The 57,671-nt window shown below is 73.8% G+C and carries 41 protein-coding genes (2 of these 41 running past the window's edge); 25 read left to right on the forward strand and 16 right to left on the reverse strand.

What is annotated here, in order from left to right:
* Positions 1 to 170, forward strand: the 3' end of a protein-coding gene (nrdE, locus tag FIC82_RS08275; protein WP_168731632.1) for a class 1b ribonucleoside-diphosphate reductase subunit alpha. The gene continues 1,990 nt to the left of window position 1, outside the view; the window shows 170 of its 2,160 coding nt (coding positions 1,991-2,160); the start codon falls outside the window, past its left edge; it ends in the stop codon at positions 168 to 170.
* Positions 171 to 401: 231 nt separating this feature from the next.
* Positions 402 to 1,382 carry a class 1b ribonucleoside-diphosphate reductase subunit beta gene (gene nrdF / locus FIC82_RS08280; protein WP_047232915.1) on the forward strand — a complete coding sequence of 327 codons (981 nt, stop codon included), beginning with the start codon at positions 402 to 404 and terminating at the stop codon, positions 1,380 to 1,382.
* A 67-nt stretch (positions 1,383 to 1,449) separates the two neighbouring features.
* On the opposite strand, the gene FIC82_RS08285 is transcribed toward nrdF, so the two are convergent.
* Positions 1,450 to 2,010 carry a phosphoribosyltransferase gene (locus FIC82_RS08285; RefSeq protein WP_154798232.1) on the reverse strand — a complete coding sequence of 187 codons (561 nt, stop codon included), beginning with the start codon at positions 2,008 to 2,010 and terminating at the stop codon, positions 1,450 to 1,452.
* A gap of 146 nt (positions 2,011 to 2,156) precedes the next feature.
* Positions 2,157 to 3,128: an FKBP-type peptidyl-prolyl cis-trans isomerase gene (locus FIC82_RS21185; protein ID WP_168731633.1), complete on the reverse strand. Its 972-nt coding sequence runs from the start codon at positions 3,126 to 3,128 to the stop codon at positions 2,157 to 2,159.
* A gap of 224 nt (positions 3,129 to 3,352) precedes the next feature.
* On the opposite strand from FIC82_RS21185, the gene FIC82_RS08295 reads away from it, so the two are divergent.
* From FIC82_RS08295 to FIC82_RS08305, 3 genes are all read left to right on the forward strand, one after another.
* Complete coding sequence (locus tag FIC82_RS08295; RefSeq protein ID WP_154798233.1) at positions 3,353 to 3,658, forward strand: hypothetical protein; 306 nt, start codon at positions 3,353 to 3,355, stop codon at positions 3,656 to 3,658.
* A gap of 46 nt (positions 3,659 to 3,704) precedes the next feature.
* Positions 3,705 to 4,562, forward strand: coding sequence for an alpha/beta hydrolase (locus FIC82_RS08300; RefSeq protein WP_253691627.1), 858 nt, complete (start codon positions 3,705 to 3,707; stop codon positions 4,560 to 4,562).
* 126 nt (positions 4,563 to 4,688) lie between these two features.
* The gene (locus FIC82_RS08305) at positions 4,689 to 5,477 is read left to right on the forward strand and encodes an alpha/beta fold hydrolase (protein WP_154798234.1); all 789 of its coding nucleotides are present in this window, start codon (positions 4,689 to 4,691) and stop codon (positions 5,475 to 5,477) included.
* Positions 5,478 to 5,540: 63 nt separating this feature from the next.
* On the opposite strand, the gene FIC82_RS08310 is transcribed toward FIC82_RS08305, so the two are convergent.
* Together FIC82_RS08310 and FIC82_RS08315 are read right to left on the reverse strand one after the other, a co-directional pair.
* Positions 5,541 to 5,987 carry a hypothetical protein gene (locus tag FIC82_RS08310; protein ID WP_168731634.1) on the reverse strand — a complete coding sequence of 149 codons (447 nt, stop codon included), beginning with the start codon at positions 5,985 to 5,987 and terminating at the stop codon, positions 5,541 to 5,543.
* Positions 5,988 to 5,990: 3 nt separating this feature from the next.
* On the reverse strand, positions 5,991 to 7,412 hold the full coding sequence (locus FIC82_RS08315; RefSeq protein ID WP_216610005.1) for a hypothetical protein: 1,422 nt from the start codon (positions 7,410 to 7,412) through the stop codon (positions 5,991 to 5,993).
* 374 nt (positions 7,413 to 7,786) lie between these two features.
* Between FIC82_RS08315 and FIC82_RS08320 the strand changes: the two genes are divergently transcribed.
* From FIC82_RS08320 to FIC82_RS08330, 3 genes are read left to right on the forward strand one after another with little or no spacing between them, the layout of a single operon-like run.
* Positions 7,787 to 8,974: a hypothetical protein gene (locus tag FIC82_RS08320; RefSeq protein WP_154798235.1), complete on the forward strand. Its 1,188-nt coding sequence runs from the start codon at positions 7,787 to 7,789 to the stop codon at positions 8,972 to 8,974.
* Entirely contained in the window at positions 8,971 to 10,005 is a 1,035-nt protein-coding gene (locus tag FIC82_RS08325) for a DUF8094 domain-containing protein (RefSeq protein WP_154798236.1), read from the forward strand. The genes FIC82_RS08320 and FIC82_RS08325 overlap by 4 nt, the downstream gene beginning before the upstream one ends.
* A 20-nt stretch (positions 10,006 to 10,025) precedes the next feature.
* A complete protein-coding gene (locus FIC82_RS08330; protein WP_154798237.1) occupies positions 10,026 to 10,976 on the forward strand; it encodes a tetratricopeptide repeat protein in 951 nt (316 codons plus the stop codon).
* A gap of 420 nt (positions 10,977 to 11,396) precedes the next feature.
* On the opposite strand, the gene glgB is transcribed toward FIC82_RS08330, so the two are convergent.
* Complete coding sequence (gene glgB, locus FIC82_RS08335; RefSeq protein WP_154798238.1) at positions 11,397 to 13,628, reverse strand: 1,4-alpha-glucan branching protein GlgB; 2,232 nt, start codon at positions 13,626 to 13,628, stop codon at positions 11,397 to 11,399.
* A gap of 98 nt (positions 13,629 to 13,726) precedes the next feature.
* On the reverse strand, positions 13,727 to 15,235 hold the full coding sequence (locus tag FIC82_RS08340) for a glycosyl hydrolase (RefSeq protein WP_154798239.1): 1,509 nt from the start codon (positions 15,233 to 15,235) through the stop codon (positions 13,727 to 13,729).
* Positions 15,236 to 15,690: 455 nt separating this feature from the next.
* Between FIC82_RS08340 and FIC82_RS08345 the strand changes: the two genes are divergently transcribed.
* Both FIC82_RS08345 and FIC82_RS08350 read left to right on the forward strand, forming a co-directional pair.
* Positions 15,691 to 18,903 carry a cellulase family glycosylhydrolase gene (locus FIC82_RS08345; RefSeq protein WP_154798240.1) on the forward strand — a complete coding sequence of 1,071 codons (3,213 nt, stop codon included), beginning with the start codon at positions 15,691 to 15,693 and terminating at the stop codon, positions 18,901 to 18,903.
* A gap of 190 nt (positions 18,904 to 19,093) precedes the next feature.
* Positions 19,094 to 19,717 (forward strand): LysE family transporter, encoded by a 624-nt coding sequence (locus tag FIC82_RS08350; RefSeq protein WP_154798241.1) that lies wholly within the window; start codon positions 19,094 to 19,096, stop codon positions 19,715 to 19,717.
* Between the two features lie 238 nt (positions 19,718 to 19,955).
* Here the strand turns inward: FIC82_RS08350 and FIC82_RS08355 are convergent, their stop codons facing one another.
* Positions 19,956 to 23,507, reverse strand: coding sequence for a glycosyl hydrolase (locus FIC82_RS08355; RefSeq protein ID WP_154798242.1), 3,552 nt, complete (start codon positions 23,505 to 23,507; stop codon positions 19,956 to 19,958).
* A gap of 584 nt (positions 23,508 to 24,091) precedes the next feature.
* On the reverse strand, positions 24,092 to 25,099 hold the full coding sequence (locus FIC82_RS08360; protein WP_168731635.1) for a LacI family DNA-binding transcriptional regulator: 1,008 nt from the start codon (positions 25,097 to 25,099) through the stop codon (positions 24,092 to 24,094).
* A gap of 155 nt (positions 25,100 to 25,254) precedes the next feature.
* Here FIC82_RS08360 and FIC82_RS08365 point away from each other — a divergent pair, with 155 nt between their 5' ends.
* The 5 genes from FIC82_RS08365 to FIC82_RS08385 all read left to right on the forward strand — a co-directional run bounded on the left by FIC82_RS08365 (position 25,255) and on the right by FIC82_RS08385 (position 32,547).
* Complete coding sequence (locus FIC82_RS08365; RefSeq protein ID WP_154798243.1) at positions 25,255 to 26,274, forward strand: LacI family DNA-binding transcriptional regulator; 1,020 nt, start codon at positions 25,255 to 25,257, stop codon at positions 26,272 to 26,274.
* Between the two features lie 232 nt (positions 26,275 to 26,506).
* Complete coding sequence (locus FIC82_RS08370; RefSeq protein WP_154798244.1) at positions 26,507 to 27,817, forward strand: ABC transporter substrate-binding protein; 1,311 nt, start codon at positions 26,507 to 26,509, stop codon at positions 27,815 to 27,817.
* Between the two features lie 127 nt (positions 27,818 to 27,944).
* Entirely contained in the window at positions 27,945 to 28,904 is a 960-nt protein-coding gene (locus tag FIC82_RS08375; RefSeq protein ID WP_154798245.1) for a carbohydrate ABC transporter permease, read from the forward strand.
* Positions 28,901 to 29,905 carry a carbohydrate ABC transporter permease gene (locus FIC82_RS08380; protein ID WP_154798246.1) on the forward strand — a complete coding sequence of 335 codons (1,005 nt, stop codon included), beginning with the start codon at positions 28,901 to 28,903 and terminating at the stop codon, positions 29,903 to 29,905. Before FIC82_RS08375 ends, FIC82_RS08380 begins: the two co-directional genes overlap by 4 nt.
* Positions 29,902 to 32,547: a glycoside hydrolase family 2 protein gene (locus FIC82_RS08385; RefSeq protein WP_253691629.1), complete on the forward strand. Its 2,646-nt coding sequence runs from the start codon at positions 29,902 to 29,904 to the stop codon at positions 32,545 to 32,547. Before FIC82_RS08380 ends, FIC82_RS08385 begins: the two co-directional genes overlap by 4 nt.
* A gap of 60 nt (positions 32,548 to 32,607) precedes the next feature.
* Here the strand turns inward: FIC82_RS08385 and FIC82_RS08390 are convergent, their stop codons facing one another.
* The gene (locus tag FIC82_RS08390; RefSeq protein ID WP_154798247.1) at positions 32,608 to 34,137 is read right to left on the reverse strand and encodes an aminoglycoside phosphotransferase; all 1,530 of its coding nucleotides are present in this window, start codon (positions 34,135 to 34,137) and stop codon (positions 32,608 to 32,610) included.
* Between the two features lie 165 nt (positions 34,138 to 34,302).
* Between FIC82_RS08390 and FIC82_RS08395 the strand changes: the two genes are divergently transcribed.
* Complete coding sequence (locus tag FIC82_RS08395; RefSeq protein WP_154798248.1) at positions 34,303 to 34,452, forward strand: hypothetical protein; 150 nt, start codon at positions 34,303 to 34,305, stop codon at positions 34,450 to 34,452.
* Between the two features lie 9 nt (positions 34,453 to 34,461).
* Here the strand turns inward: FIC82_RS08395 and treS are convergent, their stop codons facing one another.
* Positions 34,462 to 36,267: a maltose alpha-D-glucosyltransferase gene (treS, locus tag FIC82_RS08400; protein WP_154798249.1), complete on the reverse strand. Its 1,806-nt coding sequence runs from the start codon at positions 36,265 to 36,267 to the stop codon at positions 34,462 to 34,464.
* Positions 36,264 to 38,357, reverse strand: coding sequence for an alpha-1,4-glucan--maltose-1-phosphate maltosyltransferase (locus tag FIC82_RS08405; protein ID WP_168731636.1), 2,094 nt, complete (start codon positions 38,355 to 38,357; stop codon positions 36,264 to 36,266). The genes treS and FIC82_RS08405 overlap by 4 nt, the downstream gene beginning before the upstream one ends.
* A 171-nt stretch (positions 38,358 to 38,528) precedes the next feature.
* Here FIC82_RS08405 and glgP point away from each other — a divergent pair, with 171 nt between their 5' ends.
* Complete coding sequence (glgP, locus tag FIC82_RS08410) at positions 38,529 to 41,129, forward strand: alpha-glucan family phosphorylase (protein ID WP_168731637.1); 2,601 nt, start codon at positions 38,529 to 38,531, stop codon at positions 41,127 to 41,129.
* 180 nt (positions 41,130 to 41,309) lie between these two features.
* Complete coding sequence (locus tag FIC82_RS08415) at positions 41,310 to 42,314, forward strand: hypothetical protein (protein ID WP_154798252.1); 1,005 nt, start codon at positions 41,310 to 41,312, stop codon at positions 42,312 to 42,314.
* A gap of 33 nt (positions 42,315 to 42,347) precedes the next feature.
* On the opposite strand, the gene FIC82_RS08420 is transcribed toward FIC82_RS08415, so the two are convergent.
* From FIC82_RS08420 to glgX, 3 genes are all read right to left on the reverse strand, one after another.
* Positions 42,348 to 43,604, reverse strand: a complete 1,257-nt coding sequence (locus tag FIC82_RS08420) for a hypothetical protein (RefSeq protein ID WP_154798253.1) — start codon at positions 43,602 to 43,604, stop codon at positions 42,348 to 42,350.
* Positions 43,605 to 43,777: 173 nt separating this feature from the next.
* Positions 43,778 to 45,532, reverse strand: a complete 1,755-nt coding sequence (locus tag FIC82_RS08425) for an FAD-binding dehydrogenase (protein WP_154798254.1) — start codon at positions 45,530 to 45,532, stop codon at positions 43,778 to 43,780.
* Positions 45,533 to 45,638: 106 nt separating this feature from the next.
* Positions 45,639 to 48,017 carry a glycogen debranching protein GlgX gene (gene glgX / locus FIC82_RS08430; RefSeq protein ID WP_418884347.1) on the reverse strand — a complete coding sequence of 793 codons (2,379 nt, stop codon included), beginning with the start codon at positions 48,015 to 48,017 and terminating at the stop codon, positions 45,639 to 45,641.
* Positions 48,018 to 48,128: 111 nt separating this feature from the next.
* On the opposite strand from glgX, the gene FIC82_RS08435 reads away from it, so the two are divergent.
* From FIC82_RS08435 to FIC82_RS08450, 4 genes are all read left to right on the forward strand, one after another.
* Complete coding sequence (locus FIC82_RS08435; RefSeq protein ID WP_154798256.1) at positions 48,129 to 48,944, forward strand: electron transfer flavoprotein subunit beta/FixA family protein; 816 nt, start codon at positions 48,129 to 48,131, stop codon at positions 48,942 to 48,944.
* A 13-nt stretch (positions 48,945 to 48,957) separates the two neighbouring features.
* Complete coding sequence (locus tag FIC82_RS08440; RefSeq protein ID WP_154798257.1) at positions 48,958 to 49,965, forward strand: electron transfer flavoprotein subunit alpha/FixB family protein; 1,008 nt, start codon at positions 48,958 to 48,960, stop codon at positions 49,963 to 49,965.
* A gap of 7 nt (positions 49,966 to 49,972) precedes the next feature.
* Positions 49,973 to 50,512, forward strand: coding sequence for a hypothetical protein (locus FIC82_RS08445; RefSeq protein ID WP_154798258.1), 540 nt, complete (start codon positions 49,973 to 49,975; stop codon positions 50,510 to 50,512).
* A gap of 182 nt (positions 50,513 to 50,694) precedes the next feature.
* Positions 50,695 to 52,830: a PhoX family protein gene (locus FIC82_RS08450; protein WP_154798259.1), complete on the forward strand. Its 2,136-nt coding sequence runs from the start codon at positions 50,695 to 50,697 to the stop codon at positions 52,828 to 52,830.
* A 90-nt stretch (positions 52,831 to 52,920) separates the two neighbouring features.
* On the opposite strand, the gene FIC82_RS08455 is transcribed toward FIC82_RS08450, so the two are convergent.
* Positions 52,921 to 53,967 (reverse strand): aminoglycoside phosphotransferase family protein, encoded by a 1,047-nt coding sequence (locus FIC82_RS08455; RefSeq protein ID WP_154798260.1) that lies wholly within the window; start codon positions 53,965 to 53,967, stop codon positions 52,921 to 52,923.
* A 214-nt stretch (positions 53,968 to 54,181) separates the two neighbouring features.
* On the opposite strand from FIC82_RS08455, the gene FIC82_RS08460 reads away from it, so the two are divergent.
* Positions 54,182 to 55,450, forward strand: coding sequence for a cysteine desulfurase family protein (locus tag FIC82_RS08460; protein WP_418884348.1), 1,269 nt, complete (start codon positions 54,182 to 54,184; stop codon positions 55,448 to 55,450).
* Positions 55,447 to 56,661: a tRNA 2-thiouridine(34) synthase MnmA gene (mnmA, locus tag FIC82_RS08465; RefSeq protein WP_168731639.1), complete on the forward strand. Its 1,215-nt coding sequence runs from the start codon at positions 55,447 to 55,449 to the stop codon at positions 56,659 to 56,661. The genes FIC82_RS08460 and mnmA overlap by 4 nt, the downstream gene beginning before the upstream one ends.
* Here mnmA and FIC82_RS08470 read toward each other — a convergent pair.
* Positions 56,634 to 57,062: an ester cyclase gene (locus tag FIC82_RS08470; RefSeq protein ID WP_154798261.1), complete on the reverse strand. Its 429-nt coding sequence runs from the start codon at positions 57,060 to 57,062 to the stop codon at positions 56,634 to 56,636. The genes mnmA and FIC82_RS08470 overlap by 28 nt on opposite strands.
* Before the next feature lie 161 nt (positions 57,063 to 57,223).
* Here FIC82_RS08470 and FIC82_RS08475 point away from each other — a divergent pair, with 161 nt between their 5' ends.
* Positions 57,224 to 57,671 carry the 5' end (the start) of a uroporphyrinogen decarboxylase/cobalamine-independent methonine synthase family protein gene (locus tag FIC82_RS08475; RefSeq protein ID WP_168731640.1) on the forward strand. It continues 602 nt past the right edge of the window, so only the first 448 of its 1,050 coding nucleotides appear in the window; its start codon is at positions 57,224 to 57,226; its stop codon lies off the right edge, out of view.

Here is a 57,671-nt window from a genome sequence, read left to right on the forward strand (position 1 = left end):
AGGGCCTGAGCCTCACGCTGTTCTTCAAGGACACGGTCACGACGCGCGACGTCAACCGCGCGCAGATCTACGCGTGGCGCAAGGGCATCAAGACGCTCTACTACATCCGCCTCCGCCAGATGGCCCTGGAGGGCACGGAGGTCGAGGGCTGCGTCTCGTGCATGCTCTAGTCTTCGGGTCACCGCCGCGGTGACTCTCCAGGGATGCGGGCGCCGGTCTACCATCCGGCCGCTCGTGCCTCGCGGCCTCCCGCCAGGCCCGCCACGACCGGCGCCCGCATCCCTTCCGGTCCCCGCTCGTCCGTCCGTCACCAGCATGCCTGCCGTGGTGCGCGACGGCGTAGCGTTCGTTTCGTAGCCACCTCCCGGTCGGTCCGGGGTCAGCAGGAGAGAAGAAGGCAGATGTCGCCCACGGGGAAGCTCAAGCTCATCGATCGCGTGAGCGCGATCAACTGGAACCGTCTCGAGGACGAGAAGGACCTCGAGGTGTGGGACCGCCTCGTCGGGAACTTCTGGCTGCCCGAGAAGGTGCCGGTGTCGAACGACATCCAGTCGTGGCACACGCTCACGGCGGAGGAGCAGCAGCTCACGATGCGCGTGTTCACGGGCCTCACGCTGCTCGACACGATCCAGGGCACGGTCGGCGCGGTGTCGCTCATCCCGGACGCGATCACGCCGCACGAGGAGGCGGTGTACACCAACATCGCCTTCATGGAGTCGGTGCACGCCAAGAGCTACTCGTCGATCTTCTCGACGCTGTGCTCGACGCGCGAGATCGACGACGCGTTCCGCTGGTCGGAGGAGAACCCGAACCTCCAGCGCAAGGCCGAGATCGTCATGGAGTACTACAAGGGCGACTCGCCGCTCAAGCGCAAGGTCGCGAGCACGCTGCTCGAGTCGTTCCTCTTCTACTCCGGCTTCTACCTGCCGATGTACTGGTCGTCGCGCGCCAAGCTGACGAACACGGCCGACCTCATCCGCCTCATCATCCGCGACGAGGCCGTGCACGGGTACTACATCGGCTACAAGTTCCAGAAGGGCCTCGAGAAGCTCTCCCCGGAGGAGCGCGACGAGCTCAAGGCGTACACGTTCGAGCTGCTCTTCGAGCTGTACGACAACGAGGTGCAGTACACGGAGGACCTCTACGACGGCGTCGGGCTCACCGAGGACGTCAAGAAGTTCCTGCGGTACAACGCGAACAAGGCGCTCATGAACCTCGGTTACGAGGCGCTCTTCCCCAAGGACGAGACCGACGTCAATCCGGCGATCCTCTCGGCGCTTTCGCCCAACGCCGACGAGAACCACGACTTCTTCTCCGGTTCCGGCTCGTCGTACGTCATCGGCAAGGCCGTGAACACCGAGGACGACGACTGGGACTTCTGAGCCCCACGCACTCCTGACAGACCTCGAACGGCCGTCCCCCCGGGGGCGGCCGTTCGTCGTCGGAGCGTCAGTCCTTCGGGCGGGGCTGCGCGCCCGCGACGGGCGGGTCGGCCGACCACGGGAACGTGATCCAGAGGTCGGTGTCCCTCCACGAGTAGTCCGGCTGGATGATCGTGCGGGGCTTGGTGTAGAGCACCGCGGACCGCGCCTCGGCGCCGTGGGTGCTCAGCATCTCCATGACCAGGGCGAGGGTCCGGCCCGAGTCGGCGACGTCGTCGACCACGAGCACGTGCGCGCCCGGGAGGTCGGACGTGTCCATGAGCGGCGGGAGCACGCGCGGGTCGGTGAGGGTCTGGCCGATGTCGGTGTAGAACTCGACGTTGAGCGTCCCGACGCCCTTGGTCCCGAGCGCGTACGCGACCGCACCGCCGGGCAGGAGCCCGCCGCGCGCGACGGCGACGACGACCTCGGGCCGGAACCCGCTCGCGACGACCTGCTCGGCGAGCTCGCGCGCGGCGACGCCGAACGTCTCCCACGTGAGCACCTCGCGCTCGGGCGGGACGGCGGGGCCCGGCGCTGCGCCGTCGTCGGGCACGGAGGAGACCGGGGGCGTGGAGGCGTCCGTCATGGATCGAGCGTACGTCGCGCGACGCTCACCCCTCGCCCGTCCGGGTCCCGAGCTCCCGGGACCCACGGCCCGCGGTCGCGACGCGCACCCGACGCGACGAGGGCCGCACCCCGTGGGGGTGCGGCCCTCGTCGGGTCAGGCAGGACTCACTGCGCGTCGAGGATGTCCACGACGAAGACGAGCGGCGAGTCGGCCGGGATCGAGCCGCTGCCCTGCGCGCCGTAGCCCAGCTCCGAGGGGATGACGAGCAGCACCTGGCTGCCGACGGTCTGCCCGGCGAGGCCCTGCGTCCAGCCCGGGATCACCTGCTGGAGCGAGAAGCTCGTGGGGGCGCCGCGGTCCCAGGACGAGTCGAAGACCGTGCCGTCGAGCAGCATGCCCGTGTAGTGGGCGGTGACCGTCTGGTCCTCGGTGACGACGGGGCCGTCGCCCTTGATGAGCGTCTGCGCGACGAGCTCGGCCGGGGCCTCGTAGCCCTCGGGGATCTCGATGGTCGGCTTGCCGGTGTCGTCGAGCGTCACGGTCGGCAGGCCCTCGGCGGGCGTGACGGCCTCTCCCTCGGCACGCGAGGGGATGGTCTTCACCTCGGTGACCTCGGCGACGGTCAGGTAGGTGACCGGCTCACCGGTCGTCTGGTCCGTCGTCGGGTTGGCGAACAGGAAGCGGGTACCGACCTTCTTGCCCACGACGACGTCGAGCAGCTGCGGGAAGAGCGAGTCGTCGATGATCAGCTGCTCGGGCGACTCGGTCTCCCACGTCGAGCCGAGCTTGGAGCCGTCCGCGCCGGAGAACGCCGCGGTGTGCATCGTGATCTGCTGACCCTTGGCGATCTCCTCGCCCTCGCCGTCGTTCAGCGAGATGGCCGCAGCGCCCGAGACCTCGAACGGCTGCTCGAACTCGAGGCTGGGCTCGGCACCCGGGTCTCCGGTGACGGTGATGCTCTCGAGCGCCGCGACGTCCTCCGGCGACGACGTCGCGGCGTCGCTCGCGCCGTCGGTCGCGGACGGGCTCGACGACGTCTCGTCGCCGGAGCCGCCGCCCTCCGAGGCGCAGCCGGAGAGGACGAGGGCGGCGCCCAGGGTGAGCGCGGCGACGCCGCGCAGGGTGCGGTGCTTCACGAGGGGGGTCCTTCGGTCGGTGGGACGGCGCGGGGGCCGTCGGGTCTGGGCCGCACCCGCACGACGGCGGTCGTCGGCGTCCCGGGGCAGGGCCGCCTCGCGTCCGAGGGCCGGGTGCAGCACCGGCGCGGACACTCTAGCGGTCTCGTCTGGACTTCCGCTGAGAGCGGCCCGGTCGTCCCGCGCCGCAGGTCGAGCGCCGACGCGCGGGGGAGAATGGGCGCATGCCGTCCCGTCGACCGTCCCGCAAGCGACCCTGGGGGGCGGAGCCCGCGCCCCTCGACCTGGACCGTGCCCTCGGCGGCGCCCGCCGCGAGTCCGGGGCCGACGGCGAGTGGCAGGTCCGCACGGTGCGCGGCGGGTCCAAGACGTACCTGTGCCCGGGCTGCAACCAGGAGATCCCGCCCGGCACCGGCCACGTCGTGGCGTGGCAGGACGACTCGTTCTTCGGCGCCGAGACGGCGCTCGACCAGCGCCGGCACTGGCACACGTCCTGCTGGCAGGCGCGGGGCCGTCGTCGTCCGCGGTAGCGGCCCGCGGTCGTCGTCGGTGGGAGACGAACTAGGCTCGACCACGATGAGCACCGCACCCGAACCCGCGCCCGTCGGAGCCGACGCACCGGCCGAGCCCACCCCGATCAAGTCGCTGACGGTCCTGCCCGCGCGGCGCGAGGACGTCGAGCTGCACACCGCCGACGGGCTCACGCTCGTCGGCGAGCTCGCGCTCCCCGCCGACCGCGACCCGGTCGCGACCCTCGTCACGCTCCACCCGCTGCCCACGCACGGCGGCTACATGGACTCGCACGTCTACCGGAAGGCGGCGTGGCGCCTGCCCGCGCTGGCCGACCTCGCGGTGCTGCGGTTCAACACGCGCGGGACGTCGTCACCGCGCGGGACGAGCCAGGGGGCGTTCGACGGCGGCGAGGCCGAGCGGTTCGACGTCGCCGCCGCCATCGAGCTCGCCGAGTTCCGCGACCTGCCGCACCGGTGGCTCGTCGGGTGGTCGTTCGGGACCGAGCTCGCGCTCAAGCACGGTGCGGACCCGGCCGTGGAGGGCGCGATCCTGCTCTCGCCGCCGCTGCACCGCGCGACCGACGCCGACCTCGACCGGTGGGACGCCTTCGGCAAGCCGCTCGTCGTGCTCGTCCCCGAGCTCGACGACTACCTGCGTCCCGACGAGGCGCGCCGGCGCTTCGCGCGCGTGCGCAACGCCGAGGTGATCGGCGTCGACGGCGCCAAGCACCTGTGGGTGGGGGAGTCGTCCGTACGTCGGGTGCTCGACGAGATCGTCGGTCACGTCCGCCCGGGATTCCCGCTGCCCTTGCCGACCACGTGGTCCGGAGACGGCGCCGCAGCGGGGACCGCGGAGCGGGACACCGCCGACTCCGACCAGGCGAGCTACGACGCGAGCCGGTCGGACGGCGTCGACGACTGACGGCACCGGGCCCGGTCGACGGGCGTACCGCTCCCTCGGCGGGACGCCCGGGAGCATGGGAGCGTGAGAGCGAGACCCCGGCCGCGACGCGGACCGACGGCGACACGGGACGACCCGAGGAGGACCATGACGACGGCACCGCTCGAGACCTACACGCTGCGCGAGGGGTACGGCACCCCGCTCGTGCTGCTGCACGGCTTCCCGCTGGACCACCGCATGTGGGCCGACGCCGCGGCCGCGCTGCCCGGTGAGCCGACCGTCGTCGCGGTCGACCTCCCCGGGCTCGGCGCCAGCCCGCTGCTGGGCGAGCCGGCGTCGATCGAGGCGTCCGCCGACGCCGCCGCGGCCGCGCTCGCCACCGCGGGGATCACGCGCGCGGTCGTCGCCGGGCTGTCGATGGGTGGCTACGTCGCGCTCGCGCTCGCGGAGCGTCACCCCGACCTCGTCGCCGGCCTCGGGCTCGTGGACACGAAGTCGACGGCCGACACGGAGGACGCGCGCGCGAACCGCCTGCGCATCGCGGACGAGGCGACCCGGTCGCAGACCGTGGACGCCGTCCTCGGGATGCCCGGCGTCATGCTCGGTGAGACGAGCAAGGCGGCGCGCAAGCACCTGACCGCGCGGCTCGAGGAGTGGATCCGCGGGCAGCGGCCCGACGGCGTCGCCTGGTCCCAGCGGGCGATGGCCTCCCGACCCGACCGCACGCACGTCCTCGAGGGCTTCTCGGGACCCGTCGCCGTGGTCGTGGGGGAGGAGGACGCGATCACGCCCGTCCCCGAGGCCGAGCACATGGCGGCCGCCGCGCCCTCGGCGCAGCTCGTCCAGGTCCCAGGTGCCGGTCACATGAGCGCGGTCGAGGAACCTGCGGCGGTCGCGGACGCCCTGGCCGACCTGCTCGCCCGGTCGTCGGTCTGACCTGCCGACCGCTCGCCGGTCTGACCTGTCGCCCGTTCGCCGGCGCCCCCGTGGACCGCGGGCTCAGCGCCCGTCGAGCACGAGCGCGAGCGCGTCGGCGAGGTCGATCGACTCACCGTCCCGGCCGCCCTTGCCCAGCACGAGCGGAGGGTCCGAGGGCTGCACCGTGACGCCCCGCAGGCGCCCGAGGACGCTGCCGGGAACACCCAGCACGTAGAACTCGCCGTCCTCGCCGACGGCGACGCTGCGGTTGCGCCGCAGGTACCAGCCCTTCAGCGGGGTCCGGTAGGTGGCCGTGCCGTCGAACGAGCGCGCCCGCAGAGGCTCGGGGTCGAGGCCCCGCTCACGGGCGCGGACGACGAACTCGGCGAGGAGCTCGCGCGCGGCGGCGCTCTCCTGCGCCCGTCGGCGGTCGAGCTCGCGCTGCTGGTGCTCCGCGGCCTCGGTCCGCTGCCGACGCCAGTCGTCGGCAGCGGACCCGGAGCGGCCCGCGGGGTCCGCGGAGGGCACGGGTCAGGCCGGCGCGGGGGCGTCGGTCTCGGAGTCGGCCGCCTTCGCGGGGCGCCGCTTCGCCGGGGCCTCGACCGACCCGACGTGCTGCACGTCCTCGTCCGGGACGACCGGGAACTCCGCCGTCATGAGCGTGGCCGCACGAGCCTGCTGCGCCGGCGTGCCCGCGGGCACCGCGGCCTTCTTGGCCGGTGCCTTCGCGGACTCGGCCTCGCCGCCGAGGAGCCCGCGCAGCTCGTCGAGGTAGGTGTTGATCGAGTCGTGCTGACGCGTGAGGTCCTCGAGCTGTCGCTGGGCGACGTTGCGCTGCTGCTCGGCCTCCGCCTTCGCGTCGCTCACGGTCTGGTCCGCGAACGCGCGGGCCTCCGCGACGATCTGGTCCGCGTTGCGGCGGGCCGTCGACATGAGGTCCTTGACGTACGCGTCCGACTCCGCGCGGACCTTCTCGGCCTGCTCGAGCGCGAGCGCGACCCGCTTCTCGGCCTCCGAGGCGTGCTCCTCGGCGGTCGTGACGAGCTTCTCCGTCTCGGCCTTGGCAGCAGCGTGGCGCTCTGCGTTCTCGCGCTCCGCCGCCTCGCGACGACGCACGACCTCGAGCTCGGCGTCGGCGAGCGCGGTGCGGGCCTTGTCGCGCAGCTCCTCCATCTCCGACGTCACGGCGTTCGCGGCCTCGGTCGCCTTGCGCTGGGCCTCGTCGACCTGGCGCTGCGCCTCGCGGCGCGCGTTCTCCAGCAGCTCCGCCGACTCGCGCTCGGCGGACTCGCGCTGGGCGGCGGTCTCCGCCGCGACGCGCGCGCGCAGCTCGGCGGCCTCACGCTCGGTCGTGACGCGCAGCTCCGTCGTCTCGCGCTCCACCGTCGCGCGCAGCGTGCCGAGCTCACGCTCGAGCGACGCGCGACGCTCGCTCTCCTCGGTCGCGATCACGCTCTGGATGCGTGCGGCCTCGCGCTCGGCCGATCCGACGAACTCCTCGGCGCGTCGCTGCGCGCTGAGCAGCGTGCCCTCGACCTCCGACGCGCTCGTGGCCCGGATCTCCTCGGACTCGAGGCGAGCGCTGTTGAGGAGCTCGGCGACCTCGTTCTCGGCGCGGGACCGCACCTGGCCCGCCGAGAGCTTGGCGCGCGCCATGATGTCGGCGGCCTGGACGTTGGCCTGGGAGAGGATGTCGGCGGACTGCTCCTCCGCCGAGCGCATGAGCTGCTCGATGCGGGAACCGAGGCCCGCGTACGAGGGGCGGTCCGCCTCGCGGAGCTGGCGCTGCGCGTCGGCGAGCTCGCTCGTCAGCTGCATGGCGCGGGCGTCCGAGGCCTCCACGCGCGACCGCGCGTCCTCGACGGCCTTCTCCAGCTTCGCGAGCTGGGCCTCGACCTGGACGCGGTCGTACCCGCGCATCGTGATGGGGAAGAGCGTGCGCTCGTCGGACACGTCGATGACCTCCGGTGCTGTTCGTCGCGGCCTCCGCCGCCGGGCGGCGTCCCTCCCGAGGAGGGAGGGCGCGGCGGTCGTGCCACGGCCCCGCCGTGCTCCGACCAGGATACGGGGATCGGGCTGTCCTGAATACCCGGATTGGAGCAGGTGAGACGATGGTCGCAGTGCTGCACGACGGAGCGTCGCGCGGTCCCGGACGACACGGTCCGACGGCCCCGGACGCCGCCATCGCCTGCGTCGGGCGGACGCGGTGGGACCGTTGCGCGGGGGGCGCGTGAACGGTTCGTGAGGATCCGCGGACGATCCACCTCGCTCGTTCTACGAGGGCTTTCGCCCCTATTCTGGAACGTCGATCGACGAAGGGAAGCTCGGTGCTCCAACGAATCATCGCCGCCCTCCTGCTCGTGGGAGGGCTCGTCGCCGTCGGCCTCGGCGTCGCGTCCGCCACCGTGTGGCGGGAGAGCGACACGGTCGTGGCGACCACGGCGTACACGGGGGACGGCACGATGCTCGTCACCGCGCCCGGGGTCCTGGACCTCGTGGCCGAGGACGTGACGATCCGTGCCACGGCACCGGGCGAGCAGCAGGTCACGCTCGCGATCGGCCGCGAGGTCGACGTGACCGGGTGGGTCGGCGAGGACGCGCACGGCGTGGTCACCGGGCTCACCGACTGGGACGAGCTCTCGACGCGGGTGGAGGCACCGGCCGCGGAGGAGGCTCCTGCCGAGGGCGAGACCCCTGCTGAGGGCGAGTCGCCCGCGGAAGGGGAGTCGCCGGCCGAGGGCGAGACGCCCGCGGAGGGTGAGATGCCTGCCGAGGGTGAGACGGCCGAGGAGGAGCCCGTCGTCGGGGTCGACCCGGCCGGGTCGGACATGTGGTTCGAGGAGTCGAGCGGTGCGGGCTCGGCGAGCCTGCGCTGGTCGGACCAGCCCGGCCGCTGGCAGCTGCTCGTCGCCGGGGTGGGCGAGGGCGCGGTCGCGCCGACGCTCGAGCTCTCGTGGCCGCGCGAGGTCGAGACCCCCCTCCTGTGGCCCGCCGTGATCGGCGGTGCGGTCCTCATCCTGCTCGGCCTGGGCATCGGCGCTGCCAGCCTGCGGCCCAAGCGCCGTGGCCCCTCCGGGCGTGCCGGTGCGACCGCAGCCACGCCCGCCGTCGTACCGGCCTCCCCGCCCGCGACGCAGCCGGGTGACGGCGGAGCCGCCGAGAAGAACGGCGGCGAGGCGCCCACGGACACCGCGCAGGTGCGCATGCTCACGCGCCGTGAGCTGCGCGAGCGGGAGGAGGCCGACCGGCTCGCCGAGCAGCAGTCGCGCGCGCAGAAGCCACGGCGCGCCTGGCTCACCGGGCAGATCCCGATCGTCGCGCGGGGCGAGCGCAGGCCCAAGACCGCCGCGCAGCCGACCGTCGACGCCGCCGACGGGCACCCCACGACGCAGGACAGCGCGACGACGCGGGCCGACGCGTGGCGCCGGGCCTGGGGGTTCACCCCCACCGGCACCGGCACCGGAACGGCCGAACCGGAGCGCGACACGGACGAGACGAAGGACAGCACCCGATGACCAGCACCGCCCGCGACACGGCCCGCGCCCGCCGCGCCCGCCGTCACCTCGGGGTGGCCGGCGGTCTTGTCGGCGTGCTCCTGCTCGGGGCCTGCGCGGTGCCCCTGCCGACGCCGCAGCCCGACCCCACCCAGGACCCGGCGCCTCCCGTCCTCACCGAGTCCCAGGAGACCGTGGTGCTCGACGCCGTCGCCTCCGCGCTCGCCGCGGCGGGGGAGTCGAACGACCCGGCGCAGCTCGACGGCCGCGTGACCGGACCCGCGCTCGCGATCCGGACGAGCCAGCTCGCCGTCGCAGCCGCGCGCGGCAACGCCGACCTCGTGACGGAGCTCCCGACGGACGTGCAGCAGGTCGTCATCCCGACGACCCAGACCTGGCCCCGCACGTCGTACGCCGTGAGCGTGCAGCCCGAGAGCCTGCAGACGCCCCGGCTGTCGGTCCTCGAGCAGGCCGGCGCGCGCGACGCCTACGAGCTCTGGGCCTGGGTGCGGTTGCTGCCCGGCGTGACCATGCCGAGCTTCGCCGACCCCAGCATCGGGAGCGAGGCCGTCGCCCCCGACGACTCGGACCTGCTCGTCACCCCGACGGACGCCGTCGCGCAGTACGCCGACGTGCTCAACCTCGGTGGTGGTTCCGGCTTCGCGGGCGCCTTCGAGGACGACTCGTTCCGGACGCAGCTCGCGGACCGGGCCCAGGCCTGGACGACGGCTCTCGAACCCGCCGCCGGTCAGTACGCGCTCACCTTCACGCCGAACCCGGACGAGCAGGTGCGCGCCGTGCGCACCGCGGACGGCGGCGCGCTCGTCGTCGGCGCGATGACCTCCCTGGAGTCGATGACGGCGGAGGAGGGTGCGCAGGTCCCGCCGGACCTCGAGACGATCAAGGCGTTGTACGGGACGACCGCACCGACGAACGTGCTCAAGGTCGGGTACGTCGACGTGGTCGCCCTCTACGTGCCGCCCGCCGGGTCGGAGGAGAAGATCCGCGTTCTCGGCAACGAGCACGTGGCGACGTCGGTCGCGAACGCCTGACGCTCCGTAGGATTGCGACCATGAGCGAACCCACGCAGCAGCCCGCGTTCGACGTGCGCGGAGCGGTCGACCTGTCCGCGCTGACCAGGCCGCAGTCCCCGCCGCCGGGGGAGGAGGGCGGTGCGCCCGCCGCGGGCGGGTACGTCGTCGACGTCACGGACGAGACGTTCGGCCAGGTCGTGCAGGACTCGGCCCAGTACCCGGTCGTCGTGCTGCTCTGGATCCCGACCGACCAGGCGAACGCGCAGCTCGGCACCGACCTGGGCGCGCTCGCGGACGAGTACGCGGGCCGCTTCCTCCTCGCCCGGGTCGACGCCCAGGCGTACCCGCAGATCACGGCGGCGTTCCAGGTCCAGGGCGTGCCGACCGTCGTCGCGGTGCTGCAGGGTCAGCCGGTGCCGCTGTTCCAGGGGGCGGCGCCCGCGGAGCAGATCCGCGCGGTGCTCGAGCAGGTGCTCCAGGCCGCCGAGGCCAACGGCGTGACGGGTCGTGCGCCGTCCCAGGGCGGCGACGGCGAGCCGGTGCCCGCCGAGCCCGCCCCGGAGCCCGAGCCCGAGCTCCCGCCGCTGCACCAGGAGGCGTACGACGCGATCGAGCGCGACGACCTCGACGCCGCCGTCGCGGCTTACGAGAAGGCGATCAAGCAGGACCCGAGGGACGCGCTCGCCGTCGCCGGCCTCGCGCAGGTCCGCCTGCTCCAGCGCACGCGCGACGCCGACCTGGGCGCCGTGCGCGACGCCGCGGCGGCCTCGCCGGGCGACGTCGACGCACAGCTCGCGATCGCCGACCTCGACCTGCTCGGCGGCCACGTCGACGACGCTCTCGGGCGCCTCCTCGACCTCCTGCCCGGAGCCGACGCGGACGGCAAGGAGAAGCTCCGTGTCCGCCTCCTCGACTACTTCGAGGTCGTCGGCCCCACCGACCCCCGCGTCGGCAAGGCGCGTCAGCGCCTCGCGATCAGCCTCTACTGACACTCGCTGCTCTCGCGACCCGGGCGGCGCGGACGGGCTGTGGTCGGGTCCGCGTGCGGGGTGTCCCCGGTGCTCGGGCTGCCGCGCCGTCACCTCGGCCTTTCGGCCGCGGTCGGTCAGCGCGGCTCGACGCCCTTCGCATCCGAGGCCGCCCCGCCCGCTCAGCAGGTCCTGCCACCTCGGCAGTGCCCCAGGTCTGCCGAGGTAGAGCAGTGGTTGCGCGAGGTAGAGCCATGTTCGGCGGGGCAGAACGGTGATCCTGCCCGACGACGGTCCGGTCGCCAGCGCGCGGCACCACCACCCACCCCGCCCACCCCAGGTGACCAGACCGCCGTCGGGCAGGAAGCAACCACGGTTCTACTTCAGCCAACCAGGGTTCTATCTCGCGCAACCACGGTTCTACTTCGGCGGACCAGGGTTCTATTTTGGCGACGGGACGAGGTAGAGCGCGCCGAGCGGGGGGAGACGCAGGGCCGCGGAGTGCGCGCGGCCCTTCCACGGGACGGTCTCCGCCTCGACCTCGCCGAGGTTGCCGACGCCGGACCCGCCGTACACCTCGGCGTCGGTGTTGAGCACCTCGCGCCAGGCGCCGCCCGACGGCAGCGCGACGCGATAGCCCTCGTGCGGCGTGCCGGCGAAGTTCACGACGACGGCGACCTCGCTGCCGTCGCGCCCGCGACGCACGTAGGCGAGGACGTTGTGGTCGGCGTCGTCGGCGTCGAGCCACTCGAACCCGGCGGGGTCGTGGTCGAGCTCCCAGAGCGCGGGGGTCGCGCGGTAGAGCGCGTTGAGGTCGCGCACGGCGCGCTGCACGCCCTGCCGGCCGGGGTCGGCCGCGAGGCCGTCCCAGTCGAGCGACCGGCCCTCGTTCCACTCGGAGTGCTGGCCGATCTCGCTGCCCATGAAGAGGAGCTGCTTGCCGGGGTGGGACCACTGGTAGGCGAGGAACGCGCGGACGCCGGCGCGCTTCTGCCAGTCGTCGCCGGGCATCTTGCCGTAGAGCGAGCCCTTGCCGTGCACGACCTCGTCGTGACTGATGGGGAGCACGAACTGCTCGGAGTAGGCGTAGACCATCGAGAAGGTGATCTCGTGGTGGTGGTAGCGCCGGTTGATGGGCTCCTCGGCGACGTAGCGCAGGGAGTCGTTCATCCAGCCCATGTTCCACTTGAGCCCGAACCCGAGCCCCCCGGCCGACGTCGGACGGGTCACGCCCGGCCAGGCCGTCGACTCCTCGGCGATCATCATGACGCCGGGCGTGCGCCGGTAGGCGGTGGCGTTGGCCTCCTGGAGGAACGCGATGGCCTCGAGGTTCTCGCGCCCGCCGTGCACGTTCGGGTGCCACTGGCCGGGGCCGCGCGAGTAGTCGAGGTAGAGCATGGAGGCGACGGCGTCGACGCGCAGCGCGTCGACGTGGAACTCCTCGAGCCAGTACGTCGCGTTGGCGACGAGGAAGTTGCGGACCTCGTTGCGCCCGAAGTCGAAGACGAACGTGCCCCAGTCGGGCTGCTCGCCGCGCAGCGGGTCGGCGTGCTCGTAGCAGGGCGTGCCGTCGAACCGGGCGAGGGCCCACTCGTCGCGCGGGAAGTGCGCGGGGACCCAGTCGACGACGACGCCGACGCCGGCCGCGTGCAGGCGGTCGACGAGGTAGCGGAAGTCGTCGGGGTGGCCGAACCGTGAGGTGGGCGCGTAGTAGCCGGTGACCTGGTAGCCCCACGACCCGCCGAACGGGTGCTCGGCGACGGGCAGGAGCTCGACGTGCGTGAAGCCCTGCTCGACGACGTACGCGGTGAGCTGCTCGGCCAGGTCGCGGTAGGACAGCCCCTGGCGCCACGAGCCGAGGTGCACCTCGTAGACGCTGAGGGGCTGCGTGTGCGGGTCGTGGGCGGCGCGCGCGGCGAGCCAGGCGTCGTCGGTCCACGTGAACTGCGACTCGACGACGATGCTCGCCGTCGCGGGCGGCACCTCCGCCGCCTTGGCGAGCGGGTCGGCCTTCTGCCGCCACGAGCCGTCGGGGCCGAGGATCTCGTACTTGTACCGCGCGCCCGCGCCGACGCCGGGGACGAAGAGCTCCCACACGCCGCTGTCGCCGAGCGAGCGCATCGGGTGGGTCGCTCCCCAGCCGTTGAAGTCGCCGATGACGCGGACCGCGCGCGCGTTGGGTGCCCAGACGGCGAACGCGGTGCCCGTGGTGTCGCCGAGCGCGCTGGGGTAGGTGCGCACGTTCGCGCCGAGCGCGCGCCACAGCTCCTCGTGCCGGCCCTCCCGGACGAGATGGAGGTCCACCTCGCCGAGGGTGGGCAGGAAGCGGTAGGGGTCGTCGGCGGTCGTGGCCTCGTGGCCGTAGCGCGCCCTGACGCGGTAGTCGGGGGCGTGCCGGGTGCCGTCGGCGTCCTGGTGCACCGGGACGACGGCGGCCCACACCCCGTCCTGCTCGTGCGCGGCAGCGTGCTCGCCGTCGGTCGTGACGACGACGACCTCGTCGGCGAGCGGACGCAGGACCCGGACGACGGCGCGCGCGTCGGCGGCGTCGGGCGCCAGGTGGGGGCCGAGCACGGCGTGCGGGTCGAACGTGCGGCCCGCCGCCGCGGCGGCGAGCGCGTCCGGCGGCACGACGACGGGGGGCGGGGTGGTGGAGTCGGCTGGCCCGGTCATGGGGCAACCTTTCCACGTCGGCTCGCCGCGCACCTGACAGGCTCGCCCGGCGATCGCGAGGGGGCGCTCACGACCGCCGGGCGAGCCGGACCGGGGAGTCAGGACGGCAGTGCCCACCGCTGGTTCGCGGTGCCCGTGCAGTCCCAGACCTGGAGCCGTGTCCCGTTCGCCGACGACTGGCCCGTGACGTCGAGGCACTTGTTCGCCTGCGGGTTGCGCAGGGACTGCGTCGCGGCCGAGTACACCCACTGCTGCGCGCCCGACCCGTTGCAGTCCCAGATCTGGACGGGTGTGCCGTTCGCGGTGCCCTGCCCCGCGACGTCGAGGCACTTGTTCGCATTCGGGTTGCGGATCGTGCCGTCGGCGCGTACCTCCCACGTCTGCGCGACGCCCGGTGCGCACGTGTAGAGCTGGACGGCGGTCCCGTTCGCGGTCCCGGACGCGGCGACGTCGACGCACCTGGCGGCGAGCCCGACGATCGCGCCGGTCGCGGGCGTCGGGCCGGGGTTCGGCGTCCCGCCGCCGGAGCCGAGCTGCACCTCGCCCTGGTTGAGCACGCGCGGGTGGAAGTACGCCGCCTGGATCTCGGCGTTCGAGTTGTTCCCGCGCAGCTGCTCCGACCAGACCATGAAGTAGCTCCAGCGCGGCTGGGCCGTGAGGAGCGCGTCGTTCGGGACCTTCCCCATCTCGGCGATCGCGATGGGCTTGCTCCCGGCGATGGACTGGATCTGCTGGTAGTCGGACTGGCTGGGGTGGTTCTTGTACCAGACGTCGAGGCTCACGACGTCGACGTACGAGCTGCCGGGGTAGTAGCTCGACCAGTTCGCGTTCGGGTTGTCCTGCACGTTCCAGACCCAGATGAGGTTGTCGAGGCCCTGCGAGTCGAAGTAGTCCTTCATCTGCTGGTAGATCTTCGCGCCACCGTTGACCCCGGCACGGCCGCCCCACCAGTTCCACGTCTCGTTCATCTCGTGGAACGGCCGCCACAGCACGGGCACGCCCGCGTCCTTGAGCTGGCGCAGGTACGGCACGACCTCGGCCATGCGCGCGCGCCACGTCTGGTTGAGCGCCGTGCCGCCCGTGACGATCTGCTCGAACTGGCCCTGGGTGATCTGCGTCTTGACGCCGCCCTCGAACTCGCACGTCGACGGCCCCGTAGGGGAGCACGCGTGCCACGTGAGCGCGACGAGCGAGCCGTTGACCCACTCCGCCTTCGCCTGGTCGACGACGCGCTGCCGGTTCGCCTGGTCCTGACCGCGGAACATCATGTCGCCGCCCCACAGGCCCGGGTACTGGCCCGTGATGTCGCGGACCTGCTGCGTGTACTGGCCGGGCGCCGAGGCCGGCTCCTTGTTGTGCTGCCCCGAGACGATCGAGGTCCCGGTGATGGACCGCAGGTAGTCGATCACCGCCTGCTTGTCGCGCGCCGGGAAGGCGTGCGCGGCAGGGGCGGTCGGGACGAGCATTGCCACGAGCAGCGCTGCGAGGCCCGCGGCGAGCGCCGCGAGAGCGCGTCGCGGGGTGCTCGGGCGGGCGCCCGTCGTCGCGCCGTGTGCCGGCCCGGATTCGTGGTCGGGCCTGCCGTCGGCTGGGGTGAGGTGTCGCATGCGTCCTCCGCGTCGTTGCGTGAGTGGTGCTTGACGAGCGGCCACGGTAGTACCGCGCGGCGGATTCTGTCCAGCGTTGTCATGAACCGCTTAATGTCTTGCTATCACTAGCATCCGCCGTGGGAGCGATGCCAGTATGACAGCGTTGACACGCAACACCCGGGCGATCTACGGTCGCCGTGCGTCGGGCGCCGACGCGACACACCGACGCGAAGGAGCGGACGATGACCCCACGACGAAAGCGTGCGGCGAGGCCCCGCGCAGGCAGTGCCGATTCCCACCGAGGCCGACCACCTGCCGAGCACCGACCACCCGCCGGACACCGACCGCGCGCCCTCGCGACCGCGATCGTGCTGGCGCTCGCGGGTACGGTCGTCCCGGTCGGTGCCGCCGCAGGCAGCGCGGACGGCAGCCCGACCCGCACCGCCGCCGCCCCGACGAAGGAGGTCCCCGCCGTGAGCGCACCCCTCGGCGCGAGCCGCAACACCTCGTTCGTCGAGCGCGACGGCACACGCCTCGTCCTCGACGGAGAGACGTTCCGTTTCAGCGGGACGAACATCTACTGGCTCGGCCTCGACGAGAACGTCCCGCCCGGCGTCGTCGACTACCCGACGTTCTTCCGCATCCGCGACGCGATCGACACGGCGTCGAACCTCGGCGTGACGGTCGTGCGCTCGCACATGCTCGCCTCGACCGGCACCGAGCTCGCGATCCTGCCCTCGAAGGAGGCTGGGTACAGCGCCGACGCGTTCGCGAGCATCGACTACGCGGTCGCCTACGCCGGCTCGAAGGGCATCCGCCTGGTCCTGCCGCTGACCGACGAGTGGGCGTACTACCACGGCGGGCACCGCGACTTCGGAGCCCCGTACGGTCTGTGCGCGCCGACGACGCCGCTCACGCCGTGCGCGGAGTTCTACTCCGACCCGCGCGTCGTCGCGGACTTCACGGACTACGTGCACCACGTCATGGACCACGTGAACCCGTACACCGGGCTCGCGCTCAAGGACGACCCGACGGTCCTCGCGTGGGAGCTTGGCAACGAGCTCGAGGGCATGACGCCCCAGTGGATCGAGCACGTCGCCACCGAGATCTCCGAGCGCGCGCCGCGCCAGCTCGTCGCGGCGGGCAAGCGGTTCGGCATCGACGACGACACGCTCGCGTCCCCGCTCGTCGACATCGTCGACGTGCACTACTACCCGCCGACGGCGAGCGGTGTCCGCGCGGACGCGGCCCGCATCACCGACGCCGGCAAGGTGTACGTCGCCGGCGAGTACGCGTCGACCGCCGCGACGCCCGAGCTGCTCGAGCCGCTCGCGGCCGAGCCCGACGTCACGGGCATGATGTTCTGGTCCCTCTTCGGGCACGACGACGCGTCCGGCCTCGTGCCGCACGACGACGGCTTCACGCTGCACTATCCGGGCACCGACGACCGCATGCGCGGCAACGTCGCGGCGATCCGGGACTTCTCGGCGGCGCTCGCGGGCGCCCCGGTCCCCGTCGAGGTGGGGCGGCCGCTCGTGACGTCGGTCGGCAGCACCTACGGCTTCCACGAGGTGTCGTGGCGCGGGGCCGCGGGCGCGGCGACGTACCGGGTCGAGCGCGCGGCGGTGTCCGACGGCGTCCCGACCGGGCCGTTCGAGGTCGTCGCCGAGGGCCTCACGGACACGGGCGAGCCGTACCTCGACACGTCCGCGGGCGGCGACGCGGCCTACCGTGTCGTCCCGGTCGGAACGGACGGCGTGGACGGCCCGGCCTCGGAGCCGGTCGTCGTGGCCGCGGGAGAGCAGGTCCTCGTCGACCCGCTCGAGACGCAGCGCCCGCTCGTCGACCACGCCGGGCTGCGCGTCACGCCTGACGGCGACGCCGCGCTCCTCGGCCCGGTCGGTGACGACCCCGCGCACGCGACGTGGGCGCACGACGGCCTCACGGGCGCGGAGCTGCGCGTGCGGGCGGCGACCGCCGCCGACGTCGCGGCGCTCGTCGTGGAGACCAGCACCGACGGCGAGACGTGGGCCGCGGCGAGCACCGCCGTCGGGCCGGACGAGGACGGGCGCTTCCGCGTCGCCGTCTCCGCGGCGCAGGGCGAGCGGTTGCGCGTCACGTGGCCGGCGGGGGCATCGGCACGGCTCGAGCGCGTCACGCTGCGCGGCGCCGCAGACCTGCCCGTCGTCGACGACGCGCTCGACGACCTGGCGGGCGCGAACATCGAGGGGTCGGTCGGCATCGACACCGGCAACCCGGACCTGTTCGGCGGCGACGCCGGGCGGGCCAAGCGCGACGCGCCCGGCGCGGCGTCGCTCGCGTGGGAGGCGGACGGCCTCACGCGCCTCGAGGCGACGGGGTGGTACTGGCCCGACGCCGAGCCGGCCCACCTCGCGTTCGAGGTACGGGTCGACGCCGCGTGGCAGGGCCTCGACGTCACGGTCGCCGGCGCTCCGGGGACCGTGGGCGGAGCGTGGGGTCGCTTCGCGTACACCGCGCCCCTGCCCGCGGGGACCGACGCGGTGCGCGTCGTCTGGCCCGCCGACGCGACGCCGGAGTGGGCGCAGCAGCTCGGCGACGTGCGCCTGTACGGCACGGGCGGGGAGCTCGCCGCTCCGGGCGCGTTCGCAGCCCTCGCGCCCGACGACGGTGCGTCCGCCCTGCGCGGCACCCCGACCCTGCGGTGGGATCCGGCCGCCCAGTCCGCGACCTACCGCGTGACGCTCGCGCGGAGCGACGCGCCCGGCACGCCGCTCGTCTCCGCCGAGGTGCGGGGGACGAGCCTCGCGCCGGCTGTCGAGCTCGACCCCGCGACGTCGTACACGTGGCACGTCGAGGCCGTGAACGGGGCCGGGAGCACGGGCATGACGGGCGGGCCGCGGACCTTCGCGACCGAGGCGCTGCCGACCGAGCCGCTCGTCGTCGAGGACTACGAGGGCTTCGCCGACGACGCCGCGCTCACCGCCGCGCACCGCGCGAACACCGGGGGAGATCCGATCACCCCGACGCTCGTCCTCGGCGCCGACGGCGGCCAGGCCATGCGCCTCGCGACGACGCTCGCGTCGTCGGGCTACGCGGGCGTGACCCGCACGTTCGACGCGCCGCAGTCGTGGTGGGGCTACACGGGCCTCGACCTGTGGCTCGACCGCTCCGGCCTCGGCGCGGGGCAGAACGTCACCGTGCAGGTCGTCGCGGGCGGCCAGTTCTGGGAGACCGTGCTGCCCGACGTCGGCCCGCAGCCCGCGGGGGTCGTGCACGTACCGTTCTCGGACCTCGCGCTCCCGCCGTGGGCGGGCGGCGGCGGTCGCCCGGACCTGCAGTCGGTCACGGAGATCTCGTTCTACCTCGGGGGCGGCGGTCCCGCGGTGCTCGTCGTCGACGACGTGCGGACCGCCGCCGCGGGACCCGGCGTGCCCGTGACCGTCGAGGCGACCTCGCGGTGCCTCGCCGGCAAGGCGTACGTCGCCGTCCGGGCGACGAACGACGGCGACGCGCCCGTCGTCGTGACGCTCGGCACGCCGTACGGGAGCAAGGCCTTCGCGGCCGTCGCGCCGGGGGCCAACGCGTACCAGTCGTTCGCGGTGCGCGCGACGTCGGTGCCCGCCGGGTCCGCGGTCGTCACCGTGGGCTCGGGTGACGCTGCGGTCGAGCTCGACGCCCCGTACGCGGCGCTCGCCTGCGGCTGAGCGGTCGGACCGAGCACCGGCCGACGACGGCCCGCGCGACCCCGGAAGTGCCGCGCGGGCCGTCGTCGTGCCCGCACGTGGTGCTCTGGTCGCGCGGTGACTGGTGCGCGGGGCGCCCGGGTGCTCGGTGCCTTCGGTGCGAGGCGCTCGGGTGCTCGGCGCCCGCCGTAGGGCGCCTATCCTGTCCGCCATGGCGTGGTCGGTCTGGACGACCCTGGCGGCCGCCGGGGTGCTCATCTCGCTCACGCCCGGCGCGGGGGCGGTCAACACGATGGCCAACTCGATCGGCGTCGGGTGGGCGCGCTCCATCTGGGGGATCCTCGGCCAGCAGCTCGCCCTCGTCGCGCACGTGGCGATCGTGGCGGCCGGCGTCGGCGTGCTCGTCGCGGGCTCGCCCGTCCTGTTCGACGTGGTCAGGTACGGCGGCGCCGCCTACCTCGTCTACCTCGGGATCCGCCAGTGGCGGTCGCGCCCGAGCGACGACGACCGCGACGCCGTCCCGCGCGGGCCGGAGTCGCGGTGGTCCATGGTCCGGCGCGGGCTCTTCGTCAACCTCACGAACCCGAAGGCCATCGTCTTCTTCCTCGCGTTCATCCCGCAGTTCGTCCGGCCGGACCGGCCGCTGCTGCCGCAGTACGTCGTGCTCGGGGTGACGGTCGTCGTGATCGACGTGCTCGTCATGTGGTTCTTCTTCGCGACCGCGGCGACGGGGCTGCGGCGACTGACCCGCAGCCCGCGCGGGCAGCGCACCGTCAACCGGCTCTTCGGCGGACTCTTCGTCGGGGTCGGAGTCCTGCTCGCCGCCGTCCACTGAGGACGAGGGAGGTCGGGCTCGACGAGCCGGCACGACGTCGCGGGGGCACGCTGGGTCACTGGAAAGGGGCACTGGGCAGGGTCGCTGGGCAACGTCACCAGGCGTCAGGGTCACCGGCGGAGTGCCCGACGGTGCGAGGGCCGCGGGTGCGGAGCCTGACGGAACGAGAACGCCCCCGCCGCCCGGGCGGGCGGCGGGGGCGTCGTTCGTCGGAGACGACGTGCGGGAAGGTCGGACGCTACCCGCAGGTCGTGGCGTCGTACGGCGCGTCGAGCGTCGTCGTCGCGCCGTCGCCCGCGGTGACGGTGACGGTCGCGGTGCCCGCCGGGACCGCCGTCGTGCGTGACGCGAACGACTGGTACGCGCTCGCGCCCGGAGCGACGGCCGCGACGGTCTTGCTGCCGTACGGCGTGGTGAGGGTGATGCCGACCGGTGCGCCGCCGTCGTTCGTCGCGCGGACCGCGACGTACGCCTTCCCGGCGAGGCAGCGTGCCGAGGCCTCGACCGAGACCGACGGGCCGCCGTCGCGCGACTGCGCGAAGAGCCAGTCGAGGACGACCGGGTTCGAGTAGGTCGGGATCCACGACGAGTGCGGGTACGCCAGCCGGTCCGGTGTGCCCGTCGTGCCGGGCGAGTACGCGGTGTGGAGCACCTCGCTACCGCGGGCTCGCGCGTCGTCCCACAGCGACTGTGCTTGCGCAGCCGCCTTGTCGCGCGGGAGGTTGCCGGCCCACTCGCCACGCGTCACGACGGCGCCCGCGCGCTCGAGACCCTCGAGGGCCGTGAGGGTGAGGCCGTACGGCGCCGTCGGGTCGTCGATCGCGTGGTGCACCCAGACCGGCAGGTCGGTGATCTGCGCCGTGAGGTCGGCCGACTCGCCGCCCGCGACGAGCAGCGCTCCCGCGAACAGGTCGCCGTCCTCGGTGAGCAGCGGCCAGCTCGCGCGCGACCCGCGCGAGAGCCCCGTGAGGTACACGCGGTCGGGGTCGACCGGGTAGCGGTCGACCAGGTCCTCGACCATCCCGACGAGCGCCTCGCGCCCGGAGGGCGTGAGCCAGTCCTGGTCGGGGGCGCGCTGCGGCGACAGGACGAACGCCGGATCGCTCGCCTGGCGCTCGGGCGCGGCGAACGCGACCGAGAGCTGGTTGCCGAGGAGCTGGACGGCGTTGTCGGTGCCGGTCTCGCCCGTGCCGTGGAGCGTGAGCACGAGCGGGTAGAGCGTGTCGTCGTCGGGCGACTCACGGTACGCGTGCGGCGTGAAGAGCCGGTACCGGAACGCGTCGCCCGGTCCGTCCCACGTCCCGGCCTCGTACTCGTCGACGACGGGCGTGTCGACCGCCGACGCCCCGACCGGGCCGTCGGACGCGGGCACGGTCGTCCCGCCGACGCTCACGTCGGCGACCTGCGTCACCGAGTACGCGGCGGCCAGGTCGTAGGTCTGCGTCGTCCCGGAGTAGAACGTCCCGGCCGCGTTGGCGTCGGACGTGTCGAGCTCGAGGACGACCCACTCGCCCGGCGCGGGCTCCTGCCCGGGCGAGCTGGCGCCGTCGGGCCCTGCGGCCGTGAAGGCCCGGACCACGGTGCGCGGGCCGTCCGACGACGTTCCCGGCGTCGGGCCGTCGAGGTCCGCCCGGACGGCGAACGCCGCGGGGTCGAGCTCGCCCGCGGGCAGCGGCGCGGAGTAGCGCACCGCGAGCGCGGCCACCTCGTACCCGTGCGGGTTCACGACGCCGACGACGCGCGCGTCGGTGACCCGGGGCGTCGCGGTGTTGTCGCGCGTCGTGAACCGCGGCAGGCCCGCGGCACCGATGCTGTGCTCGTAGAACGTCGCCATGGCCTGCGGCGTGTTGTAGTTCCACGTCCGCACGCCCCACGGCATGGTGAGCGACCAGTCGGGCTGGGCCGCGATCTCGTCCTGCGTCGGGAAGACGAACGCCTCGCCGACGATCATCGGCTTGCCGTCGCGCTGCGCGATGCGCTGCGCCTGCTCGTAGTGCCTCGGCGCGTAGCCCTCGACGTCGTAGAAGTCGACGGAGAGCACGTCGTAGTAGTCCGCGCCGGGGCTGAAGCTCGACCAGTCGTTGGCGTCGTACTCGGGCAGCCCGCCCTCGAGGCCCTCGTAGCGGTCGAACTTGGCGTCGCCGTCGGCGAAGCCGTAGTCGTCGGGCAGGTCCTGGACGTTCCAGACCCACACGATGTTCGACAGGCCCTTCTCCTGCTCGAGGTAGTCGTGGACCATCCGGTACAGCCCGGCGCTGCCGTCGAGCCCGGGCCGCCCTCCCCACCAGAACACGTGCTGGTTCATCTCGTGGAACGGACGCAGCATGACCGTCACGCCCGCGTCCTCGAGCGGCTGGAGCAGGCGCGCGTACTCGTCCAGGCGCAGCTTCCAGTTCTCGTTGAGCGGCGTCCCGTCCGTGAGCAGCTCGTCCCACTGGTCCTCGTAGAGGAACGAGTAGATCCGGTTGGGGCTCGGGAGCGTCTCGTGCGCCTGGTCGCCGCCCCAGTTGCCCTGCACCTCCTGCGCGACGGTGTACTGCGGGGGCGAGACGTGGAACATGATCTGCACGAGGTTGCCCGCGTCCCACTGGCGGCGGACCTCGTCGATCATGTTCTCGCGGTAGGGGACCGTCTGGCCGGTGAGGAAGTCCGCGCTGTACAGCGCCGGGTAGGCGCCGAACTCGTTCGCGACGCGCTGGTGCAGCACGTCGTTCGCCGCGGGGTTGGCGTACGACTGGTCGTGGTGCATCGCGGAGAGCATCCCGGTGCCGGTGATCGCGTCGAGGTAGTCGACGACGTCGACCGGCGCGGGCAGGTCGGTCACCTCGATCTCGAGGTGCGTGTCGACGTCGACGGCGAACGTCGTGCCCGCGCCGCCGTCCTCGGCAGGGACGAAGAGCCGCACCTGGTGGAGGTCGACGCCGACCGTGCCCTCGGCGCGGAAGTCACCCTTGGGCTCGGGGCGGGTCGCGTCGCGCAGGACCGCCAGGTCGTCGGAGGTCCACGTCGCCTGGACGACGCGCGTGCCGTCGGGCACGACGGCGTGCTCGGCGAGCAGCGTCAGGAGGTTCCCGGCGCCGTCGGTGCGCAGCTCCGTCGCGAGGAACGTCACCTCCGGGACCGGCGGTGCGACGTCGAACAGCAGGTCGATCTCGTCGACCACGATGGTGCCTCCCGTCCCCGGCCCGACCTGGTTGACGTAGAGCGCGAACGAGGCGATCCCGCTCGTACGCAGGGTGCCGGTGCCGGACTTGGGGCGGAAGTCCTCGACCGGGACGCGCACGCGCTGCGGCGCGGTGGACGTCGCGTCGAACCCCGCGACGTCGTTCAGGTGCGCCTCGAACGACGCGCCGTCGGAGAGCTGCAGCAGCACGTCCTGACCGGGCGTGCCGTTCGTGATCCACAGCTCGACCGCCCGCAGGCCGGGCCAGTACCCGTCGACCGCGCGCGAGCGACCCGAGTAGCCGTTGGTGAACGCGTAGTCGAACCGCATCGCGGAACCGAGGTCCTCGCCCTCGGTACCGAACGGCGAGTCGACGAGCGTCGCCGTGTTCGCGCCACCGTTCGTGTTGCGGGAGTACAGCGACGACAGCGCGGCATCGTCCGCGTAGCCGTCGAAGTCGTCGAGGGTCACGACGACGGGCCCGTCATCGGGCGGGTCGGCGGCCGCGGCCTCCGCGGCCGGTCCCGGGGAGGACCACGCGGGCGTCGCCGCGAGCGTGAGCGTCGCGAGGAGCGACAGCGCCGCCGCAGCGGCTGTGGCGCACCGACGTGAGCGTCGTCGGGACATGGAGGACTCCTTCGTCCGGTGGAAGATGCGCTGACCCAGCGGACGCTAGAGCCTGCTCGAGGCATATGTCAACGTTGACATATGCTTCACGCCGGATGAGGGATTCGGCACGAAATACCGACCGGCATCGTTGATTCATCCCTCCTGTCAACGCCGACAAGCATCGCTGCTGCAGTAGAACCCCGGTCGCGCGGAGCAGAACCCTGGTCGCGCGGAGCAGAACCCTGGTCGCGCGAGGTAGAACCCAGGTCGCGCGAAGTAGAACCGTGGTTGCGCGAGGTAGAACCGTGGTCGCGCGAAGTTGAACGTCGTCGTGCCCGACGGCGATCGGTCGCCGGCACTCGTGGGGTCGCCGCCCGAGGTGGTCGAGCCAGCGAAGGGCGGATGGTCGGCCAGAGCGGCGAGGCGCTGGGGCCGACGAAGTCACCCCGACCACCCAGGCGGACCGCGCGCCGTCGGGCACGAAGCGACCAGGGCTCTACCTCGCGCGACCACGGTTCTACCTCGCGCGACCACGGTTGTACCTCGGCAGACCGGGGTTCTACCTCAGGAGACCGGGGTTCTCCTTCGGCGGACGCTGGGCGTTATCGCGGGGGGCGTTCGCCGGAGCCGCGGGGGACGAGGTGGGTGGGGATGCGGACGTGGACCGGTGCGCCCTGCGGGTCGGCGAGCCGCTCGAGGACGCGTCGTGCGGCGGCGCGGCCGATCTCGCGCGTGTCGTAGGCGACCACGCTGAAGCCGAGCGCGTCGGCGAGGTCGAAGTCGTCGAACCCGAGGTACGCCAGGTCGTCCCGGGCGGGGCCGAGCGCGCGGACGAGCGCCGCGCTCGCGCGGTTGTTCCCGGTGACGATCGCGGTCGGGGGGTCGGGCTGGTCGAAGACGTCCAGCACCGCGGCCTCGGTGCTGCGGCCGCCGGCGTCGTCGAGTCGTTCCCACGCGGACGTGTCCGTGACGCCGACCTCGCGCAGCGCCTCCCGGTAGCCGGCGAGGCGTTCGGCGTGCGTGTACAGGTCCGCCGGGCTGCAGACGAACGCGACGCGGCGGTGGCCGATCCGCGTGAGCGCCCGGACCGCCTCCGCGGTGCCCTCCCGGTTGTCGAGGACGACCGAGTCGGCGAGGAGGTTGTGCGCGGGGCGGTCGATCGTCACGACGGGCGTGCCGAGCCGCCGCTCGCTCTCGAGGTAGGACTGGTCCTGGGCGATCGGGACGAGGACGAGCGCGCGGACGCGCTGGGCGAGCAACGTCCCGGCGACACGCTCCTCCTCGGCGGGGTCGTCCTCGGTCGCCGTGAGCACCATCGTCAGACCGTGCTGCGCGAGCTCGCGCTCCATGCCGGCGGCGACCTGGAAGTAGAACGGGTTGGTGAGGTCGCCGAGCACGAACCCGACGGCGGACGAGACCCCGCCGTGGCGGAGGTCGCGCGCGAGGAGGTTGGGGCGGAAGCTCAGGCGCGCGGCGGCCTCCTCGATGCGGCGCCGGGTGTCGGGGGAGACGTTGGTGCTGCCGTCGTAGACCCGGGAGACGGTCTTGGCGCTCACCCCGGCGAGCCGCGCGACGTCGGCCAGAGTGGCTCGTTGCTGCGGCTTCTGCACGGGCCGACCCTAGCAGCGGCCAGGTGGTCGAGCGGTCGGGCGCGGCGGCGTCGCCCGGTCGCCACGACGGCCCTCCGGGCCCCCAGCAGTTGACAGGTGAAGCGCTTCAGTGCAGCGTGTGGCCGACGACGTCCCGACGACGAGGAGTGCGCACCATGGCCCGGATCACGATCGCGGACATCGCCCGGCGGGCCGGTGTGTCCACGGGTGCCGTGTCGTACGCGCTGAACAACCGCCCGGGGGTGTCGGCCGAGACGCGCTCGCGCATCCTCGGGGTCGCGGCGGAGCTGGGCTGGGAACCGAGCTCCGCGGCACGCTCGCTCTCGGGGGCGCGCACGGAGACCGTGGGTCTCGTGCTCGCGCGCGACCCCAGCACGCTCGGTTTCGAGTCGTTCTACATGCAGTTCATCGCAGGGATCGAGTCCGAGCTCGCCGCGCGCTCGTACGGGCTGCTCCTCCAGGTGGTCCCGGACCTCGACGCCGAGCTGCGCGCCTACCGCAAGTGGCGCGCGGCGCGTCGGGTCGACGGCGTCGTGACGGTCGACCTGCGCCTCGACGACCCGCGCGTGGCCTGGCTGTCCGAGCCGGACGCGATCCCCGCCGTCGTGGTGGGCGACCCGGCGCTCGCGGGCAACCTCACGAACGTCTGGACCGACGACGCCTCGGCGATGCGCGAGTCGGTCCGCTACCTGCACACCGTGGGCCACCGGCGGATCGCGCGCGTCGCGGGCGTCACGAGCTTCGGCCACACGCACATCCGCGACGAGGCGTTCCGTGCGGAGACCGCTCGGCTCGACGTGCAGGGCCAGATCGCGCGGACCGACTACACCGCCGACCAGGGGGCGAGCGCGACGCGCACGCTGCTCACGGGTACCGAGCGGCCGTCGGCGATCATCTACGACAACGACGTCATGGCCCTCGCGGGCCTCGGGGTGGCGAGCGAGCTGGGCGTCCGCGTCCCCGCGGACCTGTCGATCGTCGCCTGGGACGACTCGCCGCTCTGCCAGGCGACGTACCCGCGGCTGTCGGCCCTGAGCCACGACGTGACGAGCTTCGGGGCACACGTGGCACGACGGCTGTTCGACCGCATCGACGGCCGGACGGGCGGGAGCTTCCTCGACTCCACGCCGACGCTCCGTCCGCGGGGGACGACCGCGCGCCACGCCGAGGGCTGAGGCCCTGGTCCGGGGGCGTCGCGCTCCTGCGGGGCCGGCGGCGGCGCACCGTCCGACGGCCGTGATCGAACCGTGATCGATGACCGTTGACTTATGCGAACTTAACCGCTTCACTCATCTTCATCGACGCCGGAGTTCATCATCCGGTGCACCAGACGGCCGAACGGCTTAAGCGCTGTATCCGCATCGGGGCGGCGCGCACTGTCAACGACGACGAGAATGAGGGATCGAGATGGCGAAGAGGCACATCCTTGCCACGAGCACGGCCGCGGCCATGGTGCTCGTGCTGGGGGCCTGCTCCGGCGGCTCCAACGGCGGGGGCGACGGAGACGGGGACGGGCCGTCGGGCACGATCACCGTCCTGACCAACCGCACGGACATCGTGGACACCGTGCTCCAGGACTACGTGACCGAGTTCCAGCAGACCTACCCGGATGTCGACGTCGAGTTCGAGGCTGTGACCGACTACGAGGGCGACGTCTCGATCCGTCTCAACTCCGGCGACTACGGCGACGTCCTGCTCATCCCGAACACGGTCGACGCGGACCAGCTCTCGACCTTCTTCGAGCCCTTGGGCTCGGTCGACGAGCTCGGCGACAAGTACCGCTTCATCCACGACAAGGCCTACGACGGCCAGGTCTACGGCCTCGCGACGTTCGGGACCGCGATGGGCTACGTGCTCAACAAGCCGGTCTGGGAGGAGGCGGGGATCACCGAGCCGCCCGCGACACCCGAGGAGTTCCTCGACGCGCTGGAGGCGATCAAGGAGACCTCGCCCGACACCGTCCCGTACTACACGAACTACGCGGACGGCTGGCCGCTCACGCAGTGGCAGTCCAACCAGGGCTCCATCGACGGTCCGGAGGCCGTGAACCTGCGCACCGAGCAGGACGCGCCGTGGACCGAGGGCGAGGAGCAGTACGCGATCGACTCGCTCCTGTACGACGTCGTGGAGGCCGGCCTCTCCGAGCCCGACCCGACCACGACGAACTGGGAGGAGTCCAAGAACCTCGTCGGCACCGGCCAGGTCGCGAGCATGGTGCTCGGCTCGTGGGCCGTGACGCAGATGCAGGACGCCGCGGAGGCCGCGGGCAACCCCCGCGAGGACATCGGGTTCTGGCCGATGCCGTGGCAGACGGACGGCGCGTTCCACACCACCGTCGGCGCCGACTACAAGATCGCGATCTCCAAGCACTCGGAGAACAAGGAGGCCGCCGAGGCGTGGCTGTACTGGTTCCTCGACGAGTCGGGCTTCGCCGCGAGCCAGGGCGGGCTCGCGCCGCAGGTGGACGGCGAGTCGCCGGAGATCCTCGCCGACTTCGAGACGTTCGGCGTCGAGGAGGTCGAGATCGCCCCGGCCCCGGAGGGTGAGGAGAACCTCCTGGCCGACATCTACAACACCGCGGAGATCGACCTCAACGGCGACCAGTTCCGACGCCAGTACATCGACGTCGCGCGCGGCGCGGCGGACGGCGACAAGGCGTCGTTCTTCGCCGACCTCAACGACCGCTGGGCGACGGCCCGCGCCGAGGTCGTCGGCTGACGAGGCGAGCGGCCGCGTGCCCGACGGTGCGCGGCCGCCCCGCCCGGGGCGTGGCCGCCCTCGGCACGAGCCTCGCCGGCCCCGGCGAGCGACGACCCAGCGAGCACGAACGAAGGAGGCGACTGCGATGGCCGCGGTCACCGGACCAGCCGGTGCGCTCGGAGCGACGCGCCCGGCACGCCTGAGGGGACGACGACGTCCCGCACCGGGCGGGGGAGCGACCAAGGGCGGGTGGCGGGTCACGCCGTGGCTCTTCCTGCTCGTCCCCGTGGGCATGCTGCTGCTATTCACCTACGTCCCCGTGGCGAACATGGTGTGGTACAGCTTCACGTCCTGGGACGGGCTCGACCCCGTCAAGGAGCCCGTCGGCTGGAAGAACTACGTCGAGATCTTCACGCGACCCGAGATCTTCCGCGTGTTCCTCGTGAGCCTGTACTACCTCGTGGGCGCGGCCGTGCAGCTCGTCCTCGCGCTGTACTTCGCGACGATCCTCAGCTTCAGCACCCGCTTCCGGAACTGGTTCAAGGGGATCATCTTCTTCCCCTACCTCATCAACGGGGTCGCGATCGGGCTCGTCTTCCTCTACTTCTTCCGGCCCGGCGGAACCCTCGACGCGTTCCTCGCCGCGTTCGGGTTCACGGGCCCGCCGCTGTGGCTCGGCGACCCGTCGCTCGTCAACGTCTCGCTCGCCGCGACGAGCGTGTGGCGCTACATGGGCCTGAACTTCGTGCTCTTCCTCGGGGCGATCCAGTCGATCCCGAACGAGCTCTACGAGGCGGCCGACCTCGACGGCGCGAACGCCTGGCAGAAGTTCCGCTTCATCATCGCCCCCGGGATCCGCCAGATCATCGGGCTGTCGGTGATCCTCGCGGTGTCCGGAGCGCTGTCGGTGTTCGAGATGCCCTTCATCATGACGGGCGGCGCGAACGGGTCGGAGACGTTCGTCATCCAGACCGTCAACACGGCCTTCACGTTCTCGAAGGTCGGCCTCGCGTCCGCGATGGCCGTCGTCCTGCTCATCATCGTCCTGTTCATCTCCTGGGTGCAGCGACGCATCGTCCCCGACGAGAGAGGTGACCTCGTATGAGCGCCGCACCGCTGCGCACGTCCGCCGCGCAGGACGACGCCTCCCGGACGGAGGACGCCCCGGCACCCCGGACGGGCCCCGGTCCCCGCGACGTGCCCGCCCGCCCGCTCCCCGCGCCGTCGGCCACCGACCGGGTCCGGTCCGGCTGGGCACGCTGGACGCGCGGGGCGAGCCCGGTGCTCGGCCCGGTCGGCACGACGCTCAAGTACGTCTCGCTGGTCGCGGCGTGCCTCGTGGCGGTCGTCCCTCTCGTGACGATCTTCATGGCCTCGTTCAAGACGCAGGCCGAGTTCCGCGAGACCGGCCCGCTGGACCCGCCGTCGAGCTGGACCAACCTCGACAACTTCGTCACGGCGTTCACGCGCGGCGGCATGCTCCAGGGCTTCGTCAACACGACGATCATCCTCGTCGTCGCCCTCACCGGGACGATCATCATCGGCACGATGGCCGCCTACGCGATCGACCGCTTCACGTTCCGCGGCCAGCGGCTCGTCGTCGGGGCGTTCCTGCTCGCGACCCTCGTGCCCGGCGTCACGACGCAGGTCGCAACCTTCCAGATCGTCAGCGGCCTCGGCCTGTTCAACACGCGCTGGGCCGCGATCGTCCTGTTCATGGGCACGGACATCATCTCGATCTACATCTTCCTGCAGTTCATGAAGTCGATCCCGAGGTCGCTCGACGAGGCGGCCATGCTCGACGGCGCCAACCGTCTGACGATCTACGCGCGCATCGTCTTCCCGCTGCTCAAGCCCGCGATCGCGACCGTGATCATCATCAAGGGCATCGCGATCTACAACGAGTTCTACCTGCCCTGGCTCTACATGCCGAAGCGGGACCTCGGCGTCATCTCGACGTCGCTGTTCCGCTTCAAGGGCCCCTTCGGCGCACAGTGGGAGGTGATCTCCGCCGGGACCGTGCTCGTCATCGTCCCGACGCTGGTCGCGTTCCTGCTGCTGCAGCGCTACATCTACAACGGACTGACCTCAGGAGCCACCAAGTGACGAGCACGACCGCCCCGACGCAGCCCTCTGCGACCGCCACCGCCGCGCCGGCGCCCGGCCTCACGCCACGGGTGCTCGTGCGCCGCGAGCTCCACGAGGGCTGGACCGCACGCGCCGTCGGCGGCCCGGTGCCCGCGCACGTCGAGGACGTCGCCGTCCCCGCCACGGTGCCCGGGAGCGTCCACACCGACCTGCTCGCCGCCGGGCTCATCCCCGACCCGTACCTCGACGACCACGAGAACCTCGTCGCCTGGGTCGGCCGGTGCGACTGGGAGTACCGCACGACGTTCGCGTGGTCCGCAGCCGACACCCCCGGCGCGGACCGCCACGACCTCGCGTTCGACGGGCTCGACACCGTCGCGACCGTCGTGCTCAACGGCACGCGGGTGCTGAGCAGCCGCAACCAGTTCCGGACGTACCGCGTCGGCGTGGCCGACCTGCTGCGCGAGGGCGAGAACGAGCTCGTCGTGACGTTCGCCTCGCCCGTGCGGTACGCGGACCGCGAGTCCCTCGCGCTCGGGTACCGGCCTCAGGTGAACAAGCACCCGTACAACGCGATCCGCAAGTCCGCGTGCAGCTTCGGCTGGGACTGGGGGATCGACGCGCCGTCGGTCGGCTTGTGGAAGCCCGTGCGCCTCGAGTCGTGGTCGACGGCGCGGCTCGCGGCCGTCCGTCCGCTCGTCTCGGTGGACCTGCCCGACGACGCCGCCTCCCGGGCGGGGCACCTCGCCACGGCGCCGGGTCGACTCGCGGTGCACGTCGACGTCGAGCGCCCGTCGGTGGTCCCGGACGACGGGGCGCTCGCCGTGCGCGTCGTGCTCCGCGGGCCCTCGGGCGAGCACGACGCCGAGGGGATCGTCTCTGCCGGGGCGACGACCGCCGTCGTGACCGTGGACGTGCCGGACGCCGCGCTGTGGTGGCCCCGCGGGTACGGCGACCAGCCGCTCCACGACGTCGAGGTGACGCTCTCCGACGGGGACGCCCGGCTCGACGGGTGGTCGGGGCGCACGGGGTTCCGCGACGCGCGGCTCGACCTCACGCCGGACGAGCACGGGACGTCGTTCACGGTCGTCGTGAACGGGCGCGAGGTCTGGGTCAAGGGCGCGAACTGGATCCCCGACGACGTGTTCGTGCACCGCGTGACGCGCGAGCGCTACGCCGCGCGGCTCGACCAGGCCGAGCTCGCGAACATGAACCTGCTGCGCGTGTGGGGCGGCGGCATCTACGAGGCCGACGACTTCTACGACCTGTGCGACGAGCGCGGCATCCTCACGTGGCAGGACTTCGCGTTCGCGTGCGCCGCGTACTCGGAGGACGAGCCGCTGCGCTCGGAGGTCGAGGCGGAGGCGCGCGACAACGTCACGCGCCTGGCCCCGCACCCGAGCCTCGTCGTGTGGAACGGGAGCAACGAGAACATCTGGGGGTTCGGGGCCTGGGGCTGGGACCTGCGGCTCGAGGGCAAGTCGTGGGGCCTCGGGTACTACACGGAGCTGCTGCCCGGCGTGCTCGCCGAGCTCGACGGGACGCGCCCGTACACGCCGTCGAGCCCGTGGTCCGGGACCCTGGACGTGCACCCCAACGACCCCGACCACGGCTCGATGCACTCGTGGGAGCTGTGGAACCGGCAGGACTGGCCGCGCTACCGCGACGACGTCCCGCGCTTCATGGCGGAGTTCGGGTGGCAGGGGCCGCCCACGTGGTCGACGCTCACGCGCGCGATCAGCGACGACCCGCTCACGCCCGAGTCGCCCGGGATGCTCGTGCACCAGAAGGCCGCGCAGGGCAACGACAAGCTCACGGACGGCCTCGTGCGGCACGTGCCGTTGCCGGACGACATGGACGACTGGCACTGGGCGATGTCGTGGAACCAGGCGGTCGCCGTGCAGGTCGCGGTCGAGCACCTGCGCTCGTGGGCGCCGCGCACGATGGGCTCGGTCGTGTGGCAGCTCAACGACTGCTGGCCCGTGACCTCGTGGGCGGCGGTCGACGGCGACGGTCGCGCCAAGCCGCTCCTGCACGCTCTCGCCCACGCGCACGCCGACCGGCTGCTCACGGTCCAGCCCCGGTCCGCCCAGGGCGCGGTCTCGTCGGGTGACTCGACCGACCGGCTCGTCGTCGTGGTCGCCAACGACACGGACGACGTGTGGTCGGGCGACGTCGTCGTGCGCAGGCTGTCGTTCGAGGGCGTGGAGCTCGGGGCCGCGAAGGTGCCCGTCGAGCTCGGCGCGCGCGGGACGACGAGCGTGCGTGTGCCGCGCGACGTCGCGACCGCGGGCGACGCGGCGGGCGAGGTGCTCGTCGCGACCCTGGGTGACGTGCGCGCGCTGTGGTGGTTCGCCGAGCCGCGCGACGCGTCGTTCACCCCGCCGCGCCTCGTCACCGAGGTGCACCGCGACGCAGGTGCCTGGGCGGTGCGCGTGACGGCCGAGAACATCGTGCGCGACGTCGCGCTGCTCGCCGACAAGGTCCACCCTGACCTGCGCGCGGACGACATGCTCGTCACGCTCCTGCCCGGCGAGTCCGCGACGTTCCGTGTCTCCGGGCCCGAGGAGGCGCTCGCCGCCGTCGAGCCCGGTGCCCTCGTCGCGCCGCGCGTGCTGCGCTCGACGAACCAGCTCGTCACCGGCCGCGGTCGGCGCTGACCCCGTCCCGGAGGGAGGGACCCGCTGACCGACCGGGTTCCTCCCTCTAGGCCTCCTGGGTCAGGTGTTCCCCGCGAGCAGCCGGTCCACCGCGGCGAGGGGGATGGGCTCCCAGTCCGGGCGGTTGCGCGACTCGTACACGACCTCGTAGAGCGCCTTGTCGAGCGTGAGCGCCCGGACGAGCGCCTCGGACGTCGCGCGGTCGACGCCCGCCGTGTCGGCCCGGTCGTACGCGTCGAGGAACGCGGTGCGTGCCTGGACGGCCCACGCGGCGTCGCGCGCGCGCCCGACGGCGGCCGCGTAGTCGAACGACCGCACGATCCCGGCGACGTCGCGCAGCGCGAGGTCCGGGCGTGTGCGTTCCGCGACGGGCCGCAGGGGCTCGCCCTCGAAGTCGAGCACCTTCCAGCCGAACCGGCGTGCGTGCAGCACCTGGCCGAGGTGCAGGTCGCCGTGGACGGTCTGGAGCCGGGGGAGCGCGTCGGGGACGCGCGTGACGTTCGCGAGCCGCGCGGACGTCCGGTCCCAGAACGCGGCGACGTCCGCCGCGCGCCGTCCGAGCGCGCTGGAGGACGCGACGGCCTCGTCCGCGCGCCGTCGCAGGTCCGCGACGAGCCAGCGCGCGTCGACGGGCGAGCCGACACCGAACGCGCTGCGGAGCGCGCCGTGCAGGTCGGCGAGGACGCGTCCCAGGTCGGCCGCGAGGTCGGCGAACGAGGCGTCCTGCCCCGCGTAGGAGCAGGCGAGGTCGAACCCGTCGCGCGCGCCCTCGACGAACTCGCTGAGGATCGCCAGGTGCGCGGAGCGGGTCGCTGCCGGACCCGCGCCGGTGCCCGACGGCGGCGCCCCGCCCCCCGCGGTCGGCTCTCCCGGTCGGTGGTCCACGCCCGGGTCGACGGCGGCCGGGTCGTCCGCCGCGTCCCACGTCACCTCGAGCCACGCGAGCGGCCGGGGAACCCCGGCCCAGCCCTGGGCCGCCAGCGCGCGGGGGATGGTGACGTCGGGGTTGGGTCCGATCGCGATGGCGCGCAGGACCTTGAGCATGCTCCCGCCGGCGACCCGCGGCAGCAGCACCGAGCTGTTCGACTGCTCGACGCTCAGCGCGCGTCCACCGGTGAGGTCGGTGTCGGCGTCGGGGCCTCCGCCGCGGGGACTCGCCCCGTCCGGTGCCGTGCCCGGGTTCTCCCACTCCGCCACGGCCAGGAGGGCCGCCCAGCACGCGGGGTGCGCGGCGCCGTCGTGCACGACCCACCCGCCGTCGTCGGCACCGCCCGGGGCGAGCGTCCCGATCGGCGCCGCGCCGCCCGGCGTCGCGCTGCCTTGGCTCTCGCTGCCCGGCGTCGCGCCGGTCGGCAGCGACACTGGCTCGAGCACGAGGGGCACCTGCACGACGAGGTCCACGCCGTCGCCGACGAGCCGCAGCAGGTGGAGCTCGACGTGCGTCCCCGGCCACGCGTCGTCGGGCGGTCCGGGCGTCGCGGCGGACGCCGGGACGTCGAGCGCGAAAGACAGCCACGGCACGTGGCGCACGGCGACTCCCTTGACGGGGTACCACCGCCGCGCGGGCAGCCAGGCGTCCAGGAGCTCCATGAGCTCCGCCGAGGGCGGGTCCGTCCGCCGTACCGTCACACGTGCCTCCCGGGTCCAGGTCGCCTACATGCCATCACGCGAGCGCCTCGCCCGCCGCACGAGGCGCTGTGGGTGGCGGCGCGCACACTGTCCGGACACGCCCACGGGCGCTGAGGAGGGATACCGATGGACTGTCCGCACCCGGCCGTCACGCTCACGGAGGAGCCGGTGCGACTGAGCCACTGCGTCTCGGTCGTGCACTGGTTCACGTGCGACGCGTGCGGGGAGCGCGCCGCGGTGGTCACCCGGACGGAGATGTTCCTGGACCGCGGGTGAGCCGCACGGTCAGGCGGGGTCGCTCACCACGAGCCAGTAGAAGTCGCGCGACCCCCACGTCATGACGACACGCTCGTCGTCGTCGACGGCGGGGAAGTGGGCCCCGCCGAACACGTCGGTGAGCGTCGCGCCGGCGTGCCCGGGCAGGTGCACCGAGGCCGAGCGCGCGGTCGCGGACAGGTTCGCGACGCACAGGATCGTCTCGGTGTCGGTGCGGCGCAGGAACGCGAGGATCGACTCGTTGTCGCACTCGAGCGCGACGAAGTCGCCCGTGCCGAACGCCTTGTGCCGTCGCCGGACCTTGAGCATCCCGTGCACCCAGTGCAGCAGGGACGTCGACTGCTCGAGCTGCGCCTCGACGTTGACGTAGCCGTAGTGGTGCACGAGCGACTGCACGAGCGGCAGGTACACCTTGCCGGGGTCGGCCGTCGAGAACCCGGCGTTGCGGTCGGGCGTCCACTGCATGGGGGTGCGCACCGAGTCGCGGTCGGGCAGCCAGATGTTGTCGCCCATCCCGATCTCGTCGCCGTAGTAGAGGCACGGGCTGCCCGGGAGGGAGAGCAGGAGGGCGTGCGCGAGCTCGACCTCCTTGCGTGAGTTGTCGAGCAGGGGCGCGAGCCGACGGCGGATGCCGACGTTCGCGCGCATGCGCGGGTCGGGCGCGTACCACCCGTACATGGACGCGCGCTCCTCGGTGGAGACCATCTCGAGCGTGAGCTCGTCGTGGTTGCGCAGGAACGTGCTCCACTGCGCGCCGGGCGGGATGTCGGGCGTGTCGGCGAGGATCTCGAGGACCTGGTTCGCGCGCTGGTCCCTGATCGCGTAGTAGATGCGGGGCATCACGGGGAAGTGGAAGCACATGTGGCACTCGGGCTCGTCCTCGGTGCCGAAGTAGTCCACGACCTCGCGCGGCCACTGGTTCGCCTCGGCGAGCAGGATGCGCCCCGGGAACTCGGCGTCGACCATGCGCCGCACGCGCCGCAGGAACTCGTGCGTCTGCGGCAGGTTCTCGCAGTTGGTGCCCTCGGCCTCGTAGAGGTAGGGCACCGCGTCGAGCCGGAACCCGTCGACGCCCATCTGGAGCCAGAACCGCGCGACGTCGAGCATCGCGTCGGCGACGCGGGGGTTCTCGAAGTTGAGGTCGGGCTGGTGGGAGAAGAACCGGTGCCAGAAGAACTGGCGCCGCACGGGGTCGAACGTCCAGTTGGACGTCTCGGTGTCGACGAAGATGATGCGCGCGTCCTGGTAGCGCGTGTCGTCGTCGCTCCACACGTAGAAGTCGCCGTACGGGCCCTCGGGGTCGGCGCGCGACGCCTGGAACCACGGGTGCTGGTCGCTCGTGTGGTTCATGACGAGGTCGATGACGACGCGCATGCCGCGCGCGTGCGCCTCGCTCACGAGCTCCGCGAAGTCGGACGTGGAGCCGTACTGCGGGGCGATCGCGGTGTAGTCGGAGACGTCGTAGCCGCCGTCGCGCAGGGGCGACGGGTAGAACGGCGGTAGCCACAGCGCGTCGATCCCGAGCCACTGGAGGTAGTCGAGGCGGTCGATGAGGCCGCGCAGGTCGCCCGTCCCGCTGCCGTCCGAGTCGGAGAACGCGCGGACGATCACCTCGTAGAACACCGCGGTGCGGTACCAGTCCGGGTCGTCGGACAGGCCGGGGCGCGCGTCGACGGGCGCGGCCGGCTGGCGGCGCGGCGGGAGCGCCGCGACGGGGACCGGCGCGGTGATGGGCGGCACGGGGGCGGGGCCGGCAGCCGGCCCCCGGACGGGGTTCGGGATCTGGACCGGACGAGCGTCGCGGGGGAACGTCATGCGGGCCTCACGTGCACGACGTGCGCGACCTGGCGCATCGGCTCGAGCCGCACGTACACGTCCTGTCCCCAGCCGTAGCTCTCTCCGGACAGCTCGTCGTGCGCGACGAACGACGGCGCCCAGGGGTCGTGGCCGTCCGGGAGCGCCGGGAGGCCGAGGGCCTCGAGGTCGAGGTGCACGTTCGACTCCTGCGGGGAGTGGGGGTCGAGGTTCACGACGACGACGACGGTGTCGGCCTCGCCGGTCGGGGAGTGCTCGGCGGGCAGGTGCCGCGAGAACGCGAGCACCTGGTCGTTCGTCGTCGGGTGGACGGTGAGGTTGCGGAGCTGGCGCAGCGCGGGGTGGTCGCGCCGGACCTCGTTGAGCCGCGTGAGGAGCGTGGAGATCCCGATCTCCTCCGCGAGCGCCCAGTCGCGCGGCTTGTACTCGTACTTCTCGTTGTCGATCTGCTCCTCGACGCCCGGGCGGGGCACGTTCTCGACGAGCTCGTACCCCGAGTAGATCCCCCACGTGGGCGACCCGGTCGCGGCGAGCACCGCGCGCACCGCGAACCCGGCCACCCCGCCGTGCTGGAGGTACGGCGGGAGGATGTCGTGCGTCGTCGGCCAGAAGCTCGGCCGCATGTACGCTCCGGCCTCGCCCGAGACCTCCTCGAGGTACTCGGCGAGCTCGTCGCGGGTGTTGCGCCACGTGAAGTACGTGTACGACTGGTGGAACCCGATGCGCGCGAGCGTGTGCATCATCGCGGGCTTGGTGAACGCCTCCGAGAGGAACACGACCTCGGGGTTCGTCGCGCGCACCTCGGCGAGCAGCCACTCCCAGAAGTCGAGCGGCTTGGTGTGCGGGTTGTCGACGCGGAACGCCGTGACGCCCCGGTCGATCCACACGCGGACCACGCGCAGGACCTCGGCGTAGATGCCCTCGGGGTCGTTGTCGAAGTTGAGCGGGTAGATGTCCTGGTACTTCTTGGGCGGGTTCTCGGCGTACGCGATCGAGCCGTCGACGCGGGTCGTGAACCACTCGGGGTGCTCGGCGACCCACGGGTGGTCGGGCGAGCACTGGAGCGCGAGGTCGATCGCGACCTCGAGCCCGTGGCGCCGGGCCTCCTTGACGAACGCGCGGAACGTGCGGTCGCTGCCGAGCTCGGGGTGGATCGCGTCGTGGCCGCCGTCCTTCGAGCCGATCGCGTACGGGCTGCCCGGGTCGCCCGGGAGCGCGGTGAGGGAGTTGTTGCGGCCCTTGCGGTGGGTCGTGCCGATGGGGTGGACGGGCGTGAGGTAGACGACGTCGAAGCCCATCGCGGCGATCGCCGGCAGGCGGCGGGCAGCGGCAGTGAACGTCCCGGAGCGCCAGCGTCCGTCCTTGAGCCGCCGCGCGCCCTCGGAGCGCGGGAACATCTCGTACCACGCGCCCGCGAGCGCCAGCGGCCGCTCCACGCGCAGGGCGTACGTGGCCGACGCCGTCACGTGGTCGCGCAGGGGCGCGCGACGCAGGACGTCGCGCACCTCGGGCGACGTCGCGGCGGCGAGCCGGGCCTGCGCGGGCCGGCTCGCGTCGGCGAGCGCGGCGGCCGCGTCGGCGAGCGTGCGCGCGTCCTCGGGGGAGCGGGCTCCCGGGGTGCCGTCCGCGCCCGGCAGGGGGACGGCGTCGGCCAGGACGCGCTCGAAGAGCCGGACGCCCTCGGCCAGCATGAGGTCGACGTCGACGCCCGCCTCGATCTTGATCGTCGCGTCGTGGGACCACGTGCCGTACGGGTCGCTCCACGCCTCGACGCGCAGCGACCAGTCACCGACCGCGTCGGGGTGCAGCGTGCCGCGGAACCGGTCGAGGCCGGGCGCGACGTCGACCATCGGCGCGGTGCGCTCGGTCCCGTCGGGGGCGACGAGGACGGCGGTCGCCGCGACGGCGTCGTGCCCCTCGCGGAACACGGTCGCCTCGACCGGCACCATCTCGCCGACGACCGCCTTCGCGGGCCACCGGCCGCCCTCGACGACGGGCGAGACGTCCAGCACGGGGATGCGGCCGATCGGGGCGGCGGGGGCGGGGGCGGGCGAGCGGTGCGGCGCGCGGGCCGGAGGGGTCGTCGTCACACGCACAACGTATCGAGGCCGCCGGGGGCCAGGCACCTGGGAGCGGGGGTCGGCGCGTCGCACGTCCGTGCGCGCAGGCGGCGCGCACCCGGGTGAAAGTTCATGCAAGCGTTACGTGCGAGCGACAGCGCGAGGGTGTGCAGCGGCCCGCGCCCCCGTAGTCTCGTCCCCGTGAGAGCGATCCGACGGTTCACCGTCCGCACCCTGCTGCCCGCCGAGCTGCGCGACCTGGACGAGCTGGCGCACAACCTGCGCTGGTCCTGGCACGCCCCGACACGCGACCTGTTCGCCGGCATCGACCCCGAGGCGTGGGCGTCGACGCACGGCGACCCCGTCGCGCTGCTGGGCGCGCTCGGCCCGGAGCGTCTCGCGGAGCTCGCCGCGGACGGCGCGTTCGTCGAGCGCGTGCGCGCGGCGGCTGCCGACCTGCGGCACTACCTCGACGACGCGCTTTGGTACCAGCAGCGGGCGGCCTCGGACGAGGGGAGCGACTCGCTCCCGGCCGCGATCGCGTACTTCTCGCCCGAGTTCGGCATCACGTCGGTGCTGCCGCAGTACTCGGGCGGCCTCGGCATCCTCGCGGGCGACCATCTCAAGAGCGCGAGCGACCTCGGCGTGCCGATCGTCGGCGTCGGGCTCCTGTACGGCGCCGGGTACTTCAAGCAGTCCCTCACGCGCGACGGCTGGCAGGTCGAGACCTACCCGCTGCTCGACCCGGACGGCCTGCCCCTGACGTTGCTGCGCGACGACGACGGCACGCCCGCGCGCGTGTCTCTCGCCCTCCCGGGCGGGCGCACGCTGCACGCGCACGTGTGGGTCGCGGCCGTCGGGCGCGTGCCCCTGCTCCTGCTCGACTCGAACGTGCCCGGCAACGACGAGGCCGCGCGCAAGGTCACCGACCGCCTCTACGGCGGCGGCGGCGAGCACCGCCTCCAGCAGGAGCTCCTGCTCGGCGTGGGCGGCGTGCGCGCGCTGCGCCTGTGGTCGCGCCTCACCGGCGCGCCCGAGCCGGAGGTCTACCACACGAACGAGGGCCACGCCGGGTTCCTCGGTGTCGAGCGCATCCGCGAGCTCGTGGAGCAGGGCCTCACGTTCGACGAGGCGCTCGAGGCGGTGCGCGCCGCGACCGTGTTCACGACCCACACGCCCGTCCCGGCCGGCATCGACCGGTTCGGCCGCGACCTCGTCACGCAGTACTTCGGCGGCGACATGGCCGTCGACGGGCTGCCCGTGGAGCGGGTCCTCGCGCTCGGGGCCGAGGACTACGACGGCGGCGACCCGACCGTCTTCAACATGGCCGTCATGGGCCTGCGCCTGGGCGGTCGCGCCAACGGCGTCTCGCTGCTGCACGGCGAGGTCTCGCGCGGCATGTTCGAGGGGCTGTGGCCGGGCTTCGACGCGCGCGAGGTCCCCATCACGTCCGTGACGAACGGCGTGCACTCGCCCACCTGGGTGGACCCGGCGTTCGCGGCCCTCGAGGCCGACCGGCTCGGGCTCGACGAGCTCACGGCCGACGCCGCGTCGTCGGGCTGGCTGCGCGGTGCCGGGGACGGCGGCGTGAGCGACGGCGAGCTGTGGGCGATCCGCCGCGAGATGCGGGGCCGCCTCGTCGACGAGGCACGCCGCCGCGTGCGCAAGTCGTGGCGCGAGCGCGGCGCGACCCCGGCCGAGCTCGGCTGGGTCGACGACGTCCTGTCGCCCGACGTGCTCACCATCGGCTTCGCGCGCCGCGTGCCCACGTACAAGCGGCTCACGCTCATGCTGCGCGACCCCGAGCGGCTCAAGGCGCTGCTGCTGCACCCCGAGCGTCCGGTCCAGCTCGTCGTGGCCGGCAAGTCGCACCCCGCGGACGACCAGGGCAAGCGGCTCATCCAGCAGCTCGTGCGCTTCACCGACGACCCCGAGGTGCGCCACCGCATCGTCTTCCTGCCCAACTACGACATCGCCATGGCGCAGTCGCTCTACCCGGGCTGCGACGTCTGGCTCAACAACCCGCTGCGGCCGCTCGAGGCGTCGGGGACGTCGGGCATGAAGTCGGCGCTCAACGGCGGTCTCAACCTGTCGATCCTCGACGGGTGGTGGGACGAGTGGTTCGACGGCGAGAACGGCTGGGCCATCCCCACCGCGGACGGCGTGGAGGACGCGGACCGTCGTGACGACCTCGAGGCCGCCGCGCTCTACGACCTCGTGGAGCAGCAGGTCGCGCCCCGCTTCTACGACCGCGACACCGACGGCGTGCCCGGCCGATGGCTCGAGATGGTGCGCCACACGCTCGCGACGCTCGGGCCCAAGGTCCAGGCGACGCGCATGGTCGGCGAGTACGTCACGCGCCTGTACGCGCCCGCCGCCGCGGCCGGGCGGACGCTCGCCGCCGACGGGCTCGCCCCGGCGCGCGAGCTCGCGCACTGGAAGGAGTCCGTGCGGTCCGGGTGGTCGCGGGTGCGCGTCGACCACGTCGACTCGTCCGGCATCGGCGAGGTCCCGCAGGTCGGGGACCGCCTCACCGTGCGCGCGTACGTGTCGCTGGGCGACCTGCGCCCCGAGGACGTGCAGGTGCAGGTCGTGCACGGCCGCGTCAGCGAGGCCGACGTCATCGAGGAGTTCACCGCCGAGCCGCTCGCGCTCGCCGAGACGTACGAGGCCGGCCGCCACGCGTTCGCCGGCGACGTCGTGCTCGACGCGTCCGGCCCGTTCGGCTACACCGTGCGCGTCGTCCCGACGCACACCGGCCTCCCCAGCGTCGCCGAGCTCGGCCTCGTCGCCAACGCCTGACCCCTCGCGCGAAGTAGAGCCTCCGGTCGCGAGGTAGAACCCCGTGTGTTCTACCTCGCGACCGGAGGCTCTATCTCGCGGGACGCGGCCGGTGACGAGACTGGCGCATACCGCTAGCGGTTTTCCACAGGCCCCTGCCCAGCCCTGGCTGTGGCCGGCGTGCTCGGACAGTCTGTGCCCATGAGCACGGACGAGCACGAGGTCGAGCAGGCGCGTCGGACGGTGAGCCGTCCCCGGGACGCGCGACGTACGCCAGGGCGTCACGACGACTCGCGCGCCTCCGCGCCGTTGCCGTCGGTGGTCCGGTTCTCGACGGAGCGGCGCGCGGAGATCGTGGCAGGAGTCCGCCGCGGCACGCTCGTTCGGGTGCGTCAGGGCGTCTACGCGGCCCCGCCGGACCCGGCGGTCTCGCCGGCACAGCGTCGGCGCGAGGCCGTCGTCGCGCGCGCCGTGGCGCTCTCGGGACGGTTGACGACGGACTACTGGTTCAGCCACTCGACCGCCGCCGTCCTGCACGGCCTGTGGACCTGGCGGCTCGCGGACGAGGTCCACGTGACGCAGCTCGGGAACCCGTCCGTGCGCCGGACCGACCCGGGGCTCCGCAGGCACTGGACGTCGCTGCCCGAGAGCGACCGTGGCGAGCTCGACGCCCTCCCGGTCACCTCGTTAGAGCGCACGATCGTCGACTGCGCGCGCTCTCTCAGCCCGGTGGCGGGCATCGTGGTCGCGGACTCGGGGCTCCGCGCAGGCGCTGACGTCCGTCGGGTCGAGGCGGCCCTGGCGGCGGCCGCCGGTGGACGTGGCGTGCGGCGTGCGCGTCAAGTGCTCGCCGAGGCAGATGCGCGCTCGGAGTCGCCGGGCGAGAGCCTGGTCCGCTGGTTGGTGGTCGACGCCGGCCTCCCGCGCCCCGAGCCGAACCTCGCGGTGACCACATGGCGAGGCTCGTACCGGTTGGACCTCGCGTGGACGACGCACCGCGTCGCGGTGGAGTTCGACGGAGCGGTCAAGTACTCCGGCGGCGAGTACGGCGATCCGCGGGGACGGCTGCTCGCGGAGAAGGCTCGGCACGACGCGCTGGTGGAGGCCGGTTGGCTCGTCCTGCGGGTGACGTGGAACGACCTCGCCGAACCTGACGTGCTTCTCCGTCGCATCCGGGCAGCGCTCGCGCGACGCTCCGCGAGATAGAGGCTCCCGTCGCGACGTAGAGCTCCGCGCGCTCTACCTCGCGACCGGAGGCTCTACCTCGCGGCTGTCCAGGAGGGTGAGGTAGCGGGAGCGGGTGCGGACGACGTCGGCGAGCTGGGTCTCGATGCCGTCGACGAACTCCTCGCGGTAGACGGCATCGACCTGGACGGAGATCGCGTAGTACAGGCCGGTGAAGGTCGCGATCGCGACCGAGACGCGCAGGAGGGTCTGCGTCACCACCAGGTCGGCCCCGCCGACCCCGCCACCGCCGGCGAGCGACACCGTCTGGCGCCACGTGCCGCCGTCGACGTCCCAGAGCGCCATGACCTCGGGTGTGACGGTGAGCGTCCCGAGCGCCATGAAGAACACGCCCATGCCGAGGCTCACGACGAGGACCTGGAGGAGCTGGCTGCTCGCGATCATCGTCGCGAGGTTCGCCGTCTGGCCCCGGCTGAAGCGCGTCGCGCGCTCGTGACCGGGCAGCCGTGCGGCCGTCTCGGCGAGCGCCTCGCGCGCCTCGGCGGGGGAGCGCAGGCCGACGAACAGCACGACGAGGAGGGCGAAGAACGCGCCGAGCACGAGGTCCGCGACGCCGTGCGTGCGGTCGAACACCTGCCACACCTCGGCGTTGTAGAACAGGACGAGCGAGAACACGAGGAGCAGCGGGAGCAGCCGGACGAGCCGCAGGAGCGCGGCCCCGAGCTCGTCGGTGACGCGCGCCAGACCCCACCACAGCGACGACAGCACGCCGTACCCGACGACGACGCGCACCACCGCGAGCAGGACGAGGTTGCCGACGACGGTGAGCAGCGCGTCGCCCCACTGGCCGCCGAACACGAGCGGCAGGAGCGCCGGGACGAGCACGAAGAACGCGAGCTCGGGGACGCCGACCGACTGGGGGAGGGTCGACCACGGCCGCGCGCGCAGCACGTTGAGCCCCGCGTACGCCCCTGCGACGATCGCGGCGCCCCCGAGGAGCGCGAGCGCGTTCGCCCAGGCGGGCCAGCCGGACCGGACCGCCCCGGTGAGCTCGGCGAGCAGCACGACGAGCAGGAACGGCGCGGATCGGCCGAACACGTCACGGTCGAGCGAGTGGCCCTCGACGAGGAGGGGCAGCCCGTTGCGGCGGAAGACGCGCTCGCACCCGGCGATGTCGGGCAGTGCGGGGTCCGGCTCCGGGCCGGGCTGCTCGACGACGCCCGGACCGGCCGGCCCGTCGGGCTCGACCGGTCCCGTGCCCGAGGTGGGGCCGGACGGCCCGGGTCGGGACGCGTCGTCGTGCGCGCTCATGCTCGGTGACCCTACCGGCCGAGGTGCCACGCCCGACGGACCCTGACGGCCGGTTCTCCGAGACCAAGGTTCTACCCGCGCGACCAGGCTTCTGTCTCACGCGACCAAGGTTCAACCTCGCGCGACCAGGGCTTGCTCGGCGGGCCAGGGGGTCTCCTTCGTGCGGCCGGGGCTCAGGCGAGCTCCGCAGCGAGGGCGCGGCCCGCCACGCGGCCCGAGTAGAGGCAGCCGCCGAGGAACGTGCCCTCCAGCGCGCGGTGGCCGTGCACGCCGCCGCCGCCGAACCCGGCGGCCTCGCCCGCGGCCCAGAGGCCCGGCAGCACGGATCCGTCCGCGCGCAGCACGCGCGCGGACGTGTCGGTCCAGAGCCCGCCGAGCGTCTTGCGCGTGAGCACCGAGAGGCGGACGGCGAGCAGCGGGCCGTCCTTGGGCGTCGTGATCGGCCGCGGCGGCGACACCCGGATGAGCCGGTCGACACGGTAGCGCCGTGCCATCGCGGTCGCGACGACCTGGGGGTCCTTGCCGAGGCCGGTGCGGACCTGCTCGTCGCGCAGGTGGATCAGCCGGGCGAGGGCGGCGCCGTCCACGTGGCCGCGCGAGCCCGGCGTCGAGTCGACGAGCGCGTTCATCCCCGCGGCGAGCTCCTCGGGCGTGTCGGCCCAGACGAACTCGGGCGACTGCTCCGCGAACCGCGCGACGGGGCCGACGGCGCGCGGCAGGACGCGCTGGGCGAGCAGCCTGACGTCCTTGCCGGTGAGGTCGGGGTTCTGCTCCGAGCCGGACAGCGCGAACTCGGACTCCATGATCGCCTTGTTGAGCACGAACCAGGAGTGGTCGTCGCCGCGCTCGGCGACGTGCTGCAGCGCGCCGAGCGCGTCGAACCCGGGGAATAGGGGCGCGGGCAGCCGGTTGCCGTCGGCGTCGAGCCACAGCGAGCTCGGGCCGGGCAGGATGCGGATGCCGTGGTCGGTCCAGACGGGGGAGTGGTTCGCGATGCCCTCGGGGTAGTGCCACATGCGGTCCTCGTGCACGAGCGCGGCGCCCGCGTCGGCGGCGACGCCGATCATGAGCCCGTCGGTCGAGTCGGGGACGCCGGAGAGCATGCGCGCGGGCAGCCGGCCCGCCGTCTGGGGCCACCGCGAGCGCACGAGCTCGTGGTTCGCGCCGATCCCGCCCGACGTCACGACGACGGCGCTCGCCGCGATCTCGACCTCGCCGACGACCTCGCGCGACGACGGTGCGCCGCGCTCGACGTCCGACGGCGCGAGGACCTCCGCGCGCACGCCCGTCACCGCGCCGTCGGTCACGACGAGCGACGTGACGCGGTGGCGGAACCGCAGGTCGAGCAGCCCGGCGGCGCGGGCGTCGAGCGCGGCGCGCACGAACGGCTCGAGGATCGCGGGACCGGTGCCCCAGGTGACGTGGAAGCGCGGGACGGAGTTGCCGTGCCCTCCCGCGGCCGTCCCGTCGGCCCCCGAGGTCACCGGGTACCCGCCGCGCTCGGCCCACTGCACGAGCGGGAACCACCGCACGCCCTTGTCGTGCAGCCAGCCGCGCATCTCGCCCGCGGCGAAGTCGACGAAGCCGCGCGCCCAGGCGTACCCGTGGCGGTCGGGGCCCTCACCGCGGTCGGCGCCGGGCGCGAACCGCGCGGACCCGAGCCAGTCGTCGAACGCGAGCTCGGCGGAGTCGGTGACGCCCATGCGCCGCTGCTCGGGCGAGCCGACGAGGAACAGGCCGCCGAACGACCACCACGCCTGCCCGCCGAGGCTCGCGGCGGGCTCCTGGTCCAGCAGGACGACGCGCCGCCCGGCCGCGGTGAGCTCGGTCGCCGCGACGAGCCCGGCGAGGCCGGCCCCCACGACGACGACCTCGGGGTTCTCGATCGTTGGGGAGCTGACGGAGGAGTCGACCGCGCTGTCACTCATGCGGGAAGAGTAGAGCACGTGTCCAGCCACCGGCAGGCCCGGGTAGTCGTGCGCGACCACGCCTCTACCTCGTGCCACCACGCCTCTACCTCGTGCGACCGAGCCTCTACCTCGGCGGGGTGGAGACGTAGACGCGCAGGCTCAGGGCCTCGAGCGCGACGACGTCTCCCGCGCGGGCGGTGCCGTCACCGTTCGCACGGTCCCGGTCCTCGGGGTGCTCCCAGTCCGAGTCCCACGCGAGGTCCCAGCGCTCGGCGTCCGCGTCCGAGGCGGCGCGCACGCCCGGCAGCGTGACGTCGACCGGGTCGAGCCCGCCCGCGAGCACCATGAGCACGTCGGCGTCGCCGGGCTCCGGGGCGGTGCGCAGCATCTGCAGCGTCCGGACGGCGGGGTCGTGCCAGGCGGAGTGGTCGAGGAGCTCGCCGTCGGCGTCGAACCACACGAGGTCGGGCACGCCCACGTCGCTCCCCGGTCCCCGTGCGCCGGCACCCCCGCCCGAGGAGTCGCTGGGCCGCGGGCGGCCGGTGTAGAACGTGTCGGGGCGCAGCGCGGGGTGCTCGCGCCGCAGGGCGAGCAGGTACCGCGCCGTCGCGAGCAGGTCCTTGCGCCACGGCGAGAGGTCCCACGACACCCAGGACGTCTCGTCGTCCTGCACGTAGGCGTTGTTGTTGCCGCGCTGCGTCCGCCCCATCTCGTCGCCCGCGGTGAGCATGGGGGTGCCGGCGGCGAGGACGAGGGTCGCGAGGAGGTTGCGGATCGACCGGCGGCGCAGGGGCGCGATCTCCACTCCGATCCCGAGCGCGTCGATTCCCGCGCCCGGCCCCCCGCCCGCCCGCGCGTCGGGTGCCGCGACCGGGCCCTCGAGACCGTGGTTCCAGGAACGGTTGTCGTCCGTCCCGTCGCGGTTGTCCTCGCCGTTCGCGAAGTTGTGCTTGTGGTCGTACGCGACGAGGTCGGCGAGCGTGAACCCGTCGTGCGCGGTCACGTAGCTCACCGACGCGACGGGTCCGCGCAGCAGCGGCGGGTCGGAGTGGCCGAACAGGTCCGCCGACCCCGCGAGGCGGGTCGCGAGGTCGCGCACGCCGTGGCCGGGCCGCCCGTGGGACGCCTCGCGCGCGTCGGCGAGCCAGAACTGCCGCGCCGCGTCGCGGAACCGGTCGTTCCACTCGGCGAGCGGCGGCGGGAACTGGCCGGTCCGCCAGCCGCCGGGTCCCACGTCCCACGGCTCCGCGACGAGCTTGAGCCCGCACAGCACCGGGTCCGTCTGCAGGGCGACGAGGAACGGGTGGTCGGGGTCGAACCCGGCCGCTCCGCGCCCGAGCGTGACCGCGAGGTCGAACCGGAACCCGTCGACCCCCACGACCTCCGCCCAGTACCGCAGTGAGTCCAGGGCGGCGCGCACCACGGCCGGGCGCCGGAAGTCGAGCGAGTTGCCCGTCCCGGTGACGTCGGCGAGCCGGGCGGGCGAGCCGCCGTCGTGCAGGTAGTAGCCGGCGTTGTCCAGCCCGCGCCACGACAGGTGGTACCCGTCGGCGCCGCCTTCGCACGTGTGGTTGTGCACGACGTCGAGCAGCACCTCGATCCCCGCCTCGTGCAGCAGGTGGACCATGCCGCGGACCTCGTCGAGGACGGCGCCCGGCCCGGCCTCCCGCGCCGCGCGCGTCGCGTACGCGGCGTGGGGCGCGAAGAACCCGAGCGTCGAGTAGCCCCAGTAGTTGGTGCGGCCGCTCGCGAGCAGGTGCGGCTCCGGCACGTTCGCGTGCACCGGCAGGAGCTCGACCGTCGTCACGCCGAGCGACCGCAGGTGCTCGATCGTCACCGGGTGCGCGACGCCCGCGTACGTGCCGCGCAGGTGCTCGGGCAGGGCCTCGAGCCGCTGCGTGAGGCCGCGCACGTGCGCCTCGTAGATCACGGTGTCGCGCCACGGGACGCGCGGCCGGGGCGCCAGGGTCCCGGTCGGCTCGGCGACGACGACCGCGTGCGGCACGAACGGCAGCGAGTCGGTCGCGTCCGCCGGGCCGTACGGGTCGCTCCCGACCTGGCCGTGGACCGCCGGGTCGTCGACCAGCTCGCCCACGAGGCCGCGCGCGTACGGGTCGACGAGCAGCTTCGCGGGGTTGTGCCGCAGCCCGGCCGCGGGCTCCCACGGCCCGTGCGCGCGGAACCCGTAGCGCTGCCCCGGCCGGACGCCGGGGACGTGGGCGTGCCAGACGCCGTACGCCGGCCCGGCGAGCGGGACGCGGCGCTCGCGGTAGCGGGCCGGGTCGTGGGCGGGCAGCGACGCGTCGACCACGTCCACGAGGCACAGCTCGACGGCGGTCGCGTGCGACGCGAGGACGGCCACGTCCACGCCGTCGCCCGCGACGCGGACGCCGAGCGGCGGCACGAGAGCGTGCCGGTCGACGGGCCCCGTCGGGAGCGGGAGCGCTGCCGGGACGGTGCCGGGGGTCGGTTCGGGGACGGCGGAGGGGCGGGGCACGTGCACCCGTCCATTGTGGCGGGTGTCACCGACCCCTCCCGCCGCCCGCCGGTAGGCTTCCCGGAGCGGGCCGGGAACCTCTCCGGCCGACCGCCCAGCGCACAGGGAGAGCAGCCGATGCGGATCGTCGTCGCCGTGAAGTACGTCCCGGACATCCATGCGGACCGGGGCTTCGAGGGCGGGCGCGTCGTGCGCCGGGCCGACGAGGGGACGCTCAACGAGCTCGACGAGAACGCGGTCGAGGCCGCGCTGCGCCTCAAGGAGGCGCTGCCGGAGGCGGAGCGCGAGACCAGCGAGGTGATCGTCCTCACGGTGGCCGGCCCCGACGCCGACGGCGCGGTGCGTCGCTCGTACCAGCTCGGTGCGGACCGCGGCGTGCGCGTGAGCGACGACGCGATCGCGGGCTCCGACTACTTCGGCACAGCGCGCGTGCTCGCCGCCGCGGTGCGCCGCCTTGCGGACGAGGCCCCGGTGGACCTCGTCGTCACCGGCATGGCCGCGCTCGACGGGCTCGGCTCGGTCGTCCCGGCGCTCCTGTCCGCCGAGCTCGACCTGCCGCAGCTCACGCTCGCCGGCAAGCTCGAGGTCGACGGCGAGCCGGGCGCGCGCACCGCGCGCGTCACGCGCGAGCTCGACGGCGTCGAGGAGGTCCTCGAGGCGCCGCTCCCCGCCGTGGTGTCCGTGACGGACCACGCGAACGACCCGCGCATGCCCAACTTCAAGCTCATCATGGCGGCGCGCACCCGGCCGGTGGAGGCGTGGAGCCTCGCCGACCTCGGCGTCGACCCGGCGCTCGTCGGGGAGACCGGCGCACGCTCGCGCGTGACCGACGCGTCGCCCCGCCCGCCGCGCCCCGACGCCGAGATCGTCGTCGACAAGGGCGAGGGCGGGCGCGCCCTGGCCGAGTTCCTCATCCGCAACGACCTGGTCTGAGAGGCGTCCGCACATGAGCACCCCCGGGACCCGTACCGTCCTCGTCCTCCTCGACTCCGCCGGCACCGAGCTGCGCTCGCCCGTGCTGGAGCTGATCACCGTCGGCCGCTCGCTCGGGCGCGTCGAGGCCGTCGCCCTGGAGGCGCCGAGCGTCGACGTGCTCGCCCAGCTCGGCGCCTACGGCGTCGCACTCGTGCGCCAGGCCGAGCCGTCGTCGGGCGGCGAGGTCGTCACGGGTGACGCCCTGCACCTGACGCCCGTCGTGGCCGAGGTCCTCGCCGCCGCGACGCGCGCGTCCGACGCGGACGCCGTCCTGCTCACGTCGTCGTTCCCGAACAAGGAGGCCGCCGCGCGCCTCGCGTTCCTCACCGAGGCCGGCCTCGTCATCGACGCGTCCGCGCTGACCGACGGCGGCACGCACCTCGTCGCGGACAAGCGCGTCTTCGCGGGGTCCTGGGACGTGCGCAGCGAGATCGTCACCGACCCCGCCGTGCTCACGCTGCGGGCGAACTCCGTCGTGCCGCAGCCCGCAGAGGTCGCCGTGGCGACCGAGGTCGGCGCGCTGCGCCTCGAGCTCTCGCCCGCCGCGACCGCGACGCGCGTCGTGTCCCGCACGGTCGACGAGTCGGCCGGCGCGGGTCGCCCGGCGCTCGGCGAGGCCGCGATCGTCGTCGCCGGGGGCCGCGGCACCAACGGCGACTTCGGCCCCGTCACCGAGCTCGCCGACGCGCTCGGCGCGGCCGTGGGCGCGACGCGCGACGCCGTCTACGAGGGCTGGCACGACCAGTTCGTCGGGCAGACGGGCGTGACCGTCGCACCCCGCCTGTACATCGGCGCGGGCGTCTCCGGCGCCCCGCACCACCGCGGCGGCATGCAGGCGTCGCAGGTCATCGTCGCGGTGAACAACGACCCCGAGTGCCCGCTGTTCGAGATCTCGGACTTCGCGGTCGTCGGCGACCTCGCGGACGTGCTGCCCCAGGCGGCCGAGGTGCTGCGCGAGCACCGGTCGTCCCAGGGCTAGGGGCCCGATGGCCTGGTGGGAGGACGAGCGGTCGAACCTCGCCGACCAGCTCGCGGACTCGAGCCGGCCCGTACGGTCGGCGTCGCCCTACGAGGGCGACCGCTCGGGCGCGTGGGCGGCCCTGCCGTGGTGGCTGCTGCTCGGAGCGGCGGTCACGGCCGCCGGTGTCGTGGTGCTCCGGCTCGCCGGCACGCTCGCGGGGACGAGCTTCGGCGCGACCGTCCTCGCACTGGGGATCTTCTACCTCAGCCAGTACGGGGTCCTGGCCTTCTACGCGCTCCAGGCCGGTCGCCTGCGGGACCGGCGCGTCGCGGCCGCGCTCGCGCACGAGCCGCCGCCCGCCCTGACCGACCACGACGTGCGGCAGTTCCACGTGCCGTTCCGTCGCTCGTACTCCGGCTCCGCGTCCATCGGGCTCCTGGACCCCGGCGAGGGACCCTCGCCGGCGGCCCTGCGCGGCGCGCGGGTCGTCGGGGGTCTGTGCATCGCGGTCTTCGTCGTGGGAGCCGTCGTGACGGTCGTCGCCGGCACGGTCGCGCGCACCTGATGGCGCCGCCCACCGGTGCGCGAGCACCGGTACGTCCGCACGCTCCCGCTCAGGTGGCGGACAGCCGGTGCCGAGAATTCACCCGGCGTCCTCCGGGTGGTGGCCGGCCGGTCATCGACCGTTCCTAGCGTCGGGCCGACTCCCCGGTGACGGGGAAGCCCCCCGACCTGTGGAGACGACCGATGACGATCACGCCTGCCCCCGAGCATCGCCCCCTGCTCTCCGTCGCGCCGCACGCGCGCGGCAAGCGCAGCCCCGTCACCTGCCGGCTGAAGTGCGCGGACGCGTGCTCGCACCCGGTCCCCAACGAGAGCGCCAACGAGACGTTCCGCGACGTCGTCGCGGGCGCGATGTCGCGCCGTGCGCTGCTCGGCGGTCTGGCTGTCGGTGCCGCCGCCGTCGTGCTCGGCGCGCAGACCGTCGGCGCCCCGCCCGCGTCGGCGCAGGCGCTGCCCGCCCACGGCGGCGGGCACGGGCCGGGCCGCCCGCAGAAGGGTCTGGCGTTCGGCGCGATCTCGCCCCAGCCCGCCGCGCGCGACGCGTTCGTCGTGCCCGACGGCTACCGGTGGCGCCCGGTGATCCGCTGGGGCGACCCGATCCTGCGCGGTGCGCAGCCGTTCGACGTCGCGCGCCAGACCCCCGAGGCCCAGGCCCGGCAGTTCGGTTACAACAACGACTACCTCGACATCCTGCCGTTCGAGCGCCAGCACGCCCTCGCCGGCGCGCAGGGCCGGGGCAAGGGTCCCGGTCGCGGCACGCGCGGGCTGCTCGTCGCCAACCACGAGTACACGAACCCGGCGATCATGTTCGACGCCTCGTACGACGCCGCGACCCGCCGTGCGATCGAGCGTGCCGCCCACGGCCTGTCCGTGGTCGAGGTGCGCCGCCGCCGGACGGGCACGCCGTGGGACTACGTGGCCGACAGCCGGTACAACCGCCGCGTGCACATGACGACCGAGTTCCGCCTCACCGGTCCGGCGGCCGGCTCGGACCTCGTCCGGACCGTCGCCGACCCGTCGGGGACGCGCGTGCTGGGCACGCTGAACAACTGCGCGGGCGGCACGACCCCGTGGGGCACCGTGCTGTCGGGCGAGGAGAACTACAACGGCTACTTCCGCACGTCGGGCGCGGGCCACGACGCGCGCTACGGGCTGCGCGACGCCGCGACGGGGTACGGCTGGGAGCTCGACGACCCGCGGTTCGACGCCCGCAACCCCGGGTACGAGAACGAGCCCAACCGGTTCGGCTGGATCGTCGAGATCGACCCGTACGCGCCCGACGAGCCGCCGGTGAAGCACACCGCGCTCGGTCGCTTCAAGCACGAGGGCGCCAACGTCATCCTCTCGCGCCGCGGCAACGCGGTCGCGTACATGGGCGACGACGAGCGCTTCGACTACGTCTACAAGTTCGTCTCGTCGCGCACGATGCGGCAGGGGAACAGCGACGGCGCGCGACGGCACAACAAGACGCTGCTCACCGAGGGCTCGCTGTACGTCGCGCGCTTCACGGGCGACTCGCCCGCGGCCGAGATCGACGGCTCGGGCGCGGTCCCGTCCGACGGCGCGTTCGACGGCCGCGGTGAGTGGGTCCCGCTCGTCGTGGACGGGCGCAGCGCCGTCCCGGGCATGAGCCTGGAGGAGGTGCTCGTCTTCACGCGTGTCGCGGCCGACCAGGTCGGGGCCACGAAGATGGACCGCCCCGAGGACGTCGAGCCCAACCCCGTCACGGGCCGCGTCTACGTCGCGTGCACCAACAACACGTCGCGCGGGCCCGCGGCGGTCGAGGCCGCGACCGAGCCGAACCCGCGCCACACCAACCGCGACGGGCACGTCGTGGAGATCGTCGAGGACCGCGACGACGCCGCGTCCCTGACGTTCCGGTGGAACCTGCTGCTCGTCGCGGGCGACCCGGCCACGAACGCCTCCACGTACTTCTCGGGCTACCCCAAGGAGAAGGTCTCCCCGATCTCCTGCCCGGACAACCTCGCGTTCGACGCCGAGGGCAACCTCTGGATCTCGACCGACGGCCAGCCGAGCACGATCCAGAAGTGCGACGGGCTGTTCAAGGTCACGCTCGACGGCCGCGAGCGCGGTCGCGTCGAGCAGTTCCTCTCGGTGCCGCGCGGCGCGGAGACGTGCGGGCCGCTCGTGGACTCCACGGACCGCATGGTCTACGTGGCCGTCCAGCACCCGGGAGAGGACGGGTCGTTCGACGCGCAGGCCTCGTTCTTCCCCGACTACCTGACCCCGGGCACCCCGGTCCCGACGGGTGCGTTCGCCGGCCCGCGGCCGTCCGTCGTCCAGGTCTGGCGCGACTGACGCCCCGGCCGTGAGGGAGGGGTCCGGTGCCACGACGGCGCCGGACCCCTCTCTCGTCCGCTCCGCACCGCGCGGAGGCCCGTCGGAGCCTCAGAGCCCCAGGTGCTCCAGCCAGGCGACGGCCGCGACGCCCTGGGCGCGCTGGAACGCGCGCAGGCGGGGGATCGTCGGGACGGCGGGCTTGCGTGCGGAGTGCAGGAAGTACCCGGCGATCCCGGCGACGACCGACCGCAGGTCGGCGGGGTGCACGTCGCGTCCGAGGGGGTGGGCGGCGAACGTGGAGGCCGCCCACGCGCCGCCCCGGGCGCGCCGCGCCGCGTCGGCGCTCATGGTGACCGGCTCGCTCACGCCGTCGACGCCCTGCATGGCGACGCTGGGCAGGAACATCGCGAGATCGAGCCAGGCCGCGCCGCGCGACGCGTGCGGCCAGTCGACGAGGTAGACCTTCTGCGGCGTGAGGAGCACGTTGTCGGCCCGCAGGTCGCCGTGCACGAACGACTCGCCCTCGCACGCCACGAGCGCGCCCCGCTCGGCCTCGGCGAGCGCGTCGAGGTGAGCGGCCGCCCAGGGTGCGACGGCGGGCAGGCGCGGGTCGGGGTCGTCGCGCAGCGCACGCCACCCGGTCGCCATGTTCGCGAAGTCGGGCCCGGTCGGCGGCAGGCGCATCGTGCGAGCACCCGGCACGGCCGCGACGCCGACGAGGGTCTCCAGGACGCGGTCGAGCTCGTCGGGGTCCCACGGCGTGGCCGGCACGCGCCCGTCGACCACCTCGAACGCGAGGGCGATCCAGTCGCCGTCGCCGTGCCCCCAGGCGAAGCGCGGCGCCGGGATCGCGCGCGGCAGCCGCGTCGCGACCTTCGCCTCGGCGCGGTGCAGGTTGGCGGCCACGGGCTCGTCGGCGGTGCGTGCGGCCTTGACGAAGAGGCGGTCGCCGTCGTCGAACGTGAGGACGGAGGCGAGGCCCGGGCTGAACCCGGTCGAGACCGACCGCTCCGCCACGACCCGGCCTCCGGCGACCGCCTCGAGCTCGTCGCGCAGCGCGGGCGGCAGGTCGCCCCAGAGCAGGCGGCCGCCGCCCGAGGCGACCGGGACGTCCCCGGCGGCCTCGACGGCGGGCGGTGCGGCGTCGTCGGGCATCGAGATGCCACTTCCCCTGTCGGTGGCTGGACGGTCTCGTCCTCGGCACGTTTCCGTCCCGCGGCGACGTGTGGCGCGCGACGGCGGTCCTGCGACCGGGACGAGCGCCCGGCGACGGCCGGGCGCAGACCTCCCACAACCTAGCGCTTCTCGCCGGGAAGTCCAGCGCCGCCCACTCCTCGGACCGCGAGCGCCGTGACGGTTCGTAGACTGGGTGACCGTGACCCACCCTTCCGGCCCTGTCCCCGCGGCGGCCGCGTACCTCGACCACGCCGCGACCACGCCGTTGTCCGCGGCGGCGCGCGAGGCGTTCGTCGACGAGCTGTCGCGCACCGGCAACCCGTCGTCGCTGCACGCCGCGGGCCGCGCCGCCCGCCGCACGGTCGAGGAGGCGCGCGAGTCGATCGCCGCGTCGCTCGGCGCGCGCCCGAGCGAGGTCGTGCTCACCGCGGGGGGCACCGAGGCGGACAACCTCGCGATCAAGGGCCTGTTCTGGGGGCGGCGCACGACCGACCCCCGCCGGCGGCGCATCGTCGTCTCGGCCGTCGAGCACCACGCGGTGCTCGACCCCGCGTTCTGGATGGCGGAGCACGCGGGTGCGGAGATCGTCCTGCTGCCCGTCGACGGCGACGGCCGCGTGGACGTCGCGGCGCTGCGCGCGGAGATCGCGGAGCACGCGGACGAGATCGCGCTGATCTCGGTCATGTGGGCCAACAACGAGGTGGGCACGCTCCAGCCCGTGCAGGAGGTCGTGCAGCTCGCGCGCCCGCACGGCATCCCGGTGCACTCCGACGCGGTCCAGGCGGTCGGGCAGGTCCCCGTCGACTTCGCGGCGAGCGGCCTCGACGCGATGACGGTGTCCGGGCACAAGCTCGGCGGCCCCGTCGGCGTCGGCGCGCTCGTCGCGCGCCGCGACGCCCCGCTCACCCCGGTGCTGCACGGCGGCGGCCAGGAGCGCGGGGTGCGCTCCGGGACGCTCGACGCGCCCGCGATCCGCGCGTTCGGCGTCGCCGTCGTCGAGGCCGTCGCACGACGCGAGGAGCGCGCCGCCCACCTGACGGCCCTGCGCGACGCGCTCGTCGCCGGCGTGCGCGAGCGGGTCCCGGACGCCGTCCTCAGCGGGCCGGAGCCGGGGCCCGGAGCCCACGCCGCGCGGCTGCCCGGCAACGCGCACTTCACGTTCCCCGGGGCCGAGGGCGACTCGCTGCTCTACCTGCTCGACTCCGCCGGGGTGCAGGCCTCGACCGGCTCGGCGTGCCAGGCCGGCGTGCCGCAGCCGTCGCACGTGCTGCTCGCGATGGGCGTGCCGGAGCAGGACGCGCGGGGAGCGCTGCGCTTCACGCTCGGGGCCACCTCCACGCCCGCCGACGTGGCGCGCCTGCTCGACGTCCTGCCGCCCACGGTCGAGCGCGCGCGGGCCGCCGGGCTCGCGTCCGGCCCGACCCGCACCGCCGTCCCGAGCCGCGCGGGAGGTGCCGCGTGAGGGTGCTCGCCGCCATGTCGGGCGGCGTCGACTCCGCGGTCGCCGCGGCGCTCGCGGTCGAGGCGGGGCACGAGGTCGTGGGCGTCCACATGGCGCTGTCGCGCAACCGGGACCAGTTCCGCACCGGCTCGCGCGGGTGCTGCTCGATCGAGGACGCGGGCGACGCGCGGCGCGCGGCCGACGTGCTCGGCATCCCGTACTACGTCTGGGACCTCTCGGAGCGGTTCGAGGACACGGTCGTCGCCGACTTCCTCGCGGAGTACGAGGCGGGCCGCACCCCCAACCCGTGCGTGCGCTGCAACGAGCACATCAAGTTCGAGGCCCTGCTCGACAAGGCGACCGCGCTCGGCTTCGACGCCGTCGCGACCGGCCACTACGCGCGCGTCGTGACGCGCGAGGTGCCCGACGCGACCGTCCCGGGCGCGGTGCGGACGGTCCGCGAGCTGCACCGCTCGCCCAACACGGCGAAGGACCAGTCCTACGTGCTCGCGGTCATGGGGCCGGAGCGGCTGGCACGCGCGATCTTCCCCCTCGGTGACTACGCGTCGAAGGACGAGGTCCGGGCCGAGGCGGCACGGCGCGGGCTGTCGGTCTCCGCGAAGCCGGACTCGTACGACATCTGCTTCGTCGCCGACGGCGACACGCCGGGCTTCCTGCGCGACCGGCTCGGCGCTCGGCGCGGCGAGATCGTCGATGCCGAGGGGACGGTGCTCGGCGAGCACGACGGCGCGTACGCGTACACCGTCGGCCAGCGCAAGGGCCTGGGCATCGACCGCCCCGCACCGGACGGCCGACCGCGGTACGTGCTCGACGTGCAGCCCGCGCGCAACCGCGTGGTCGTCGGGCCCGCCGAGCTGCTCAGCGTCGACCGGGTCGAGGCGGGCGCGGCCGTCTGGTTCGAGGACGCGCGCCCGGCGGCGGGGGAGTGGACCGACGTCGAGGTGCAGGTCCGCGCGCACGGGACCCCGGTCCCGGCACGCGTCCGGGCGGTGTCCGGGGCGTCGTCGGACGGCACGTCGGACACCGGCGCGGAAGGCATGGAGGTCGCTCTCACGGGCACGCCGCTCCGGGGCGTCGCGGCCGGGCAGTCGCTCGTCGTGTACGACGGCGCGCGCGTGCTCGGCCAGGCCACGGTGGACCGGGCGTACCGCTCGGCCGCACGGGTGGGCGCGCTCCCGACCGCTCAGCCGACCGCGACGGGCGCGGGGTGAGCGAGCGCGCGTATGAGCGCGGACTCGTCGCGCACGCACCAGTGCTCGGCCTCCTGGCCCTCGGCGAACCGCAGCACGTGCATCTCACGCACCCGGAAGCGCCGACCGGTCGGCGCGACACCACGGAAGAACCCGGTGTGCCGCGCGCTGAGCTCGACGTGCAGGGCGACGAGATCGCCCTCCGCGACCGCGTGCAGGACCTCGACGCTCTGGTCCTCGAACGCCTCGTCGTACCAGTGCATCGTCGCGAGCAGCGCCTCGGCGCCGCCCTCGCTGCCGGGCGACACGTCGTGGTTGCGGAACCCGGGCGCGAGCAGCGCCGCGAGCGCGTCGCGGTGGTTGCCGGGGATCGCCTGCGTGTGCACGGCGATCGCCGTGGCCTTGTTCTCGTGCGTGCCCATGCCGGAGCCCTTCCGCCAGGCGGCCGCGCGGCCCCCGGACCCCGGCGGGGTCGCGGCACGGCTCGGTTTCCCAGTGTGCTCCTGGAGAGAGGTGGTCGGCACGTGGTTCGTGACGAGAGGGCGGTCGGCGCCCGGTGCGAAGGCTCCCGCGGGGGTGCGGCGTGACCGCGGTGAGCGGGCTCGGCCCGTGGCCCGGCGGCGAGGGCTCGGACGTGCTGGAGGCGCAGCTCACGGTGCTCGGCGACCTCGCCGAGGTCCCGTCCGGCGTGCGCGGCGTGCCGTTCCTCGTCCAGCTCCCGGGGCGAGGACCCGGCGCGGACGCGGTCGGACGGACCGCCGCGCTGCTGCCCGGGCTCCCCGTCGAGCTGGGGCCCCACGGGTGGAAGCTCGCGGACCACGGCGGCGCCGACCTGCGTCGTGCCGAGGCGTTCCTCCGCCAGGACGTCGAGGCGCTCGCGATCGCGGCGGCCGGGTGGTCCGGGCCGCTCGCCGTGACGGTCACCGGGCCCTGGACGCTCGCCGCGGACCTGTACCTCGCGCGCGGCGACCGCGTGCTGTCCGACCGGGGCGCGGTCCGCGAGGTCGGGCAGGCGCTCGCCGTCGCCGTGG

This window comes from Cellulosimicrobium protaetiae (assembly GCF_009708005.2).
In the GTDB taxonomy this organism is placed as follows: Bacteria; Actinomycetota; Actinomycetes; order Actinomycetales; family Cellulomonadaceae; genus Cellulosimicrobium; species Cellulosimicrobium protaetiae.

Coding starts and splice junctions, on each gene's coding strand:
- FIC82_RS08365 (WP_154798243.1), top strand. CDS start 25,255: ATGGCCCGGATCACGATCGCGGACATCGCCCGGCGGGCCGGTGTGTCC.
- FIC82_RS08355 (WP_154798242.1), bottom strand. CDS start 23,507: ATGTCCCGACGACGCTCACGTCGGTGCGCCACAGCCGCTGCGGCGGCG.
- FIC82_RS08330 (WP_154798237.1), top strand. CDS start 10,026: ATGAGCGAACCCACGCAGCAGCCCGCGTTCGACGTGCGCGGAGCGGTC.
- FIC82_RS08350 (WP_154798241.1), top strand. CDS start 19,094: ATGGCGTGGTCGGTCTGGACGACCCTGGCGGCCGCCGGGGTGCTCATC.
- FIC82_RS08435 (WP_154798256.1), top strand. CDS start 48,129: ATGCGGATCGTCGTCGCCGTGAAGTACGTCCCGGACATCCATGCGGAC.
- FIC82_RS08380 (WP_154798246.1), top strand. CDS start 28,901: ATGAGCGCCGCACCGCTGCGCACGTCCGCCGCGCAGGACGACGCCTCC.
- FIC82_RS08440 (WP_154798257.1), top strand. CDS start 48,958: ATGAGCACCCCCGGGACCCGTACCGTCCTCGTCCTCCTCGACTCCGCC.
- FIC82_RS08375 (WP_154798245.1), top strand. CDS start 27,945: ATGGCCGCGGTCACCGGACCAGCCGGTGCGCTCGGAGCGACGCGCCCG.
- FIC82_RS08395 (WP_154798248.1), top strand. CDS start 34,303: ATGGACTGTCCGCACCCGGCCGTCACGCTCACGGAGGAGCCGGTGCGA.
- FIC82_RS08455 (WP_154798260.1), bottom strand. CDS start 53,967: ATGCCCGACGACGCCGCACCGCCCGCCGTCGAGGCCGCCGGGGACGTC.
- nrdF (WP_047232915.1), top strand. CDS start 402: ATGTCGCCCACGGGGAAGCTCAAGCTCATCGATCGCGTGAGCGCGATC.
- FIC82_RS08295 (WP_154798233.1), top strand. CDS start 3,353: ATGCCGTCCCGTCGACCGTCCCGCAAGCGACCCTGGGGGGCGGAGCCC.
- FIC82_RS08300 (WP_253691627.1), top strand. CDS start 3,705: ATGAGCACCGCACCCGAACCCGCGCCCGTCGGAGCCGACGCACCGGCC.
- glgB (WP_154798238.1), bottom strand. CDS start 13,628: ATGACCGGGCCAGCCGACTCCACCACCCCGCCCCCCGTCGTCGTGCCG.
- treS (WP_154798249.1), bottom strand. CDS start 36,267: ATGACGTTCCCCCGCGACGCTCGTCCGGTCCAGATCCCGAACCCCGTC.
- FIC82_RS08450 (WP_154798259.1), top strand. CDS start 50,695: ATGACGATCACGCCTGCCCCCGAGCATCGCCCCCTGCTCTCCGTCGCG.
- FIC82_RS08390 (WP_154798247.1), bottom strand. CDS start 34,137: ATGGAGCTCCTGGACGCCTGGCTGCCCGCGCGGCGGTGGTACCCCGTC.
- FIC82_RS08325 (WP_154798236.1), top strand. CDS start 8,971: ATGACCAGCACCGCCCGCGACACGGCCCGCGCCCGCCGCGCCCGCCGT.
- FIC82_RS08340 (WP_154798239.1), bottom strand. CDS start 15,235: ATGCGACACCTCACCCCAGCCGACGGCAGGCCCGACCACGAATCCGGG.
- FIC82_RS08470 (WP_154798261.1), bottom strand. CDS start 57,062: ATGGGCACGCACGAGAACAAGGCCACGGCGATCGCCGTGCACACGCAG.
- FIC82_RS08445 (WP_154798258.1), top strand. CDS start 49,973: ATGGCCTGGTGGGAGGACGAGCGGTCGAACCTCGCCGACCAGCTCGCG.
- FIC82_RS08415 (WP_154798252.1), top strand. CDS start 41,310: ATGAGCACGGACGAGCACGAGGTCGAGCAGGCGCGTCGGACGGTGAGC.
- FIC82_RS08420 (WP_154798253.1), bottom strand. CDS start 43,604: ATGAGCGCGCACGACGACGCGTCCCGACCCGGGCCGTCCGGCCCCACC.
- FIC82_RS08285 (WP_154798232.1), bottom strand. CDS start 2,010: ATGACGGACGCCTCCACGCCCCCGGTCTCCTCCGTGCCCGACGACGGC.
- FIC82_RS08370 (WP_154798244.1), top strand. CDS start 26,507: ATGGCGAAGAGGCACATCCTTGCCACGAGCACGGCCGCGGCCATGGTG.
- FIC82_RS08305 (WP_154798234.1), top strand. CDS start 4,689: ATGACGACGGCACCGCTCGAGACCTACACGCTGCGCGAGGGGTACGGC.
- FIC82_RS08425 (WP_154798254.1), bottom strand. CDS start 45,532: ATGAGTGACAGCGCGGTCGACTCCTCCGTCAGCTCCCCAACGATCGAG.